General features: G+C 69.2%; 53 protein-coding genes and 3 pseudogenes (1 of these 56 cut by a window edge). 32 read left to right on the top strand and 24 right to left on the bottom strand.

Annotated elements, in window-relative coordinates:
- Positions 1–115 precede the first annotated feature (115 nt).
- From ACTWP9_RS11400 to ACTWP9_RS11365, 8 genes are all read left to right on the top strand, one after another.
- Positions 116–1,315: an NAD(P)/FAD-dependent oxidoreductase gene (locus ACTWP9_RS11400; protein ID WP_443245929.1), complete on the top strand. Its 1,200-nt coding sequence runs from the start codon at positions 116–118 to the stop codon at positions 1,313–1,315.
- Positions 1,312–1,650 carry a (2Fe-2S)-binding protein gene (locus tag ACTWP9_RS11395; protein ID WP_443245928.1) on the top strand — a complete coding sequence of 113 codons (339 nt, stop codon included), beginning with the start codon at positions 1,312–1,314 and terminating at the stop codon, positions 1,648–1,650. Before ACTWP9_RS11400 ends, ACTWP9_RS11395 begins: the two co-directional genes overlap by 4 nt.
- Complete coding sequence (locus ACTWP9_RS11390; protein ID WP_443245927.1) at positions 1,647–3,128, top strand: FAD-dependent oxidoreductase; 1,482 nt, start codon at positions 1,647–1,649, stop codon at positions 3,126–3,128. The genes ACTWP9_RS11395 and ACTWP9_RS11390 overlap by 4 nt, the downstream gene beginning before the upstream one ends.
- A gap of 50 nt (positions 3,129–3,178) precedes the next feature.
- Positions 3,179–4,111 (top strand): dihydrodipicolinate synthase family protein, encoded by a 933-nt coding sequence (locus ACTWP9_RS11385; protein ID WP_443245926.1) that lies wholly within the window; start codon positions 3,179–3,181, stop codon positions 4,109–4,111.
- Positions 4,111–5,112 (top strand): proline racemase family protein, encoded by a 1,002-nt coding sequence (locus ACTWP9_RS11380; protein WP_443245925.1) that lies wholly within the window; start codon positions 4,111–4,113, stop codon positions 5,110–5,112. The genes ACTWP9_RS11385 and ACTWP9_RS11380 overlap by 1 nt, the downstream gene beginning before the upstream one ends.
- 143 nt (positions 5,113–5,255) lie before the next feature.
- Positions 5,256–6,755, top strand: coding sequence for an amino acid permease (locus ACTWP9_RS11375; RefSeq protein WP_443245924.1), 1,500 nt, complete (start codon positions 5,256–5,258; stop codon positions 6,753–6,755).
- Positions 6,752–8,098, top strand: coding sequence for an MFS transporter (locus ACTWP9_RS11370; RefSeq protein WP_443245923.1), 1,347 nt, complete (start codon positions 6,752–6,754; stop codon positions 8,096–8,098). The genes ACTWP9_RS11375 and ACTWP9_RS11370 overlap by 4 nt, the downstream gene beginning before the upstream one ends.
- A gap of 42 nt (positions 8,099–8,140) precedes the next feature.
- A complete protein-coding gene (locus ACTWP9_RS11365; protein WP_443245922.1) occupies positions 8,141–9,577 on the top strand; it encodes an aldehyde dehydrogenase (NADP(+)) in 1,437 nt (478 codons plus the stop codon).
- A gap of 93 nt (positions 9,578–9,670) precedes the next feature.
- Here ACTWP9_RS11365 and ACTWP9_RS11360 read toward each other — a convergent pair whose 3' ends face one another.
- Entirely contained in the window at positions 9,671–10,960 is a 1,290-nt protein-coding gene (locus tag ACTWP9_RS11360; protein WP_443245961.1) for an alpha/beta fold hydrolase, read from the bottom strand.
- A 317-nt stretch (positions 10,961–11,277) separates the two neighbouring features.
- Here ACTWP9_RS11360 and ACTWP9_RS11355 point away from each other — a divergent pair, with 317 nt between their 5' ends.
- Positions 11,278–12,243, top strand: coding sequence for a LysR family transcriptional regulator (locus ACTWP9_RS11355; RefSeq protein WP_443245921.1), 966 nt, complete (start codon positions 11,278–11,280; stop codon positions 12,241–12,243).
- Between the two features lie 270 nt (positions 12,244–12,513).
- Positions 12,514–13,424, top strand: a pseudogene (locus ACTWP9_RS11350) (NADP-dependent oxidoreductase).
- A gap of 31 nt (positions 13,425–13,455) precedes the next feature.
- On the opposite strand, the gene ACTWP9_RS11345 reads toward ACTWP9_RS11350, so the two are convergent.
- On the bottom strand, positions 13,456–14,340 hold the full coding sequence (locus ACTWP9_RS11345; protein ID WP_443245920.1) for a LysR family transcriptional regulator: 885 nt from the start codon (positions 14,338–14,340) through the stop codon (positions 13,456–13,458).
- 167 nt (positions 14,341–14,507) lie between these two features.
- On the opposite strand from ACTWP9_RS11345, the gene ACTWP9_RS11340 reads away from it, so the two are divergent.
- Complete coding sequence (locus ACTWP9_RS11340; RefSeq protein ID WP_443245960.1) at positions 14,508–15,338, top strand: EamA family transporter; 831 nt, start codon at positions 14,508–14,510, stop codon at positions 15,336–15,338.
- A 173-nt stretch (positions 15,339–15,511) separates the two neighbouring features.
- On the opposite strand, the pseudogene ACTWP9_RS11335 reads toward ACTWP9_RS11340, so the two are convergent.
- Positions 15,512–15,694, bottom strand: a pseudogene (locus ACTWP9_RS11335) (MerR family DNA-binding transcriptional regulator); the annotation flags it as partial.
- Here ACTWP9_RS11335 and ACTWP9_RS11330 point away from each other — a divergent pair.
- Entirely contained in the window at positions 15,638–15,895 is a 258-nt protein-coding gene (locus ACTWP9_RS11330; protein WP_443245919.1) for a hypothetical protein, read from the top strand. The pseudogene ACTWP9_RS11335 and the gene ACTWP9_RS11330 sit on opposite strands and share 57 nt — an antisense overlap.
- Positions 15,896–15,982: 87 nt before the next feature.
- Here the strand turns inward: ACTWP9_RS11330 and ACTWP9_RS11325 are convergent, their stop codons facing one another.
- Positions 15,983–17,833 carry a hypothetical protein gene (locus ACTWP9_RS11325; protein WP_443245918.1) on the bottom strand — a complete coding sequence of 617 codons (1,851 nt, stop codon included), beginning with the start codon at positions 17,831–17,833 and terminating at the stop codon, positions 15,983–15,985.
- A gap of 10 nt (positions 17,834–17,843) precedes the next feature.
- Positions 17,844–18,167 carry a hypothetical protein gene (locus ACTWP9_RS11320; RefSeq protein ID WP_443245917.1) on the bottom strand — a complete coding sequence of 108 codons (324 nt, stop codon included), beginning with the start codon at positions 18,165–18,167 and terminating at the stop codon, positions 17,844–17,846.
- Positions 18,168–18,617: 450 nt separating this feature from the next.
- Here ACTWP9_RS11320 and ACTWP9_RS11315 point away from each other — a divergent pair, with 450 nt between their 5' ends.
- The 6 genes from ACTWP9_RS11315 to ACTWP9_RS11290 all read left to right on the top strand — a co-directional run bounded on the left by ACTWP9_RS11315 (position 18,618) and on the right by ACTWP9_RS11290 (position 24,640).
- A complete protein-coding gene (locus ACTWP9_RS11315) occupies positions 18,618–19,862 on the top strand; it encodes a hypothetical protein (RefSeq protein WP_443245916.1) in 1,245 nt (414 codons plus the stop codon).
- Between the two features lie 302 nt (positions 19,863–20,164).
- A complete protein-coding gene (locus tag ACTWP9_RS11310; protein WP_443245915.1) occupies positions 20,165–20,902 on the top strand; it encodes a DUF4232 domain-containing protein in 738 nt (245 codons plus the stop codon).
- A 333-nt stretch (positions 20,903–21,235) separates the two neighbouring features.
- Positions 21,236–21,628, top strand: coding sequence for a nuclear transport factor 2 family protein (locus tag ACTWP9_RS11305; protein ID WP_443245914.1), 393 nt, complete (start codon positions 21,236–21,238; stop codon positions 21,626–21,628).
- Positions 21,629–22,254: 626 nt separating this feature from the next.
- Positions 22,255–22,632 carry a VOC family protein gene (locus ACTWP9_RS11300; RefSeq protein ID WP_443245913.1) on the top strand — a complete coding sequence of 126 codons (378 nt, stop codon included), beginning with the start codon at positions 22,255–22,257 and terminating at the stop codon, positions 22,630–22,632.
- Between the two features lie 524 nt (positions 22,633–23,156).
- On the top strand, positions 23,157–23,624 hold the full coding sequence (locus ACTWP9_RS11295; RefSeq protein WP_443245912.1) for an FAD-dependent monooxygenase: 468 nt from the start codon (positions 23,157–23,159) through the stop codon (positions 23,622–23,624).
- Between the two features lie 326 nt (positions 23,625–23,950).
- Complete coding sequence (locus ACTWP9_RS11290; protein WP_443245911.1) at positions 23,951–24,640, top strand: DUF4232 domain-containing protein; 690 nt, start codon at positions 23,951–23,953, stop codon at positions 24,638–24,640.
- Positions 24,641–24,947: 307 nt separating this feature from the next.
- Here ACTWP9_RS11290 and ACTWP9_RS11285 read toward each other — a convergent pair whose 3' ends face one another.
- On the bottom strand, positions 24,948–26,123 hold the full coding sequence (locus ACTWP9_RS11285; protein WP_443245910.1) for a cytochrome P450 family protein: 1,176 nt from the start codon (positions 26,121–26,123) through the stop codon (positions 24,948–24,950).
- A 682-nt stretch (positions 26,124–26,805) separates the two neighbouring features.
- A complete protein-coding gene (locus ACTWP9_RS11280; RefSeq protein WP_443245909.1) occupies positions 26,806–27,645 on the bottom strand; it encodes a patatin-like phospholipase family protein in 840 nt (279 codons plus the stop codon).
- Positions 27,646–27,745: 100 nt separating this feature from the next.
- Between ACTWP9_RS11280 and ACTWP9_RS11275 the strand changes: the two genes are divergently transcribed.
- Both ACTWP9_RS11275 and ACTWP9_RS11270 read left to right on the top strand, forming a co-directional pair.
- Positions 27,746–28,555, top strand: a complete 810-nt coding sequence (locus ACTWP9_RS11275) for a TetR/AcrR family transcriptional regulator (protein ID WP_443245908.1) — start codon at positions 27,746–27,748, stop codon at positions 28,553–28,555.
- 1,171 nt (positions 28,556–29,726) lie between these two features.
- Positions 29,727–30,278 carry a hypothetical protein gene (locus tag ACTWP9_RS11270; protein ID WP_443245907.1) on the top strand — a complete coding sequence of 184 codons (552 nt, stop codon included), beginning with the start codon at positions 29,727–29,729 and terminating at the stop codon, positions 30,276–30,278.
- A 167-nt stretch (positions 30,279–30,445) separates the two neighbouring features.
- Here the strand turns inward: ACTWP9_RS11270 and ACTWP9_RS11265 are convergent, their stop codons facing one another.
- Both ACTWP9_RS11265 and ACTWP9_RS11260 read right to left on the bottom strand, forming a co-directional pair.
- Positions 30,446–30,955: a DinB family protein gene (locus ACTWP9_RS11265; protein WP_443245906.1), complete on the bottom strand. Its 510-nt coding sequence runs from the start codon at positions 30,953–30,955 to the stop codon at positions 30,446–30,448.
- Positions 30,956–31,052: 97 nt separating this feature from the next.
- Positions 31,053–31,382 carry an ArsR/SmtB family transcription factor gene (locus ACTWP9_RS11260; RefSeq protein WP_443245905.1) on the bottom strand — a complete coding sequence of 110 codons (330 nt, stop codon included), beginning with the start codon at positions 31,380–31,382 and terminating at the stop codon, positions 31,053–31,055.
- A gap of 366 nt (positions 31,383–31,748) precedes the next feature.
- Between ACTWP9_RS11260 and ACTWP9_RS11255 the strand changes: the two genes are divergently transcribed.
- Complete coding sequence (locus tag ACTWP9_RS11255; RefSeq protein WP_443245904.1) at positions 31,749–32,432, top strand: MBL fold metallo-hydrolase; 684 nt, start codon at positions 31,749–31,751, stop codon at positions 32,430–32,432.
- 490 nt (positions 32,433–32,922) lie between these two features.
- Here the strand turns inward: ACTWP9_RS11255 and ACTWP9_RS11250 are convergent, their stop codons facing one another.
- The 3 genes from ACTWP9_RS11250 to ACTWP9_RS11240 are packed head-to-tail and all read right to left on the bottom strand — an operon-like array spanning position 32,923 to position 34,302.
- Entirely contained in the window at positions 32,923–33,354 is a 432-nt protein-coding gene (locus tag ACTWP9_RS11250) for a hypothetical protein (RefSeq protein ID WP_443245903.1), read from the bottom strand.
- Between the two features lie 52 nt (positions 33,355–33,406).
- On the bottom strand, positions 33,407–33,862 hold the full coding sequence (locus ACTWP9_RS11245; protein WP_443245902.1) for a hypothetical protein: 456 nt from the start codon (positions 33,860–33,862) through the stop codon (positions 33,407–33,409).
- Between the two features lie 8 nt (positions 33,863–33,870).
- Entirely contained in the window at positions 33,871–34,302 is a 432-nt protein-coding gene (locus ACTWP9_RS11240) for a hypothetical protein (RefSeq protein ID WP_443245901.1), read from the bottom strand.
- A gap of 442 nt (positions 34,303–34,744) precedes the next feature.
- Here ACTWP9_RS11240 and ACTWP9_RS11235 point away from each other — a divergent pair.
- The 4 genes and pseudogenes from ACTWP9_RS11235 to ACTWP9_RS11220 all read left to right on the top strand — a co-directional run bounded on the left by ACTWP9_RS11235 (position 34,745) and on the right by ACTWP9_RS11220 (position 37,905).
- Positions 34,745–35,997, top strand: a pseudogene (locus ACTWP9_RS11235) (IS256 family transposase).
- Positions 35,994–36,347 (top strand): hypothetical protein, encoded by a 354-nt coding sequence (locus tag ACTWP9_RS11230; RefSeq protein WP_443245900.1) that lies wholly within the window; start codon positions 35,994–35,996, stop codon positions 36,345–36,347. Before ACTWP9_RS11235 ends, ACTWP9_RS11230 begins: the two are co-directional and overlap by 4 nt.
- Positions 36,348–36,723: 376 nt before the next feature.
- A complete protein-coding gene (locus ACTWP9_RS11225) occupies positions 36,724–36,933 on the top strand; it encodes a hypothetical protein (RefSeq protein WP_443245899.1) in 210 nt (69 codons plus the stop codon).
- 264 nt (positions 36,934–37,197) lie between these two features.
- The gene (locus tag ACTWP9_RS11220) at positions 37,198–37,905 is read left to right on the top strand and encodes a restriction endonuclease (RefSeq protein ID WP_443245959.1); all 708 of its coding nucleotides are present in this window, start codon (positions 37,198–37,200) and stop codon (positions 37,903–37,905) included.
- A gap of 132 nt (positions 37,906–38,037) precedes the next feature.
- Here ACTWP9_RS11220 and ACTWP9_RS11215 read toward each other — a convergent pair whose 3' ends face one another.
- The 5 genes from ACTWP9_RS11215 to ACTWP9_RS11195 form a co-directional block, all read right to left on the bottom strand.
- Positions 38,038–39,237, bottom strand: a complete 1,200-nt coding sequence (locus tag ACTWP9_RS11215; protein ID WP_443245898.1) for an NAD(P)/FAD-dependent oxidoreductase — start codon at positions 39,235–39,237, stop codon at positions 38,038–38,040.
- Positions 39,238–39,342: 105 nt separating this feature from the next.
- The gene (locus tag ACTWP9_RS11210; RefSeq protein ID WP_443245897.1) at positions 39,343–40,287 is read right to left on the bottom strand and encodes an RNA polymerase sigma-70 factor; all 945 of its coding nucleotides are present in this window, start codon (positions 40,285–40,287) and stop codon (positions 39,343–39,345) included.
- Between the two features lie 167 nt (positions 40,288–40,454).
- Positions 40,455–40,913 (bottom strand): nuclear transport factor 2 family protein, encoded by a 459-nt coding sequence (locus ACTWP9_RS11205; protein WP_443245896.1) that lies wholly within the window; start codon positions 40,911–40,913, stop codon positions 40,455–40,457.
- 119 nt (positions 40,914–41,032) lie between these two features.
- Positions 41,033–41,584 carry a CGNR zinc finger domain-containing protein gene (locus tag ACTWP9_RS11200; RefSeq protein ID WP_443245895.1) on the bottom strand — a complete coding sequence of 184 codons (552 nt, stop codon included), beginning with the start codon at positions 41,582–41,584 and terminating at the stop codon, positions 41,033–41,035.
- A gap of 526 nt (positions 41,585–42,110) precedes the next feature.
- Positions 42,111–43,364: a GNAT family N-acetyltransferase gene (locus tag ACTWP9_RS11195; protein WP_443245894.1), complete on the bottom strand. Its 1,254-nt coding sequence runs from the start codon at positions 43,362–43,364 to the stop codon at positions 42,111–42,113.
- Between the two features lie 44 nt (positions 43,365–43,408).
- Here ACTWP9_RS11195 and ACTWP9_RS11190 point away from each other — a divergent pair, with 44 nt between their 5' ends.
- On the top strand, positions 43,409–43,708 hold the full coding sequence (locus tag ACTWP9_RS11190) for a hypothetical protein (protein WP_443245893.1): 300 nt from the start codon (positions 43,409–43,411) through the stop codon (positions 43,706–43,708).
- An 81-nt stretch (positions 43,709–43,789) separates the two neighbouring features.
- On the opposite strand, the gene ACTWP9_RS11185 is transcribed toward ACTWP9_RS11190, so the two are convergent.
- A complete protein-coding gene (locus ACTWP9_RS11185) occupies positions 43,790–44,815 on the bottom strand; it encodes an ADP-ribosylglycohydrolase family protein (RefSeq protein ID WP_443245892.1) in 1,026 nt (341 codons plus the stop codon).
- Positions 44,816–45,472: 657 nt separating this feature from the next.
- Here ACTWP9_RS11185 and ACTWP9_RS11180 point away from each other — a divergent pair.
- A complete protein-coding gene (locus ACTWP9_RS11180; protein WP_443245891.1) occupies positions 45,473–46,123 on the top strand; it encodes a hypothetical protein in 651 nt (216 codons plus the stop codon).
- Between the two features lie 173 nt (positions 46,124–46,296).
- Here ACTWP9_RS11180 and ACTWP9_RS11175 read toward each other — a convergent pair whose 3' ends face one another.
- Positions 46,297–47,064, bottom strand: a complete 768-nt coding sequence (locus tag ACTWP9_RS11175) for a TioE family transcriptional regulator (protein ID WP_443245890.1) — start codon at positions 47,062–47,064, stop codon at positions 46,297–46,299.
- 58 nt (positions 47,065–47,122) lie between these two features.
- On the opposite strand from ACTWP9_RS11175, the gene ACTWP9_RS11170 reads away from it, so the two are divergent.
- The gene (locus ACTWP9_RS11170; RefSeq protein ID WP_443245889.1) at positions 47,123–48,349 is read left to right on the top strand and encodes an erythromycin esterase family protein; all 1,227 of its coding nucleotides are present in this window, start codon (positions 47,123–47,125) and stop codon (positions 48,347–48,349) included.
- Positions 48,350–48,673: 324 nt separating this feature from the next.
- Here ACTWP9_RS11170 and ACTWP9_RS11165 read toward each other — a convergent pair whose 3' ends face one another.
- Complete coding sequence (locus ACTWP9_RS11165) at positions 48,674–49,090, bottom strand: hypothetical protein (RefSeq protein WP_443245888.1); 417 nt, start codon at positions 49,088–49,090, stop codon at positions 48,674–48,676.
- 222 nt (positions 49,091–49,312) lie between these two features.
- Between ACTWP9_RS11165 and ACTWP9_RS11160 the strand changes: the two genes are divergently transcribed.
- Positions 49,313–49,585 (top strand): hypothetical protein, encoded by a 273-nt coding sequence (locus tag ACTWP9_RS11160; RefSeq protein ID WP_443245887.1) that lies wholly within the window; start codon positions 49,313–49,315, stop codon positions 49,583–49,585.
- Between the two features lie 149 nt (positions 49,586–49,734).
- Positions 49,735–50,034, top strand: coding sequence for a DUF6506 family protein (locus ACTWP9_RS11155; RefSeq protein WP_443245886.1), 300 nt, complete (start codon positions 49,735–49,737; stop codon positions 50,032–50,034).
- Positions 50,035–50,128: 94 nt separating this feature from the next.
- Here ACTWP9_RS11155 and ACTWP9_RS11150 read toward each other — a convergent pair whose 3' ends face one another.
- Positions 50,129–50,500, bottom strand: coding sequence for a hypothetical protein (locus tag ACTWP9_RS11150; RefSeq protein ID WP_443245885.1), 372 nt, complete (start codon positions 50,498–50,500; stop codon positions 50,129–50,131).
- Positions 50,501–50,711: 211 nt separating this feature from the next.
- Between ACTWP9_RS11150 and ACTWP9_RS11145 the strand changes: the two genes are divergently transcribed.
- Both ACTWP9_RS11145 and ACTWP9_RS11140 read left to right on the top strand, forming a co-directional pair.
- Complete coding sequence (locus tag ACTWP9_RS11145; RefSeq protein ID WP_443245884.1) at positions 50,712–51,185, top strand: carboxymuconolactone decarboxylase family protein; 474 nt, start codon at positions 50,712–50,714, stop codon at positions 51,183–51,185.
- A 201-nt stretch (positions 51,186–51,386) separates the two neighbouring features.
- Positions 51,387–52,310 carry an RNA polymerase sigma-70 factor gene (locus ACTWP9_RS11140; RefSeq protein WP_443245883.1) on the top strand — a complete coding sequence of 308 codons (924 nt, stop codon included), beginning with the start codon at positions 51,387–51,389 and terminating at the stop codon, positions 52,308–52,310.
- A 75-nt stretch (positions 52,311–52,385) separates the two neighbouring features.
- Here the strand turns inward: ACTWP9_RS11140 and ACTWP9_RS11135 are convergent, their stop codons facing one another.
- The 3 genes from ACTWP9_RS11135 to ACTWP9_RS11125 form a co-directional block, all read right to left on the bottom strand.
- Positions 52,386–53,969, bottom strand: a complete 1,584-nt coding sequence (locus ACTWP9_RS11135; RefSeq protein WP_443245882.1) for a glycosyltransferase family 39 protein — start codon at positions 53,967–53,969, stop codon at positions 52,386–52,388.
- 101 nt (positions 53,970–54,070) lie between these two features.
- On the bottom strand, positions 54,071–55,174 hold the full coding sequence (locus tag ACTWP9_RS11130; protein WP_443245881.1) for a translation initiation factor IF-2: 1,104 nt from the start codon (positions 55,172–55,174) through the stop codon (positions 54,071–54,073).
- Positions 55,171–55,670, bottom strand: partial view of an ATP-binding cassette domain-containing protein gene (locus ACTWP9_RS11125; protein WP_443245880.1) — the 3' portion only. 439 nt of this gene lie beyond the right edge of the window; 500 of the gene's 939 nt are visible here — the last part of the coding sequence; its start codon lies off the right edge, out of view — the gene reads right to left on this strand; the stop codon is at positions 55,171–55,173. Before ACTWP9_RS11125 ends, ACTWP9_RS11130 begins: the two co-directional genes overlap by 4 nt.

The following is a 55,670-nucleotide window of genomic DNA, read 5'->3' as shown; positions in this document are numbered from 1 at the left end:
CACCGCGGAGCCCTCGGCGCGATGGCGAGAAAGGATCGGTCCGGCTTGACCGTTGACACGCTCAGCGCCGCGTCATAGCTTTCCAGCGTTTGGTTTACCGAACGAGGAGGGTTCGATGCACGGAACGCGGGTGGCGGTGCTGGGCGCCGGGATCGTCGGCGCCGCCTGTGCTCGCGAGCTGGCTCTGGCTGGACTTGAGGTCACCGTCGTCGACCGCGGCGCGCCCGCGTCGGCGACCACCTCCCACGGCGAGGGCAATGTGCTCGTCTCCGACAAGGGGCCGGGCCCGGAGCTGGAACTCGCCCAGCTCTCCCTGAAGCTGTGGCCGCAGGTGCTCACCGGGATCACCGCGCGCTCCCAGCAAGCGGCGCGCGCGGTGGAGTGGGAGCCCAAGGGCGGCATCGTCGTGGCGACGACCGACGCCGGCGCCCGGGGACTGTCGCGGTTCGCCGCCGCCCAGCACGCGGCGGGAGTGTGCGCCGAGGTGAAGGACGCGAGTGAGCTCGCCGCACTCGAGCCCTACGTCACCCGCGAGCACACCGCAGCCCTGTACTACCCCGAGGACGCCCAGGTGCAGCCGGCCGGAGCCGCCACCGCCCTGCTCGGCGACGCGCTCGCCGCCGGCGCGACCCTGCGCACAGGCTGCGAGGTGCTCGGAGCGGTCACCCGCGGGGGCCGGATCACCGGGGTCCGCACCTCGTCCGCGCTGCTGGAGGCCGATTGGTTCGTCAATGCCGCGGGCCCCTGGTCCGGCGAGCTGTCCACCCGCCTCGGCGCACCGGTCGACGTACGGCCCCGGCGCGGCGACGTGCTGGTGACGACCCCGCTGCCGCCGATGGTCTTCCACAAGGTCTACGACGCGGACTACGTGGGCGCCGTCGGCAGCAGCGCCGAGGATCTGCAGACCTCCGCTGTCGTGGAGTCCACCCGGGGCGGCAGTGTGCTCATCGGCTCCTCGCGCCGCCGGGTCGGCTTCGACGACCGGCTGCGTCCGGAGGTGCTGTCAGCCATCGCCGCGAAGGCGCTGCGGCTGTTCCCGACCTTGACCGGGGTGCCGGTGATGCGTGCGTACGGCGGCTTCCGGCCGTACGTCCCCGACCATCTGCCGATCATCGGCGCGGATGCGCGGCTGGCCGGTCTGTGGCATGCGAGCGGTCACGAAGGCGCCGGGATCGGCCTGTCGGTGGGCACCGGGCGGCTGCTGCGGAATCTGATGCTCGGCGAGCCGACCGACATGGACGCTGCCCCCTTCCGGGTGGACCGTCCCGCCGTGCTCGGCGAGAGCGCACCCCCTGTGAGTGAGGAGACGGAATGAGCCCCAGACGTGTCCGCGCCGAGTCCGACGCAATCGGGCGGCAGGACCGGCCGCTGCGGATCACGGTCGACGGTGATCCTGTCGACGGGATCGCGGGCCAGACCATCGCAGGAGTCCTGCTCTCCGCCGGCCGGCGGGCCTGGCGCCGGGGACGCTCCGGTGCGCCGCGCGGAGTGTTCTGCGGGATCGGCGTCTGCTTCGACTGTCTGGTGACGGTGGGCGATGAGCGTGATGTGCGCGCTTGCCGCCGCCGGGCCCGGGACGGCGACGTGGTGACCACTCAGACCCGGGAGACGTCCAGCACTCCCACCACGCCCGGAGCGGAGGAGCGATGACGGATCGCCATGTCGCGGTCGTCGGCGCCGGGCCCGCGGGCCTGGCCGCCGCGGAGGCCGCGCTGAGCGCCGGCGCCCGGGTGACGCTGATCGACTCCGCGGACCAGCCCGGCGGCCAGTACCACCGGATGGTGCCCGAGGCGTACGACGCGGCCCGCCCGGAGGCACTGCAACACGGCTGGCGGGCCTTCGACCGGCGCCGCCGCCGGGTGCTCGCCCACCCGCGGTGCGCCTGGTGGCCCGAGACCTCGGTGTGGGCGCTGGAGCGCCCGGAACCGGAGCAGCCCGGAGTGCCGCGGGTGCACCTGCTGCACGGCCCGGCCGATGGCGGCGGGCGGCACCGCCACACGCTCCATCCCGATGCGCTGGTGCTCGCCGTCGGCGCGCACGATCGCGTTCTGCCGTTCCCCGGCTGGGAGTTGCCCGGCGTGTTCACCGCCGGTGCGGCCCAGGCGCTCGCCAAGGGCGAGCGGGTCGTGGTCGGTGATCGTGCGGTGGTCGCCGGCACCGGTCCGTTCCTGCTCCCGGTGGCCGCCTCGCTGCTGGAGGCCGGCTCCCGGGTGTTGGAGGTGCTGGAGGCCAACACGCCGGGCACCGTGGCCCGCGGCTGGTCGCGGCGTCCGTGGCAGCTCGCGGCGCAGGTTGGCAAGGCTGGCGAACTCGCCGAGTACTCCGCCCTGTTGCTCCGTCACCGGGTGCCCTACCGTACGGGCCGCACCGTGGTCGAGGCCCGTGGCGACGGCCGGGTCGAGGAGGTCGTCACCGCACGGCTGCGTGCGGACTGGTCGGTGGTGCCGGGCAGCGAGCGCACGGTCGCAGCCGATGCGGCGTGCGTCACGCACGGTTTCAGCCCGCAACTGGAGCTGCCGGTGGCCGCCGGTTGCGCCCTGCGCTCCACACCGGCCGGCGAGTTCGTGGACGTCGACGACGACCAGGCCACCAGTTGCCCCGGCGTGTACGCCGCGGGCGAGATCACCGGCATCGCGGGCGCCCCGACCGCACGGGCCGAGGGCGCGCTCGCCGGCTGGCTCGCCGCGGGCGGCGACCCGGATGCGAGAGCGCTGCGTCATCTGCGGCGCAGCCGGGACCAGGGCCGCGCGTTCGCCGAGCGGCTGGCCCGTGCGCACCCGATCGGTGCGGCCTGGCCACAGTGGCTGCGTCCCGAAACCGTCGTCTGCCGCTGCGAGGAGACGGACTACGCCTCGCTGTGCCGGGCCGCCGCCGACCAGACGAGCGCCGCCGCGCGGGTCGCCAAGCTGGCGACCCGGGCCGGCCTCGGCCCGTGCCAGGCCCGGATCTGCGGCCCCACGGTCGCCGAGCTGACCGCCCGGCTGTCCGGTGAGCCCGCCGACCGGCCGGTCGAGGGCCTGCCGGTACCCACACCGCACCGGCGCCCGGTCGCCCAGCCCATCCGGCTCGGCGAACTGGCCGCAGCCCCCGAACCGTCGCCCGAGGGCCCCGCTCCTCACCACCTCTGACAGTTCGGCTCCCCCACACCATCCAACTCCCCTCTGAAGGAGAAGAGTTCATGAGCGACACCAAGAAGCAGGACCTGTCCCTCGGCGGCGTGGTCGTGGCCACAGCGCTTCCCTACTACGAAGACGCATCCGCACCCGCCGGTCTGGCCGTGGACTACGACCGTTTCGCCGAGCACTGCCGCTGGCTGGTGGAGAACGGCTGCCACGGCGTCGGCCCGAACGGCTCGCTGGGCGAGTACTCCTCCCTGACGGACGAGGAGCGCCGCAAGGCCGCGCAGACGGCGATCGAGGCGGTCGGCGACTCCGGCATCGTGGTCGTCGGGGTGCACGGCGTCGGCTCGCACCAGGCCAGGCACTGGGCCGAGGTCGCGGCCGAGGACGGCGCCGACGGGCTGCTGTGCCTGCCGCCGACCATGTACCGCGCCAACCGCGGTGAGATCCTCGCCCACTTCGAGGCCGTAGCTTCCGTCGGCCTGCCGGTCATGATCTACAACAACCCGATCGACACCAAGGTCGACCTCACCCCGGACCTGATCGCGGAGATCGCCCAGCTCGAGAACGTCGTCGCGGTCAAGGAGTTCTCCGGCGACGTCCGCCGCGTCCTGGAGATCAAGGAGCAGGCCCCGGGGCTGGAGGTCATCAGCGGCGCCGACGACGTCGTGCTGGAGAGCCTGCTCATGGGCGCCACCGGCTGGTTCGCCGGCTTCCCGAACGTCTTCCCCGCGGAGTCGGCACGGCTGTACGACCTGGCTGTCGCCGGCAAGCTGGAGGAGGCCCGCGCTCTGTACGAACCGCTGGTCGCCGCCTTCCGCTGGGACTCGCGCACCGAGTTCGTCCAGGCCATCAAGCTCGGCATGGAGGAAGTCGGCCGGTTCGGCGGTCCTTGCCGCCCGCCGCGCGGCCCGCTGACACCCCGGATGCGCGAGCAGATCCAGTCCGACATGGCCCGCGCCATCTCCGCGCTTGAGAGGCAGTCCGTCTGATGCGGTCGGTCCGTACGATCAGCGCCGTCGACTCGCACACCGAAGGCATGCCCACCCGCGTCGTCACCGGCGGGGTGCCCCCCATCCCGGGCGACACGATGGCCGAGCGCCGCCGCTACGCGCTGGAGAATCTGGACGGACTGCGCCGGTTCCTGGTCGACGAGCCGCGCGGGCACTCCGCGATGAGTGGAGCAATCCTGCAGCCGCCCACCCGCCCGGACGCCGACTGGGGCGTGCTCTACATCGAGGTCAGCGGCTTTCTGCCGATGTGCGGCCACGGCACCATCGGTGTGGCCACCGTCCTGGTGGAGACCGGGATGGTCGAGGTCAGCGAACCGGAGACCACCGTCCGTCTCGACACACCCGCCGGGCTGGTCGAGGCCCGGGTGACAGTCGTCGACGGCCGCGCCGAGCAGGTCACCCTGCGCAATGTGGACGCCTTCGCGCTCGAACTCGACGCGACGGTGCAGGTCCCGGGCCTCGGCGAGGTCCGCTACGACATGGCGTACGGCGGCAACTTCTACGCCGTCGTCGAACTCGACCGGCTCGGGCTGCCGTTCGACCGGGCGCGCAAGGACGAGATCCTCTCTGCCGGACTGTCGATCATGCAGTCCATCAACGAGCGGAACCGGCCGGTGCACCCGGCCGATCCGCTCATCGGCGGCTGCAAACACGTGCAGTTCCTGGCACCGGACTCCACTGCCCGGCACTCGCGCAACGCCATGGCCATCCACCCCGGCTGGTTCGACCGCTCCCCCTGCGGCACCGGCACCTCAGCGCGGATGGCCCAGCTGCACGCGCGTGGCGACCTGCCGCTGAACACCGAGTTCGTCAACGAGTCGTTCATCGGCACCCGGTTCACCGGCCGGCTTCTGGAGACCACCGAGGCCGGCGGGCTGTCGGCCGTCGTCCCCGAGTTCTCCGGCCGGGCCTGGATCACCGCCACGGCGAATTATTTGCTCGATCCGAGTGATCCTTTTCCGCACGGGTTCGTTCTTTAGCGCTGCGCCGGCGGTGCCGGGAAGGACCGCTCTTCGCCTGCGGGCGCGCTGTGGCTGGTCGCGCAGTTCCCCGCGCCTCCTTCGGGGCGCAACCCCCGCCCCGCACTCCCACTTCACTTCGTACGACCATCGGAGGGACCGCCATGTCCCGTTCAGCTCCAGTCATATCCCAACAAAGACCGAGCCCCAGCGGGGGGCTGTTCTCCCGGCAGGGCATCTTCCGCCTGAAGCCCGTCGACTCCTCCGAGGAGGAGAGCACGGGCGGGCTCCGCCGGACCATGGGGCTGTGGCAGCTCGTCGCCCTCAGTCTCGGCGGTCTGGTCGGCGCGGGAGTCTTCTCGCTCGCCGGCGTCGTGGCCCACGAGGACGCCGGGCCCGGCGTGATGATCTCGTTCCTCGTCGCCATCATCGCCAGCACCGCGGCAGCGCTGTGCTACGCCGAGTTCGCGGGCACCATCCCCAAGGCCGGCTCCGCCTATACGTATTCCTACGCCGCGCTCGGCGAGGTCGTCGGCTGGTTGATCGGCTGGGACCTGCTGCTCGAGTACACCGCCATCGTCGCGGTGGTGGCCATCGCCGTGTCCGGCTACTTCTCCTACATCCTGGAGCGCATCGGCCTCGACCTTCCGTCCTGGATGCTCGGCGCGCCGGGCACCGGTTCCGGCCACAAGGTCGATCTGTTCGCCGCGCTGCTGTGCCTGCTGCTGGCCTTCGTGCTCTCCCGCGGCACCAAGGAGTCGGCCCGCTTCGAGACCATCCTGGTGGTCGTCAAGCTCGGCATCGTCGCCCTGGTGGTCATCGCCGGCGCCTTTCATATCTCCTCGGGCAACTACTCGCCGTTCCTGCCCTTCGGAATCGGTGGCGCGTTCACCGGTGCGGCGACCGCGTTCTTCGCCGTCTACGGCTACGACGCGATGAGCGCAGCGGCGGAGGAGAGTGCCGAGGCGAAGAAGGTGCTGCCGAAGGCGATCGTGATCTCGCTGGCCATCGCCGCGGTCGTCTATCTCCTGGTCTGTGTGGTGCTGCTGGGCATGCAGGACTACCGCGACATCGACACGGACAGCCCGTTCTCCAGCGCGCTCGGCGCGGTGGGCCTGGGCGGCCTCGGCATCGTGGTCGCGGTCGGCGCCATCATCGGCATCACCACCTCCGCCTTCGCCAATATGCTCGCGGTCTCCCGGGTCTGGTACTCCATGAGCCGCGACGGGCTGCTGCCGCGCTACTTCGCGAAGAACCACCCCAGACGGCACGTGCCGACCCGGGTGATCTGGCCGGTGGGCGTCGGATCCGCGTTCATCGCCGGATTCCTGCCCATCCGGGAGGCCGCCGATCTCACCAACATCGGCATTCTGGCGGCCTTCACCGTCGTCGCCATCGCCGTTGTGGTGCTGCGCAGGACGCGGCCCGATCTCCCGCGTTCCTTCCGCACCCCGCTGGTGCCGCTGGTCCCGGCCATCGGTGTGGCCTTCTCCATCTGGCTGATCGCCAATCTGGACTGGGTGACCTGGGTGCGGTTCGCGGCCTGGATGGCTCTCGGACTGGTCGTCTACTTCGTGTTCGGCGTCCGTCACTCGGAGGAGAACAAGCTCCGGGCCTCGGCACCGGACAAGCTTTCCGAGCAGAGCGACGGAGGCCCCCAATGACCGCCGAACCGGCCGCCGTCCGCTCCGGCGCCGACTCGGGCACCGCAGGCAGAACGGAGGGCGGGCACAACCCGCGCACCGTCAGAAAGGTGATGACCGCATCGGCGATCGGGCACTTCGTCGAGTGGTACGACTTCGCCGTGTACGCGTACGCGGCACCGGTGATCGCCACGCTGTTCTTTCCCGACGCGAACACGTTCGTCGCTCTGCTCTCCACCTTCGCCGTGTACGCCGTCGGGTTCGTGATGCGTCCGATCGGCGCGTTCCTGCTCGGCAGCCTCGGTGACCGGATCGGGCGCAAGCGGGTGCTGGCCGGTGTGATCCTGATGATGGGTTGCGCCACGACGGGCATCGGCCTGCTCCCCACGTACGGCCAGATCGGCGTGCTCGCACCGGTGCTGCTGGTCATGCTGCGGCTCGCGCAGGGGTTCTCGGCCGCGGGCGAGACCATCGGCTCGAACTCGTTCGTCGCCGAGCACGCGCCCTCGAAACGGCGGGGGTTCGCGGTCGGCATGGTCTACACGTGGTCCAATCTGCCGCCGGTCCTGGCCGCCCTTCTCGTCTACTTCCTCACCGGCGCGACGAGCAGCGGCGCGTACGAGTCCTGGGGATGGCGCGTGCCGTTCCTGCTGGGTGCGCCGCTCGCCGTCGTCGGCCTCTACATCAGGACGCGCGTCGACGAGTCACCGGCGTTCGCCGCGGTGAAGGAGTCCAAGCGGGTCGCGTCCGCACCGATCCGCACCGTGTTGCGCGAGCACCGGAAGGAAATGGCGGTCTGCTTCAGCATCGCGGCGGTCGCCAGCCTCGGGTACTACTCGCTGACCGGCTACTTCTTCACGTATCTGACGGTCACCGTCGGCATGGGCGACTCTGCGGCCCTGCTGTCCAACAGCATCGCCCTGACCGTCACCTTCGTCACGGTGCCCATCGCCGCGGCCCTCTCGGACCGCATCGGACGCAAGCGCGGACTGCAGCTCGCCGCCGTGCTGAATGCGCTGTTCGCCGTCCCCGCCTATCTGTTGGCCGGGCAGGCGAGCCTGCCGAGCGCGATCGCGAGCCAAGGGCTGCTCGCGCTGAGCCTGGGCATGTTCTTCGGCCCGGCCGGGGTCGCGTTCGTCGAACTGTTCCCCGCCCACACCCGCTACACCGGCGCCTCCATCAGCTACAACATGGCGTTCACGCTCTTCGGAGGCACCGCGCCGCTGCTGTCGATCTTCCTGATCGAGCAGACCGGCAGCACCATCGCCCCCGCGTGGTATGTCGTCGCCGTCTCCGTCGCGGCCCTGCTGGTCATTGCCCGGATGACGGAGACCAGCCGACGCTCGATGCTCCCCGACGCGTGACGGCCGACGCCCATCGCGCCACGGAAAGAAGAAGGAAGCACCATGAACAATGTCGTAAGCGAACCCGACCGGGCGGTGGCCGCTGCCGCCGCCGCGGCCAGGGCATGGGCCGAGTCGGCGCTGACGGACCGCGCACGCGCCCTGGAAGCCGTCGCCGAAGCACTGGAAGCCGAGCGCGCGGAGCTGGTCGCGCTCGCCGGTGCCGAGACGAACCTCGGCGCGGCCCGCCTCAACAGCGAACTGACCCGCACCACCTTCCAGTTGCGGCTCTTCGCCGAGGAGGTGCGCGCGGGCGCGTTTCTCGACGTCCGTATCGACCGGCTCGACCCGGAGTGGCCCACCGGTCCGCGGCCCGAGCTGCGCCGCTACCGCACCGCGCTCGGGCCGGTCCTGGTGTTCGCGGCGGGCAACTTCCCGTTCGCCCTCAGTGTGGCCGGCAGCGACACCGTCTCCGCCTGGGCGGCAGGCTGTCCGGTCATCGTCAAGGCGCACCCGGGCCACCCCGGACTGTCCCGCCGCACCGCAGAGATCATCCAGCAGGCGATGGCCGAGGCGGGCGCGCCGGACGGCGTGTTCGGGCTGGTCGAGGGGCAGCAGGCCGGAATCGACGCACTGCGCCACCCGGCGCTGCGCGTCGCCGCGTTCACCGGCTCCGAGCGCGGCGGCCTGGCGCTGGCCCGTATTGCCGCCGAACGCCCTGAGCCCATCCCGTTCTACGGGGAACTGGGCAGCGTCAACCCTGTCGTGGTGACCCCGGCCGCGGCCGACGCCCGAGGCGCGGACATCGCGCAAGGCTACGTCGGCTCGCTCACGCTCGGCGCGGGCCAGTTCTGCACCACCCCTGGTCTGCTGTTCGTTCCCGCCGGCAACGGCCTGGTGGACGAGATCGTGCGGCTGCTGCGCGAGGTGCCGAGCGCGCCGATGCTCGGCTCCTGGATCTCCGACGCGTACGTCGAGGGCGCACGCCGTCTCGCCGAGCGCCCCGGAACGAGCCCGCTGGTGTGGCCGGAGGACGGGGCGTCAGTGGCACCGCGGCTGCTGTCCACGGACCTGGCGTCGTTCGCCGCCGACATCGAGGCGGCGGCCCAGGAGTGCTTCGGCCCACTCGGGCTGGTGGTGACGTACGAGCGGCCGGAGGATCTTCCCGGCACAGTGGCGGCGCTGCCCGGCCAGCTCACCGCATCCCTGCACGGCGAGCCCGAAGAGGCGGCCGAACTCGCCGACCTGACCGCGGCACTGGCCGAGCGCAGCGGCCGGGTGCTGTGGAACGAGTGGCCGACCGGTGTCTCGGTCACGCACGCGATGCAGCACGGCGGCCCGTTCCCCGCCACGACCGCACCCGCGATCACCTCTATTGGCACGGCGGCGATCGAACGGTTCCTGCGCCCGGTGTCCTACCAGTCCCTGCCCCAGCCCCTGCTCCCGCCACCGCTCCGGGACGACAACCCGTGGCGCGTACCCCAGCGCATCCGCCCGTAGGTTCTGTCCGATGGGTCCTGCGCAGCTCCGCGTGGTGCTACCGGAAGGTGTGCCCCTCCCTCCTGTGCACACCCCCGGTGCACGACGCGGAGTTCAGGCGCGGCCTGCGGCAAGGTCCATCAGGCGGGCGAGGACCTTGCCGCCGGAGGCGTTGAGCCCGTCGTGCTCCCACTCGTTGGTGACCCAGACCCGGGTGGAGCCGACCACCCGGGCGGTGTCCAACGACAGGCCGGCGTCCACATACATGTCGTCGTGGTAGACGACCGCGGCGAGCGGGACCGTGTTGGCGGCGAGGCGGCCGAGGTCGTACAGCGGCGGCCAGTCGGTGCGCCGGGCGAGAAGGTCTGCGGCGGCTGCGAAGGGGCGCAGGCCACGGATGTCGTCGAACATCCAGGGATAGATCATCTCGCCTGTGAACAGCAACGGGTCGGCGTCCTCGGCGAACTCGGGGAAGGCGGCGAGGGCACGGTCGGCCGCCCAGTCGGTGGGTGCGGCGCCCTGTCCGTACAGGCTCTCCTGGAGGACGGCGAAGAGCGGGTTGTCGATGAAGCCCGTCAGGGCCATCACCTGGTACAGGAAGGTGTCGGTCAACTCGCCGTCACTGTCTAGGGCTTCGTCGAGGGCTTCGTCGAGCAGCCAGTGCAGGCGCTCGAATCCGTCGCCCATGCCGAGCATGAGGCCGAGGGTGCGCAGCCGGCGAACGGTGAGTCGATCGCCGTCGGGCAGGCGCACGTCCCGTGCCGCGAGCAGATCGGCGATGCGACGCAGCCGCGGGGCATCGTCCGGGTAGCGGGCGTAGAACGCGTGAACCCGGTCGCGTACGCGCGGAGAGGTGCGGGAGTACACATCGTCGGCTGTGGCGGTCAGGCCCGGCAGGCCACCGGCGACGTAGCAGGCCCTGAGTGCGTCCGGGGCCTGCGAGAGGTAGGTGAGGGTGAGGAAGCCACCATAGCTCTGGCCAAGCGTCTCCCAGGGTTGCCCGCCGCACAGCTGGTGCCGTATCAGTTCGGCGTCCGCGACGATCGAATCCGCCCTGAAGTGGGCGAGGTGGGCTGCCAGGTCAGCCGGGTGCCGGAAGCGGGCGGCGGCCCGCGCGGTCATGGGGGTGGACCGGCCGGTGCCCCGCTGGTCGAGGAGCAGAACGCGGTGGGTTCTCAGCGCGTGTGCCAGCCAGCCGGGCGCCGTGCCCGACGGCCGGGGGGACTTGCCGCCCGGGCCGCCCTGGAGGTACAGCAGCCAGGGCAGCTCTTCGCCGGCGCGGGCGCCAGTTCGGGAGCGGTCGGCGACTTCGCGGGCACATATCTCTATGGTCTCTCCGCCGGGCGCTGAGTGATCCAAAGGGACCGTGAAGACGTGATCGACGGTCGCATACGCGGGGTTCATGGTGTTCTTCCGGGACCGGCCGCGCGCGTCCGCGGCCATGGTGCGGCAGCCGCGTCGCGAGGGGTGACGTGGCGTTTCCTGACGCTGATCAGTCTTGCGGTCAGCAGCGGGCAGCGGAAACTCCCGGTTGTCCATAACTCCGTGTTATGGGAGAGGGGGAGATGGCCTTGGCGTTCTTCGTCGGCACGACGTACAGCGTGTCGTACGCGGAGAAGTCCACGTCGGGGTCCGCAGCGGTGACGGCGTCCTTGATGGATGCCTAATGAGGGGTGAAGCACCCTGTCCGGAACCTCCCGTCGGTCCATAACATCCGTGCCATGGATCTGGAGATACGGCACCTGCGTGTGGTGTGCGCCATCGCCGACGCCGGCAGCCTCACCCGGGCCGCCGCGGCGCTGTGCACGACCCAGCCCGGCCTGAGCGCCCAACTGCGGCGCATCGAAAACCTCCTGGGCGGTGCGTTGTTCGACCGCAGCCGAGCCGGGGCCGCGCCCACACCGCTGGGCGAGCTGGTCCTGGCCCGCGCCCGCAGCATCCTGCCGGGCGTCGACCAGCTCCTCTCCGACACCGCCCGGGCCACCCGCCGCGCCGCAGCGCCTGCGCTCCTGCGCGTCGGTTCGGTGGGGGCACCCCTTCTGGGGCATCTCCTCATCGCGCTACGGGAGTTGCTGTCCGGAGCACAGCTGACGTCCCGCTGCCAGTACGCTCCCGCTCCGCTTCTGGACGACGTCCGCGCCGGCCGGCTGGAAGCGGCCATCCTCGGCGACCATCCCGGCCAGGAGCTGACGGCGTACGACGGCGTCCTCCTGCACCCGCTCGTCACCGAGCCCGTCTTCGCACTGCTGCCCGCCGATCACCCCTTGGCCGCCCAGGAGGAGGTGAGCCTCGCCCAGCTTGCCGGGGAAGACTGGGCCGCGCCCCGCCCGGACAGCGATCGCACACGCGAGTACTGGTCGTCGGTCTTCTCCCGGACGGAACACCATCTCCGTATCCCCTACGAGGCCGAGGGACGGCAGCTGGTCGAGATCGTCCGCGCGGGCCTGGCCGTGAGCCTGTGCCAGGCCACTTTCATCGAAGTACCCGGCGTCGCCGTGCGCCCGTTGGCCGGGAACCCCCTGTGGTACCGCCATGTGCTGGCCTGGCACCGTGACGGCCCGCTCACCCCGCACGGCGAGGCGATCCTGCGGCACGTCCGCAACGGTTACCTGAGCGCCTGCTCCGACAACCCCGCGTACGCCCGCTGGCGGCAACGTTTTCCGTCACCGCAGCCCACCTGTTCCTGACAGAACAGCGGAAGTGCCCAAAGACCCCCCTGCCAGGACTTGTCCGGGCGAGCAAGCGCGGAGCCGGAGGGCGAAGGCTGCTGCGGTTGTGGTGCCGAGGTAGACGCAACGAACCTGGGTGGACACCGCTTCGCGGGTGGCTCCGCTTGTCCTGACGATCTGGGACGGCGGGCTGACGGCGGCGATCTATAGTGCCTGCGAGGGGCGGAACACCCGGCGGTGTCGAGCGGGCGGAACCTCAGACCCCAGGACCGAGACGCGGAGCGACCGATGAAGGCAGCTCGATTCAGCAGATTCGGAGGCCCCGATGTCCTGAAGTCGCAGAACTCCCCGACCCGCATCCTGGGCCGGGCCAGGTCCGGATCGTGGTGCGCGCGGCCGGTGTCAACGTCAGCGACTGGAAGAAGCGCCAGGGTCTGATGGGCCTGATGGACCGGGAGCTTCCGCAGACCCTCGGCCACGAGGCGTCGGGCGTCGTCGACGAACTCGGCGAAGACGTCTCGGACGTTGCCGTCGGCGACCGCGTCTTCGGCCTCTCCGGCGAGGGCGCGACCCAGGCTGAATCGGCGGTGCTGGACTACTACGCACCCATTCCGCCCTCGCTCGGCTTCACCGCCGCCGCGGCACTGCCCTCCGCACTGGAGACAGCCGCGCGCGCACTCGACCAGCTCGGCGTAGGAATCGGCTCCACGCTTCTGATCAACGGTGCCTCCGGCAACATCGGCAGTACCGCGGTCCAACTCGCCGTGGCGCGCGGGGCACGGGTGATCGGCACGGCCGGACCGGCCAACCATGAGTACCTGCGCTCCCTCGGAGCCGACCCTGTCGCCTACGGCGAGGGCATGGCCGAGCGGGTCCGTGCGCTGGTTCCCGGCGGCGCCGACCTGGCCCTCGATATCGCCGGCAGCGGCGTACTGCCCGAACTCATCGGGCTCGCGGGCGCCCCCGCGAACGTCGTGACGCTCGCCGACTTCACCGGCGCACAGGAGCACGGCGTCAGATTCAGCCGCGGCGACACCGGCCGCGCACTGTATGTGCTCAACGAGATCGGCCCGCTGATCGAAGCCGGGCGATTCGCACCCCCCGCCGTGCAGACGTTCTCACTCACCGACATCGCCGAGGCGCACCACGTCGGTGAGGAAGGTCAGGTGCGCGGGAAGCTCGTGCTACTGGTCAACTGAGGCAGCCGCCGACCGGGAGGGGCTGAGGCCATTACTGTCGGTTCTCGCGGTAGAGGTCGATGGCGAGAGCGACGGCGGCATGGGTGGCGGGATGGGGGTCCTGGCGGCGCCAGATGAGGTGGACGGGGACGGGTTGGGCGTCGCGCAAGGGGCGGTAGGTGATGCCGTCGCGGCGGTACTGAGCGGCGGTGGCCTGGGGGGTGACGCCGACACAGCGGCCGGTGGCGATGGCGGCGAGCCAGTCGTCGATGTCGTGGGTGTACTCGACGGCGGGTCGTTCGCCTTCGGGCCACAGGTTCAAGGCGGTGGTGCCGGTGCGGCGGTCGATGGCGAGGGTGCGGCCGGGGATCTCGCCCATGCGGATGCTGCGGCGGCGGGCCCATGGGTCGTCGGAGGCGAGGGCCAGGTAGCGGTTCTCGTGGCCGACAACGGCGTGTGACCAGGGCTTGAGGTCGAGTGGGGCGCGGATCACCGCGAGGTCGCACAGCCCTTCGGCGAGCCCGCCGGTGGAGGAGTTGTGGCGGATGAGCCGGAGTTCGGTCTCGGGGTGGCCGTGGTGCCAGCGGCGCTGGAATTCGGTGGTGTGACGGCCGAAGGCTGACCAGGCGTGGCCGATGTGCAGGTGGCTGTAGCCGGCGGCGGCTTCGGTGACGAGTTCGTCGGCGCCGGAGAGCAGCGGGCGTGCGCGGGCGAGAGCCTGCACACCCGCAGTGGTGGGCGCGACCGTGCGGCTCGTGCGGTGCAGCAACCGCACTCCCAGGATTTCTTCCAGTGCGAGCAGGTTCCGGGAGACGGCGGCCTGGGAGATGCCCAGTTCGAGTGCCGCGTCCGTGAAGCTGCCGGTGTCGACGATGGCGACCAGGCAGCGCAGGTGCTTCAGCTCCAGCCTGGTGGAGTTCCCTCGGCGTTCATCCATACGTTCAGCGTATCGACAGTCCCATGGATGCATTTTGCGTATCCACCTTGGGGCAGCACGGTGAGGGCATGGTGCTGAAGACCTCACAGGACGCGGGGCAGGCCCTCGCCGTTACCGACGGCGGTGGACCGGGCCGGGGCGGGAGCCGCCGGGCCGGCGTCGCATTGATGCTGGGCAGCGGGCTGTCCAACCAGGTCGGGGCAGCGGTGGCAGCGCTGGCGTTCCCGGTGATCGGCCCGGTGGGGGTGGTCGCGGTGCGCCAGTGGGTGGCCGCTGGGGTGCTGTGGGCAGCCGGCAAGCCGCGCCTGCGGTCGTTCACCGCGGCGCAGTGGTGGCCGGTGCTGGGGCTGGCGCTGGTGTTCGCCGTGATGAACCTTTCCCTGTACACGGCCATCGACCGCGTCGGGCTCGGGCTGGCCGTCACACTGGAGTTCCTCGGCCCGCTGACGGTGGCGCTGACCGGCTCCCGCCGCCGGATCGACGCCCTGTGCGCACTGGCGGCCGCGGCCGCGGTCGCCGTGCTCACCCGCCCCTCTCCCTCTACCGACTACCTGGGCATCGGCCTCGCACTGCTGGCTGCGGTGTGCTGGAGCTGCTACATCCTGCTCAACCGCACCGTCGGCCGGCGCCTGCCCGGCGCGGAGGGCTCGGCCGCCGCAGCGGCCGTCTCCGGCGCGCTCTACCTCCCCGTCGGCGCCCTGGTGCTCTGGCAGCATCCCCCCACCCCTGCTGCCCTCGTGTGCGCTCTGGCTGCCGGAGTACTGTCCTCGGCGGTGCCGTTCCTGTCCGATCTGCTCGCACTACGGCGTGTTCCGGCACACTTCTTCGGCGTGTTCATGAGCGTCAACCCTGTCTTCGCCGCTCTGGTCGGTCTCATCGTGCTCCACCAGCACCTCGATACGGCTGCGTGGGCGGCGATCCTGGTGATCGTCGGCGCGAACGCCATCGCCGTCACCGCGGCCTCCCCCACCTCCACGGAGAGCGGGAGTGTTGTGTGAAGGTTCTGATCGTTCGGGCCCTTTCCGAGCCCGACTCCTTCAACGCCGCACTGAGACCCTGCTGGACCTGCTCGCGGCCGAACCGCAGGCCGACCGCACCGTCGCCGACGACCGCGACCGTCTTGCCGGGGCCGCCCTCGGCGGCGAAGGCCCCGAACCAGCCGGCGCCGGGCGGCTTCCCGTAGCTTGACGCAGATCAGCAGCCAGTCGACGTCGAATGCGGTGTATCGCCGCCGACCGCCGGAGGTGCGCCGGACCGGTCCGATCAACAGGCCCTCGCGCTCGTAGAAGCGCAGCGCGTGCACGCTGAGTCCGGTCTGCTCGGCGGCGGCGGGCTCTACTTGGAGGTCTGCAATGTCGTACGCGTCTCCGCCCCCGACGCGTCCATGGACGACGGCGGTGTCCGCGAGTACGCCATCGACCCCGATGCGGCCGCACGGCTCTGGGACCTGTCCCTCGCCGCGACCGGTGCCACCCCGATCGCCCGAATGACCCCGCCGCACCGCAGTGCATCTCTCACGGCCGAGCCGGGATCGCCGCAGCACTCAAGGATCTGATCCCGCAGGCGCCCGGCCTGTTGGTCGGCAGTGCCTGGCCACCGTGGTCAGGATTGTTGGCCACACACCGATCGACTGACGTAGTGCTTACCGGCCCGAGGCTCCTTGAGCGTCGATCCTGCCGAGGTCCGCTGCACCGCGGATTTTGCTCCAACTGCCGTGGCGTGGATCGTAATCGGTTCGACCGCGCGCCCAGTCAGCATTGACCTTGTCCCACTCATCGGCAAGACACTGGAGTCGGCGCCCTTGGTTGAGATGGACCTCCGCTCTGGCGTCGCGGGCTCCGTTCTTGATACGGGCGCTCTCGTCTTCGACCAGGCCCTTACTGACGCCAAATGCCGCATTGGCGCTAAGACCGCCGCCGTAGGGAAGAAAGGACGCGATCGATGCGACAGTCAGGTAGCCGCCTGCACCGACGTGTCCCCAGCCGGCCTCTTTGAGTTCCTTCTCTTCTTTATCGCCGATCGCTTGGCGGCGGGCCTCTTCCAAGAAACCCACCGTGCGGCCGGACCGGTCAAGGCTGTTTTCAGGGTGCTCCTTCTCGGCGTAGACATCCTGCAACATTGCGACATTCATGCCCTGATTAAGAATCCCGTAACTGTCGAAAGAACGGGATATCTGCTTGGACACCTCCAGGAGATCACCCCGGTTGAATACGACCTCCTCCGGCGAGCCTGCCATGGTCATATGTGTGTCGGTGCCGTGGCTGGCCAGCACATTGGCCATGCTGTCACGCAGTTCCTCCGGGAAGCCGTCCTTACGTATAGCAAGGTGACGCAGGGCATTTCTCACCACGTCTTTCTGCTGTGGTGTGTGCGGCTGAACGGTGACAGGCTGCTGTCCTGGACCGAGGCCGGTGGCGGCGGCGACCAGAGCGTCGCCTATCGCGTTCAATTTTGCGGTGGAGCCCCCGGGACTGGCGGCGGTCGCGTGACTGCCGCCGACCTGCGGGAAGGGAGGTCGCTTCTCCAGCACCCACTCGGCGTTGTTCTGCAACGGGGAAGCGAAGAAGGCAGTGGATGCTTCTGGGGTACGGGAGAGCGCCATCATGAAGCCGGTCATCGGATCCAGACCGGCGTCCTGACCACTGCCGGGGCCGAAGTTCAGTCTTCTCGAAAACGAAGACTGACCGTCCCAAGGCAGGCCGCCCTTGCGGACCGAACCGGTGGGACCGACGGTATTCCTGCCGTCGTTTGTGACGGTTCGCTCGTAGGTGACCAGCGCATTTCCGTAGGCGATGAGGAAGGCATCGTCGTAGCTGCCGTACCGCAAGAGACTGCTCATTTCCTGGAATCCGCCGAGGGCGACCATGTCCCGTTCCCACTGGACCATGGCCGGGCTGTCGGAGCGGGTGGCGTTCCCCAGGGTTATGCCCAGGTTCTGCTGAAGTGCCCCCAGCCGGGCTTCTCGATCCATCGTCACCGCGTCAGTTCTGGGTGCGGTGATGCCTGACCACATCGTCAGAATTCTCTGCGGCCCCATGTCGGTGGCGAACTTCTCCGCGAAGATGTCATCGCCCCTGCACTGCGCCAACAGCGTGTTGAGTCGGTCGAACTGCTCAGTTGTCATCTCGTCCGGGGGAATGGCCGCCAGGCGTGCGGCCTCCGTCGCCCGGTCGCGTGCCTCCTGAGGGGACATCAGCACATCGGGGACCGCAATCAGGGTTCCCACCTTCTGCTGCCCGGTCTGTTCAAGGTCCCGCGCCAGGTCCAAACGCCGGTAGAGGGTGGGCAGGAGCTGTTCCGCCCAGGCACCCAAGGCTCCCAGCCGTGTCAGGACGCCGATGTCGAGGCCGCACTGGGAGAACCTGTGCAGAAGGGAGTTGCGTGCCCCGTTGAAGGTTTCCGCTGCGTGGGCCAGTGAGTCGATCATGCTCTTGAGCCGTGCGGGATCGACACCGCTGAAGGTGCCCCCTGGCTGTCCGTGCGGATCCGTCACGGTTGTCTCCTCAGATCGCCTTCCGGAAAGCCTGGGCCCGGCTCAACGGCACCTGCGCAGGTGTGCTGCTCAACGCTGCCTCCACGACGGCGACCGCCTCACGTGCCAGCTGCTGGGCCTCCCCTCGACGACCGGCGGCTTCAGCCGCGAACTGCTGCGCGGCCGGCCCCTCCCATACGCCTCCCCCGCCCATGTCCCTGGCCGCCTGATCGAGCGCGGTGGCAATCTGCGTCTCTTTGGCGACCACCTCATGCTTCAGGGCGATCAGGTCCGCACGCAGCGGATTCGGCACCGGATTATCGGTGCCGGCAGGGTGTCCTCCGGTATCGGCCATGCTTCCCACTCCCCTCCGCGAACCCCTTTCCGGGAGGGTTTCACCAGGCACCCGGCAACAGCCATGTGAGGGGGATGGAATGTGGCATGTAAGGGGGGTGGAACGTGGATGCAAGAGCAAGCACCCTCTTCAAACAAGTCCCCCACGAGCTGCCAAGTGCCATACCAGCACCAAAGGTTTGAGGGCCACGAGCGGCAACGGCTTCAGCAGCGCGGCCGTCAACGATTCCGTGCGCCTGGGGGTCGGTCCCCTACTGACGGTCGTAGTCCGGCCGCATCCGATCGTCGCCTTCATGTACCCATAAGGCTTCCCCGCGTTCAGGGCAGAGCCCCAGAATGATCGCTGGTATTGCAGTCGATCAGCGGTCTGCCTGCCCCGGGGACGGATGTCCTGCTGGCAGACGGGGTGGGGGCGGCGGTCGCTCAGGAAGTCGGGGAAAGGCGGAGCGGGATGACGACTCGGGAGAAGGCCACCGGACGGGGCGGAAAGTCCGGGCGCCGGGCCGGCAGACGGGCCACCGCGCGGGCAGGTGCTGCGGTGGTTGCCACGCTGCTGGGGTCGGTTCTGATACCGCAGACCGCATCCGCCGCCACGGACGCCGGTAACGACGTCCGCGGAGGGAAACAGCTGCCGGCGGTCATAGACGGTGGGGCGTGGGACGCCGGACACGTCCAGGGCATGGCCCTGGACCGCAAGGGCGGCTACATGTACTTCTCCTTCACCAACCTCTTGGTCAAGACGGACCTGCGCGGCAACCCGGTCGGCTCCGTCACCGGGTTCACCGGCCACCTGGGTGACCTGGACTTCAACGAACGCGACGGCAGGCTCTACGGCTCCCTGGAGTACAAGGATGCCGAGTCCTTCTACATCGCGGTCTTCGACGCCGACCGCATCGACCGGATGGGCATCGACGCCCAGACCAGCGACATCGTCTCGACGGTCTACCTCAAGGAAGTCGTCGAGGACTACACCGCCGACATGGACGGCAACGGGGTGTTCGACGGCGACACCGCCGACACGCGCGACCATCGTTACGGATGCAGCGGCATCGACGGCGTCACGTTCGGGCCGGATCTCGGCGGACACGGCGGGCGCAAGCGCGACGCCCCCCTGCTGACCGTCGCCTACGGCATCTACTCCAACAACGCACGCTCCGACAACGACCACCAGGTGCTGTTGCAGTACGACGTGCGCCGGTGGAAGAAGTACGAGCGTCCCCTCAGCGAGTCAGCGCCGCACACCAGCGGCCCGGCGCACACCGACGGCAAGTACTTCGCGTACACCGGCAACACAACCTACGGCGTGCAGAACCTGGAGTACGACGCCGCCTCACGCAACTGGCAGATGGCAGTGTACGAGGGGAAGAAGCCGGGCTTCCCCAACTACTCCCTCTTCACCGTCGACGGTACGAAGCCCGCCGTGCGCGGGCCGGTGCGCGACCAGCCCGAGCCGGAGCAGGGCGAGTTGCTCACCCTCGCGCGGCAGGGCCTGTACGACCGGGCCACGGGCCTGCGGGGCTGGCAGGCTCCCGGCGAGTACGGCCTGGTCTCTTTGGGCGACGGGCGCTACTACGTCGCAGAGTCCGGCACCGTTGAGGAGAACGGCGTCACCAAGCAGACGGGGCGGGCCGTCCTCCACCGCTGGACGGGCCGTACACCGAACCCGCTCGCTCCTGTGCGCGGAGCGACGCGGTAGTCGCTCCCCCCGGCAACCAGGCAGGTCTTGATCGATCGGGTGGTCCTTCCGCATCGGTGGCTCACGGGTCTCTCGGCGTCATCTGGCGTGCCCGCGTGCCTGCGTGCCTGCGTGCTTGATGGAGAAGTTGGTGGCCGCTTTGCCGAAGCGGCCCGCATCGAGCGGTGATGTGGATCACGCCAGAGTCCCGTGAACAATCCCCGGTCGGCCGCCATCTCATGAATGACCGACCAGTCAACGCGGCCCGGCGCCCTGCGGGAAAAGGGTGGCCGCGCCGTATCCGACGTCCATGGGGGGACCTCGTGAAGACCACTCGCCGCGCTCGCCGCACCGTCCGTACCGCCGGCCTCGTCGCCGTCGCTGCCGCCGCCGCTTTCTCGCTGACCGCCTGCCAGGACGACGGCGGCAAGGACGACGACGCCGGCTCCTCGTCCTCCGCCGGGGCATCGAAGAACTCCGAGGCGCAGGACTCGGGCTCGACCGGCGCCGACGCGAAGGGCTCCGGCTCGACCGGCTCCTACTCGGCCGACTCGGGGTCGTCCACGGGCAACGGCGGTACGCAGAGCGGCAACGGGAGCAGCGGTGGCACGGGCAAGCAGCCGGAGTCCGCGGGCTCGGGCGCCAAGAGCTCCGCATGCACCGTCGGCAAGGTCTCCGTCGGGCTCCAGGAGACCGGCGGCTCGGCGCCGGTCATCCTGCTGAAGGCCACCAACAACGGCAGTGCCCGCTGCGATCTGTACGGCTACCCGTTCGTGGGCTACCAGGACGCCCAGGCTCCGATCGGGGTCGGCGGCGGCAAGCCCCAGTCCGTGGTGTCTCTGGAGCCGGGCAAGTCCGCCTACGCCTCGCTCAGCCTGGAGAAGGGCAGCGGCGGCAACATGCACCGCGAGAAGCAGCTCACCGTCCAGCTGGCCGACCGCAGCCTGCACGGCACCGGCGCCACCGCCAAGGTCAGCGCCCCCAGCGGCGCCGGCCTCGCCATCAGCGACAACTCCACCGTCTCCTACTGGAACAACACCATCGAAGAGACGCTGCAGTAAACCCGTACCGCCCCGCAGCCCCGCAGCCCCGCAGCCCCGCAAGGGTGTCTCCCCACCCGACACGACCACACTGTCGACGATCTCGACGGCGACAGCCACCCGGACGAGATCACCAATCCGGGAGTACGCCGACCCACCGCAGTTGATCCCGGTCCTCGAACACCTCCGCATCCAGCGTCCTGGCGGTGGTGGACGCCCCGATCATTAAGGACCAGGACATGTCATTGGCTCCGGTTGAGCCCAAGCGGGTCACCGTGAGTCGGCCAACGCGGTGTGTCAGCGGCTGTCGTGCCGACTCCGGGTTACGTTCGCGAGGGCTAACCGGAGGCTGTGATGACTGATCACCCGAACATTGCTGTGTTCCAACGGGCCATGGCCGCCTTTATCGCAGGCGACTTGGAGACGCTGACGGAGGTGTTCCACCCCGACGTGGTGTGGCATAACCCCGGTCAAGGCCCGCTGGCGGGTGACTTCCGTGGTCGTGAGGCCGCCTTCGCTCTGTTCCAGCGGGAATTTGAGATGTCAGGCGGCACGTACCGCCCGCGACTCCACGATGTGCTCGCCAACGACAAACACACAGTCGCCCTACTCCATGCCACCGCCTCGCGTGAAGGCAAGGAGCTCGACATGGACTACGCGATCGTCTTCCACATTCAAGACGGCAGAATCACCGAGGGCTGGGACCTGTGGTCCGATCAGAGGGCGTATGACGAATTCTGGTCGTAGCAACGGCAAGCCGTCACCCACCATGGCAGCGCTACAAATGTCGCGCTGAACCTGTTTCTCGCGTACGAAGCCGGCATCGAGCAATTCCGGATCACGGCGGCCGAGCACCGTAATCGGAACTCTTTCTCGTCATGGGCTGAGGCGTTGATTCTGGATCAACAAGCGGCCCGGATTCCGTCGATGGGGTAACAGCGGCTCGAGCCGCGAGCTACTGGGCCTCAGCCAACTGTGCATCAGCCGACGACGCACCCGGCCCACGGATCTGGTGATCCAAAGGAGCGTCCAATGCCAATGGCCTGCCGCCGAATGGTCGCTATGTGATTGGTGGCGATCAAGCGAAGTGGGCGCCGCACCCGGCAAATGACCACGTCCCGATGCATTCCTGTCATGCAGGCTCTCCCCCAGAACCGCGTTCCCGTTGCGGAGCCGGAACCCGCGCCCCCGACGGGCCATGACAAGACAGGCGCAGCGCATGCCACGCAAACCGCATGGCTATGCAAACGTTGAGGGGGACGGATCTCCGCCCTCGGCATCCTTCTGGGGCTGGGGTCGGTCCTGCCGTTCGCCGTGGGGGTAACTCCCGCCTATGGCAGGGAACTCCCCCCCGGTCAAGGAAGGGAAGAGCCATGGCTGAAGTGGAGCGGACAGTTCGCGGGCAACTCGCGTTCGTGCTGGACTGCGCCGACAACAACAAACTCGCCGAGTTCTGGTGCGCCGTGCTCGGCTACCGCAGGGTCCGCGCTGTGCACCCGTATGTGAGTCTTGCCCCGGCGGACGGCGACGGGCCTGAGTTGCTGCTTCAGCAGGTGCCCGAGCCCAAGCGGGGCAAGAACCGGATGCATCTCGATCTGCGCGTGCCCACGTTGGAGCCGGAGTTCTCCCGGATCCGAGCCTGCGGCGCCGCGCTCCTCACCGCCCCTTTCGACGACCACGGCGTCCTGACGACGGTGCTCGCCGACCCAGAGGGCAACGAGTTCTGCCTCCTGGTCTGGCCTGGCACGTGACCGGGCCGCGCGCTGTGGCCGTAAAGGTTGTAACAGGGCATCGGCGGGGGGCTCCTCGACGGGGCATCAGGAGCCCTTTGGAACGTAGGCAACGTGCCTGTTGAGCAGCAAAGTGGTGCAACCGCACACTCGTGAAGGGCGCGTGACCGGCGCGTCTGGTGTGTCCCACAGCGGGCCTGCTGCCGGAGCCCACAGCGTCGCCCGCAAGCTGTCCGGCATCGCCTTCCCGGGCATCACCTTCGACCGGACGACCAGCCGGACAGCGCACGCCACGGTCCCGGAGCAGTGGCTGGATGCCGCGACCGGTGCGCTGAACGTGCCGGGCTACGGCAGCATCCAGCCGTTCCTGCCCCACCGCACCGAGCACGGAGCATTCTCGTACGCACCGCTCCCTGGCCATCCACCGCTGATCAGCACCACGGAATGGGACCAGCCCGCAACCCAGGCACCGATGAGTCTCGAGGAACTGCGGTCGAGCGTCCGCCGCGTGCTCGGCGCGGACGTACCCCTCGGGCAGCCGGTCGGTGACGGGACCGTTCGTACTGCGCCGGCTCGACGGCGGCAACGTCCGCGTGGCGGAGCAGTTCCGGGACCGCAGGGTCTTCCTGGTCGGCGACTCCGCCCCCGTCGGCACCACGGGCGGCTCCGGACTCAGCCTCGGCCTGCAGGACGCGGTCAACCTCGGCTGGAACTTGCCGCCACGCTGCGCGGCAGCGCCCCGCCCGGCCTGCTGGACAGCTATGACACGGAACGGCGCCCCGCCGCCGCCCGCATGGCCATGTACTCCCAGGCGCAGGCCGCACTCTCCGCCCCGGCCCCCGGCAGCGACGTCACCGCCCTGCGCGAGCTGTTCACCGAACTACTCGGCGACCGCACCACCGTTCAACACCTCGCCAACCTCACCGCAGGCGCCGACATCCACTACGAAGCGCCTCAGAACGCCCCGAAGCCCGTCGAGCCCACAACGGGTGAGCACGAGCACCCACCCATGAGGAAACTGAAAGCCGTTCATAAGCGCGCAAACTTGGCCCTCGGAGACCATGGCAAGGGGGATGAGCCCAGCAGCTAAGAGCGTCTACTCTCTCCAGGGGGCCGGATCGCTGTCCCGGGAAAATCCATGGTGAACTTTTCAGCCGGGGCGGTCATCGGACTGTACGGCACGGGGGGTTGGCCCAAAGGGCTCGGCTCCCCCGCGTCCGGCGCGGGTTCATGATGGAACGACCAGGGCGGGGCAGTGAGGAAACAACAACAGGATGCGGCGTCGGCGACCGGTCGGTACGAAGAGGCCGGGCGCGCCCGACGGCGCGTTGACGGGGGCATGTGTCTGGCAGCGGTCGCTGCGGTGGGGCTGGCGGCGGTTCTGCTGACCGGGTGCGGGAAGGAGTCGGGCTCGTCCGGGCCCAAGAAGGTGGCCGGGGAAGCAGCCCCCGTGCCCGGTGACTCCCCCGGTGACATATCGCGGAAGAAGAAGAGTGCTTCCCCGTCGTCGTCATCGCATTCAGGTGGTGGTGATTCCAAGGACGACAAGGGGCCACCTGCTTCCTCGGAGAACGACGACGCGGGCTCCTCCGGAGCGACAGGGGGTTCGGGGCCGGGGTCGCCCGGCTTGAGCTCATGCAAGACCTCCGAGCTTGCATTCAGCACCTCGAACGGTATGGCCGAGGGCAGCCTGCTGGTGAACCTCAAGAACGTCGGCTCGGCCACCTGCACCCTCAAGGGCTTCCCCGGAGCGAACCTCAAGAGCGAGGACGGCTCCCTCAACGCCAGCCGCAACAACGCCGCACCTCCGACGGTCAGCGTCGATCCCGGCGAGGCAACCCGCTTCACCCTCAGCTACCCGCCCAACAACTCCGGTGGCAGCGGTGTGACCATGACCAGCCTCGTGGTCACCCCGCCCAACGAGACCCAGTCGCGGACCCTCCCGGTCAGCATCAACCTACCCGTCGACAACCCCGACAGCCCCGCCTCCTCCAGGATCACGGTCAGCCCCGTCGGCGCCGCCCAGTGACCACGCCCGCCAGCGCCCGCCAGGCGACGTCGAGCACGGGATCGCCTCTGTGAACACCGCAACCCGCGCCCATCCGCGAACCCGCGGCAGTTGCTCCGGAAACCGGAGCCGATGCGCAGGTCACCTCTCACGGCGATGACGGGCGCTGCAGGTCGTCATCCTGCTCGCGTCAGCCGGCCTGGCAGCCTACGGGGTCTGGTCTGGCTCGGCAGCCGCCTTCTCATGCGCCACGTACTCAGCAGGCCGCTCGTCGCCACCGCCAGGAGCCGAGTCCGAGACTCATCGTTGATCCGCGCGACGTCCCGTATCACCCCAGACGCAGGGGCAGTTCCACCAGGCCGCGCAGCAGAGTGCTGGAGCGCCAGGTGAGGGCGGCCGGGTCGGTGGCGAAGGCGAGCAGGGGGCGGGCCGCCAGCAGCCGTCGCAGGGCGATTGCCGCCTCTGTGCGGGCCAGGGGTGCGCCGAGACAGTGGTGCAGGCCGTGACCGAACCCGAGATGGCCCCGGGCGCTGCGCCGGATGTCGAAGCGGTCGGGGTCGGGGAAGTGGCGCGGATCGCGTGAGGCGGCGGCGAGTGAGACCAGGACCGCGTCGCCGGCCGCGATGCGGGTGCCCGCCAGTTCCAGCGGCTCGGCCGCGAACCGGTACGCGGCTGCGTGGACAGGCGAGTTGTAGCGCAGCGATTCCTCGACGGCACCTTCGGTCAGCTCGGGGGAGGTGCGTAGCAGCTCCAGCTGGTCCGGGTGGGTGAGCAGGCTGTACAAGGTGCTGGAGATCAGGTTGACCGTCGTCTCATGGCCGGCGACGAGGATGAGGAAAGCCATGCCGAGCAGTTCCTCGGGGTCGAGACCCTCCGCTCGGTCGTCCCGGCTCTCCGACCCGGGGCCGGACGGACGTCGCATCGCGGCCAGCGCGCTGAGCAGCGTGTCGTCCGGAGTCCGGGCCTTCCGCTCGGTCAACGCCGTCAGATACCCGGTAAGTTCGTCGGCTGCCGCCTCCGCTGCCTCCTGTGAGGTGGGCATGACCAGCTCGTGCGACCAGGTGTGGAACAGCGCTTGGTCGCGTACGGGGACCCCCAGCAGCTCGCAGATGACCGTGACGGGCAGCGGCAGTGCGTACTGGCTCACCAGGTCGGCCTGCCCCTGGCGCGGCAGTGCGCCGAGCAGGTCGTCGGTGGCCGCCTCGATCCTCGGGCGCAACGCCGCGATACGTCCGGGCGTGAAGTGGCCGGCCACCAGGCGGCGCAGCCGGGTGTGCTGCGGGGGATCGGTCTGGAGCATGTTTCGCCCGATGGCATGCCCGCCGTCGTTCTGCCACGAGGCGGAGTGACGGATGTCGTTGCACAACCGCGGGTCGGTCAACGCCGTCCGCCCTGCCTCCCGCGTCACCACGAACCAGCTCTCCCCGCTGTCGGGGACGAACACCCGGTGTACCGCCCCCTTGGCGCGCAGGGCAGCGTGGACGAGATGCGGATCCACCTCCATGTCGACCCCTTTGGGGGCCAGTTGCTGCAAAGTGGGTGCCTGGGGTCGAGGTCGAGGTGGGGGCGGCTGGGCTGACTTCGAGGGCTGGGGGTTTCGGCGCCCTTGAGATGACTGAGGTGTTTGCGGCGCCTCCATGGCGTCACCTTCCGTTCCGAGTATTCATGTCCTTTACGGCCCGCCGTAGTGGTGGTGCCGAGTCAGGGGTAGCCGCGGATACGCAACAGCGATCCGGCATCGGAGCGCCGCCTGTTCGGACGTACGCACTGTCGCGCGGAAGCACCCGGCGCTCCACGGCGTGATGCTCGCGCACGCCCTCGACCTGCCCGTTCGCTGCACCGCAAGCCCCCGGGTCTCCTTGGCTGACGCGTTCGCCGAACCGAGCCCCGCCCCCCTGGCGCGACGCATTCGGCGAGCTGCTTCAGACCGTCCAGCCGCTCGCCGACGGCGACCCGGGCGTGCTCATGGAAGCCATCCGCGTCGGCCTCCACGGCCTGGCACCCTCGTGCGGCAGCGGTCGTCTCCCCGCGGATGCCCACGAACGCCGCCTGTCCTTGCTGATCGACCGCGTCGCGCCCGGGCCCGTCCGAGGAGGCGGCCTGGACCGGTTCCGGGCCGCCTCGGCCGTGTCCGGCGCCTTGGCAACGCGCCCCCTGCGCGGTCCATGTTCGCCCTGGATACCCGCCTAGCCGTGCAGGACATCAGCGACGGTCTGCGCGAGGGAGGTGGCCTGCGCGTGGCCTGCCCGGGCGGCGTTCGGCCGCCGGTTGTCGGCGGTCATGTCCCGGCCCATGGCACGACGCGCCGCCGAGTCGGGCGTAAGAAGCGCGACAGCGGCTCCCCCGGCGGCGAGCTCGTCGGCCTCCTGCCGGATGCTGGGGTGCGGGCCCGGCGCGGAGGGGATCGGTACGACGGCCACCACCCGCTGATGTCCGCGGGCCAGCTGCACGTTCCCGGCCGAACGGCAGCCGCCGTCGATCCAACGACGCCCAGCCGCGCTGGCCGGAGGCCAGACCAGCGGCACCGCACAACTGGCGGCGACCGCCTCGACCAGGGTGAGCGACGACTCCGGCCCGAAGGTCTCCACCTCACCGGTCTCCGCGTCCACAGAAGCGATCCGCAGCGCGCGCTCGGGCCAGGGCTGCTCGCCGCCCAGCAGGGCCCTGACGGTATCGAGTACCTCGCTTTCAGCCGGGGTCACTGCGGCGAGGGCCGCCCGTCCCAGACGCTGTGCGGAGCGCCTGGAGTCCCGGGTTCCGCAGGCCGCCCACAGGAAACGGAAGGTCTGCGCCGCCGAGACCTTCAGGTCTATGCGGTCCTCGCACGCCAGTTGCCGTTCGTACAACTCGCGCGGACTCTCGCCGTGCAGGAGCCGGGTACCGAAGATCGCCCCGGCCGAGGTGCCGATGACGACGTCGGCTCGGCCCAGCTCGACTCCCGCCTCGGCGAGCCCCGCAAGCACCCCGACCATCCATGCCCCGCCCACCGGTCCGCCACCGCCGAGGACCAGCGCTGTCCCGCCCATCTCTGCCCTCCAGTTCTTAAATGGGGAGCACTCCCCACTTCCTTGGCCGACGATAACATCGAGCTGGGGACCTGTCCCCATTTCCAGCGCGGAGGTGACGATGACCGGGAACACGCCCGAGGGGCGCGCGGGGCACGGGGGACTTGCGGGGCGTCCAGGGCGCGCGGGGCACGATTCGCGCGACAGGCCCGACGGGCGCGACCGGAGTGACGAACGCGACGGGCGCGATCCGGGAGGAACGCCGACACCCCGGCGGCGGCGTGACGCGCGGCGCAACCGGCAACTCCTCACGGAAGCTGCGCACGAGGTGTTCACCGAGCAGGGCCTGGAAGCGCCCTTCGACGTGATCGCCCGTCGCGCTGGGGTCGGCAACGCGACGCTCTACCGTCACTTCCCCACCCGCGCCGCCCTCGTGGACGCCGTCTTCCACGACCTGCTGACGCACACGATGACCGCCGGCCAACAGGCCCGAACCGCCGAGAACGCCTGGTCAGGGCTGAGCGACTACCTCGAGGAGGTTTTCACGATCCTGGCAGCGGACCGCGGCGCGAACGATCTCATGACCACTCACCTCGAAGGCGCGGAGACCTTGCAGGCCGTCCACGCCCACAACCGCGAGACGGTAGACATCCTGTTGCGCCGAGGCCGTATGGAAGGCGCCGTCCGTGCTGACATCACCACGGAAGATGTGCTCTTCACCCTCGCCGCCCTCGGCCGCGCCGTTCCCGCGTTGACCACCGCCGCACCCGACGCCTGGCGCCGCCCCCTCACCCTCTTCCTCGACGCCCTCCGCGTCTCCTCTCCCTCCCCTCTCCCCACCCCGTCCCTCACGGCAGCCCAACTTGCCACCACCCTCGACCAACTGGGGCCCCACCGCGGCCCGCACGCTCGCCCCTCCGGTTCGACGTGAGCCGGCAGACAGCCGGGGCCAACGGGTGTTCGGTGAAAGCCTGACAGCAGAACGCGTCACGGCAGGTGTCGGTGGACGAGGCTGCACGTCGGCATGGGGTCCTCGGCGACGGTGGGCAACTGGCGGGCGGACCCGCGTCAGCCACCTCCTCCTCCGCCGCCGCAGGAGGAGCCGCCGCCACACGAGGAGCCGCTGCCGCAGCTGGTTCAGCCGCTGTCGGAGCTGCTGCCATCACCGGGGGTCCATGCGTGCCCACGCCACCCGCCGTGACGGGGCAGGCGCCGAGGACGTCTCTCAGGGTGCCGGGGGCACGGCTGGGAAAGTCTGATAGAGGACTGGCTCAAGGAGGTCCGTCAAGGTGTCCGTGTCCATGTCGCCGCTGTCTTGGTGGTGCCTCACCCACCGCAGGAGGCCCAGGGCAACATGAGAGTCGATCGGCATGCCGGTGGCGCGCGCAGCGGCAACAGGAGTGAGGCCGCACAGTCGTGCCCCGAGACACGTGACAGTGCGGGACGCAGAATGGCCGGCACACCTCGGGTTCCCAGCAGCCGCGCTCCGTTCGGGCCCCGGCCGGCCGCTCGGAACTGTGGCCGCCCCTCCCGGAGGCCGAGGGCATATGCGAGGCGGGTGGACAAGCCCGCGAGGTGTCGCGCCGCGCCGTGCCTGGCCAGCAGGAGTGTGAGGCCGACCGGGTCGCTGACTTCGAGGTTTCCGCAGAATCGACCACCTTCCCACAGGAGGGCGTCGGGACCGTGCAGACTCGCTCGGCCCAGCAGTTGTTTCTCGGCGCCGTGCAAGGTGAGGGTGAGGCTGCCTGGACAACGACACGTATCCATGGTGACGACCCCCTGGGTTGAGAGAGATCTCAGCTTCGCCAGGGACTCGGGTGACTCGACACAGCCCAGCAGGGTTCGCGAGTCAAGCGGCTCAGCACTCTCCCCGCCCGCCAGCACCTGAACGAGATGCGTACGCGCCCACACATCGTCGAACCATTCCTGAACCGCATGCCGCACAGCCGCTCCCACCCACTCCCCCTGCGCTGCCTCTGAACCGCCTCTGCACCACCTCTGCGCTGCTCGGCCTCGCTCGTCCGCGGCCGGCGCCTCCGGGTACACGTTAGGTGCTGCCCAGGTGTGCTTAGCTGGCCTGTTGGGAGGGAGGGGGGAAGCTGATGTGGTCAAGTGTCATTGCTGTACTGGGCACCCTGGCCGGTGCGGCCCTGGGCGTCGTCTCTCAGCATTGGCTGGACCGGCGCACCCGCGAGGAGCAGCAGCTGCTCCACGTCACCGACCTTGTCGCCCACCTGCTCGACGCGGTGCTGGCCTACCGGGAGCTGTTCTGGCTGCGGATCGCCGGCCTCCGGGAGGGAGAGCCCGAAACGGGTGAAGAACGTGCGGCCTTGTACCGGGCACGTTCGGAGATCACCAAAGCACGAGACCGCCTCGCTCTCGCCACGTCCGACTCGTACCTCCTCTCTGGTGCACACAGGGCCTCGTTATCGGCACTCGAACTGAGCGACATCGAGCTGGGACCTGTCGGGCATGGCGGGAAGTTCAGCGAGGCTGTCGAACATGCACTGGCCACCGGACGGGAACAGACGCGGATCGCACACACCGAACTTCGCGAGGCCGGAGCCTGGTACGTGCTTCGGCGGCGGTCAGCCTGGCGCCCTCTCTGGTCCCGGCCCACACGTCGGGACCGCCGCGCTGCTGCCAGGCAATGACTGACGCAACCCGGCTTCGGGGCAGGAACCGCGGCCAGCAGTTCAGACGTTGGGGAGCTCTGCGTCCATCTCTCGTACTGTCCGGCGCGGCATGGGGGTTCACTCAATTCCAGACGCGCGGATTTCTGGAACGGGTCAGCATTTGGGGATCGGTGGCTCGTGTGGATTCAGGCGCCAACGGTCCCGTCGACGCCTTCGCGCAGAAAATCTGCGTGCCCGTTGTGGCGGCCGTACTCCAGGAGCACATGCACCATCACCATCCGCAGCGATACTTCCTTGCCCCATCGTGGCTGATACCCGGGCTGGTCCAGGGACTCGGCCTCCCGCTCGATACGGCGCGAGTTCTCCACCTCTGCCTCCCAAGCTGCGAACGTCTCATCCCTGGTCGACGCGCTCGCGTCGTACGCCGCCTGGAAGTCGATCTCTTCGGACCACACCATGGGCGCGTCGTTGTCCTCGAACACTCGACGGAACCAAGCACGCTCCACCTCCGCCATGTGACGCACCAGGCCGAGCAGCGAAAGCGTGGACGGCGGCATCGATTGCTGCCGCAGCTCCTCGTCGGCAAGCCCTTCGCACTTCATGGCGAGGGTCGCGCGGTGGTAGTCGAGGAAGGCCCGCAACATCTCGCGTTCACTTCCGAACGTGGGCGGTCCTATGCGATCGTCGCTGGCCACTGGCAGTGCTCCTCATCCGTGCCGACGCGGTCTTAGGGGTGCTGGGTGCCCGTCTCCCGGGCGCAGACCTGACGAAGTATCTCTGACTCAGGTCAGGTCACCAGCTTGCCCGTGAAGCAGTCGCGTCGGCAGGCTGGGGCGTGAGCGCGCCCAGGGTGGCGGTGAGTTCGTGGAGCGCGTCGGGGTGCACCGAGTAGCAGATCTGGGTGCCGCGACGGTGCGTGATGACCAGGTCGGCCTCGCGTAGCACCTTGAGGTGCTGACTGATGGTGGGCTGCTTCAGGCCGAATACGTCGGTGAAGTCGCATGCGCAGGTCTCAGGCTCTGCCGCCAGCCGTCGCATGATGCCCAGCCGCACCGGATGACCCAGCGCCCGAAACATCTCGGCCCACCGGGCCTCCGCGTTCCTGACCTCTGCGTTTTCCACGTTGACATCTTATTCGTCACTTGCCTATATTGCCAAACGCCTAAATTGCCTCCTGGCTATACAGCAAAGGGTCGCGCCTACACCTCAAGACACCGCCTCGCTGGTCCGACCGTGGCTCCACCCCGGGCCGGCGTCAGGCAGGTCCCTGCAGTGGCAGTTGCGAGCATCGTCCAGTGGTGAGATTCATCGAAGGAGAAAGCTCTGGTGTCGTCTTCGAAACCGTTCGCATCCGTTGCCGGTACACAGCTTCCGATCTGCTGCACCTGCGGTGTGCAGTATGAGGCGCCGCGCACTGATTGCCCGATCTGCCAGGACGAGCGGCAGTACGTCGGCTGGGAAGGCCAACAGTGGACGAGCCTGGACGAGTTGCGCGCCGGTGGCCATCGCGGTCGGGTCGAAGAGGAGGGCCCCGGTGTGATCGGGGTCGGTGCCGTGCCGTCGGTGGCCGTCGGCCAGCGAGCGCTGCTGATCCGCTCACCGTCCGGCAATGTGCTGTGGGATTGCGTGGGCTACCTGGATGACGATCTGGCCGCCGAGATCGAGAAACTGGGCGGGATCAGTGCGATCGCCGTCAGCCATCCGCACTTCTACGGTGTGATGACCGAGTGGGCGCGGACCTTCGACGCCCCGGTGTACGTACACGCAGCGGACCGTGACTGGGTGGGACGGCCCGACCCGCTGATCGAGTACTGGACGGGTGACACCCACCGGATCGCGCCCGGCATGACGCTGATCAACGCGGGCACGCACTTCGCCGGCGGCACCGTACTGCACTGGGGTGATGACCCTGAGGGACGCGGTGCGCTGTTCAGCGGCGACATCTTCATGGTGGTGATGGACCGGCGGTGGGTCAGCTTCATGTACAGCATTCCCAACTTCATTCCGGAGCGACCGCGCACCATCCGCCGCGCGCTCGCGTTGGTCGAACCGTTCAACTTCGAACGCATCTATGGAGCGTTCTGGGGACGGGTGGTTACTGCCGATGGAGCAGCTGCGGTGCGTCGTTCCGCGGAACGGTACATCCGCTTCGCACTGGATGACGACTCGTAGTTCACTCGGTGCCGTTCCTCTCCCGAAGAAGAGCCGCGAGATCCGCAGGCAGCGAATGCTCGCGAGCGAGGGCACACCTGAGCAGCGCTAGTCTCCGAGGCCGGAGACTGGAATACCGCGACCAGGCCGGGCGCTGACCACTTCGGTCCGCGCGAATGGATCGGCCTCCACCGGTTCATCAAGCCCATGACGTTGATCACCTACGACCACTGCGGACGGCATCAGCTCGACTTGGGGCAGAGCACAGCATGCCGATTGGTGAACCGTGGTGCCGGACTCGACCTGCGGCCACCTGACGATCTGCCTGCCCTGTCTCCACGGACCCGACCTTGCACGGTGTCCGCTGCCCCTGGGGGACGCTGTGGGACATGCCCGCTCTTGTGGACAGACAGGTTCGGGTCAGCGTGGAGGCCGGCGGCCGGGTAGGCCCATTGAGCCTGCGGTCACCCGGAATCGCGGGTGACCGCGTCCGCTCGGCTCGTTCGTGCTCTCAGGTCGCGAAGTAGCGCGACCAGCCGCTGCACTTGGCCTTCTTCGTCCACGAGGTGCAGACCTTTACGCGGATCGACCGGTCTTCGGGATAGTGTCCTTCCACGACGCGGTGCTTCTTTCCCTTGCTGCTGAACTTCTTCTTCGAGTGACCTTTGACATGGACGATCGCCTTTGTCCAGCGATCATTGTTGTACTTGTCGAGGATATCGATCTTGTCGCCCTTGTCGTAGTAGGTCACTTGCGTCACGTTCTTCGCCGAGGTGCGGCAGTACGCGGCCGGCTCGACCATCACGGTGTCGCATGTGGTCTTCCTCGCTTGCGGAGCCCCGCTGCCGGAATCCGCAACCGCGGGCATCGCCGCGAGTGCGGGCGCGATGAGTACGACCGCACAGGCCGATGCGATCCGGTTCCTGTGTACGTGTACGTTCATGAGTGGTGTCTCCTGTCAGCAGGATCTCGCGGAATTTCCTCGCGTTCCGCGATCAGGTCCAGTCCCATTTGCTCCAACCGGAACACTTGGCCTTCTTGCTGAACGAGGTGCACACCTTGATGCGTACCATCCTGCTCTCCTTGAAGTTCGCGTCGACGACCCTCAAGCTCTTGCGCTTACTGCTGTAATTCCTGACCTTGTATCCCTCGACTTTGAGCTTGACTTTCGTGGACCGCCCGTTCCGGTAGTGATCCACGATGCCGATGTCGTCTCCGTCAGTATCGAACCAGGCAAACGTCCGGTTCTTCTTGGAGGAGGCGCATCCGGCGGTGATGTCCGACGACGCGCGGGTGTAACAGTCCGTCTTCTTCGTTTCCGCGAGTGATACCGAAGCGGTGCCTCGGGATGCGGGCGTGTCGGCAGAGGCTGTTCCCGCGGCAGCAGCCAGGCCCCCTGTCGTGATGGCCAGGGCGCAGGCGGCTGCGATGGCCTTCTCGTGTGCGTGCATGCGGTGCTTCACGTGGTCCCCCAGCCGCTCCAGTCAGAGCACTTTGCCTTCTTGCTGAACGAGGTGCATACCTTGATGCGGACCTTCTTGCCTTCGGTGTAGCTGTTTCCGACGACCCTGTGCTGCTGGCCCTTGCTGGAGAAGTACGCCTTTCCGCTCCCCTTGACGTGGAGCACCACCTTCGTCGACCGGCCGTTCAGGTAGCGGTCGACGATATCGACCTTGTCGCCCTTGTCGATGTAGGCCCCTTGCGTGCGGCCCTTCGAAGGTGATTCGCACCTCGCGTACGGCTCCCGGAATTCTTCACATGTGGTCGACGCAATCCGCGCCGCCCGTTCCGGAAGGCCCCCGGCGTAGGCGGTGGTGGCGCTTGCGGTCAGACCGCCACTCGCGACCAGTACGGCGCAAGCGAAAGTCGCCGCGTTTCGTGATGTGCGCATTCAGTGGTTCCCCCTTTTGTCGTGCCGCAGGTCGAGGCCGGCACGCCCCCCGCGTCTCGGGATTCCGCAACGGACGCGGCAGAAGCAGGATGCACGGCAATCCCGGGGGCGGGCCAGGACTTTCGGCGAGAGCCGAAAGTCCCCCGCACGGGCCCGGCGAACAGAATCCGAAGCGCCGCCCGGTAATGGCCCCGTCGAGGCCGTTTCCGATGGCTCTCGGGGGGTGGCTCTTGGCGGGTGGCTCTTGGCGGGGCGGGTGATATTTCGTGTGCGGGGGACGGTGGTCGCAGCAGTGGCTCATCCGTCCCCCCGCCGCCCGGAGCAATGCTCAAGACCTGTGGATCGGTCACGGGAGGAACACAGAAGGCGTACCTTCCCGAATGATCCTGTGATGGTCACCGAATAGGCCCGCGTTCGTAGCGCGGGTCGGGAAGGCACGCCCGTGCTCAGCGTAGTCACCGACGACGGCTCCACCCAGTCCGGCTCCCTGATCGACGAGATCGTGCGCGAAGGCGCCCGCCGCATGCTCGCCGCCGCGCTGGAAGCGGAAGTCAATCAGCACATAGCCGAGTTGACGGACAAGACCGACGAGGCCGACCGGCGTCTCGTGGTCCGCAACGGCCACCACCGACCCCGGACTGTGGTCACTGCGGCCGGGGACCGGTGGAGGTCAGGGCCCCGCGAGTGAACGACTGGCGCGTCGACGAGGCCACCGGTGTGCGCAGGCGGTTCTCCTCGAAGATCCTTCCTCCGTGGTGCCGCAAGTCGCCGAAAATCTCCGAGGTACTGCCGCTGCTTTACCTGCACGGCCTGTCCTCCGGCGACTTCGTACCCGCGCTTGAGCAGTTCCTCGGCCGAGCGGCCGGACTGTCCCCGGCCACCGTCACCCGGCTGACCAGGCAGTGGAGCGACGACCACGCCGCCTTCCAGCGGCGCGAACTGTCCGACCGCGACTACGTCTACGTGTGGGCTGACGGGGTGCACCCGAAGGTCCGGCTCGGGCAGGCTCACTCCTGCGTCCTGGTCCTGCTCGGGGTCCGCCTCGACGGTACGAAAGAGCTGATCACCCTGGCCGAGGGCCTGCGCGAGTCCACCGAGTCGTGGGCTGATCTGCTGCGCGACTGCCGCCGCCGCGGCATGCGCGACCCCGAGCTGGTCGTCGGCGATGGAGCGAGGGGCTTGTGGAAGGCCCTGGCCGAGATTTTCCCGGACGCCCGGCACCAATGGTGCTGGGTCCACAAGGCCCGCAGTATCACGAATTGCTTGCCCAAGTCCGCGCAGCCCGGCGCGACGAAGGCGATACAGGGGATCTACAACGCCGAGGACCGCACCCACGCCGAGAAGGCGATCGAAGCGTTCGCGAAGACCTATGGCGCAAAGTGGCCCAAGGCCGTCGCGAAGATCGCCGACGACGCTGAGGAACTGCTGGCGTTCTACGACTTCCCTGCCGAGCACTGGATCCACCTGCGGACCACGAATCCCATCGAGTCGACGTTCTCCACGGTCAAGCTCCGCACCAAGGTCACCCGCGGTGCCGGCAGCCCAGCCGCCGCACTGGCGATGGTGTTCAAGCTCGTCGAGTCGGCCCAGACATGCTGGCGCGCGATCACCGGCGCCCATCTGGTCCCTCTGGTTCGCACGGGGGCCCGGTTCGAGAACGGCATCCTGGTCGAGCGACAGGAGCAGACCGCGTGAACACGGCAAAGGACTACGGAGACTGCCAGATCTATGTGCGAGGCGGCCATCGCGAGTCTGTGACCGCGCTCGTCGCGGCAACTCTCGGAGCCTTCGCCGACGATCACTACACGATCCGATCAGGCCGGATGGTCTTCGAGATCCAGCACAACCCGGACGACGGGTTGGCCGAAGACTTCATCGGGTGGCCTTTCACGATCGAGGCGGAAGCCGACGACCCCGATCCCATCCTCGTCGAAGCAGTGTCACGCGTGCTCAAAGCAATCTGGAACCGCGGCCTCGACGCCGTTGCCGCCTGCGACTTCGAGGACGAGCTTCCGGACCTCGGCGGACTCCCGCGCTACCGCTGACCACATCGAATCCACAGGTCTTGACTATTCCTCCCGCCCGTCGCGGACGACGGAAGAACGGTGCCCCCAGGTGATGGCAAAGCGCGTTCACCGCGGAGACGTGTGAGGCCGGCGTGCTCAGGTGGGGGCGGGCTGTCCCGGACACCTGCGGCTGTTGCTTCACGCCGTGGCGTGAAGCAACAGAGCGGTGAAAACCGTGGCCCTCCGTACCGTCAGCCCTCGGGACGAGAGAGCCTTTTCCGCCAACCGCTCCGAAGGTCGCCTGTCGCGCTTCGCGTTGGGGCATGGACAGGACGAGTGGACGGCACCACCACGGTCCGGGAGGGGACTTGACCAGCCGGGTGTGCCGTAGCGATCCGGGAGGCGAGGGGGACGGTTGCTGACCATCAATGTGGCAGTTCTGCTGGCGTTCATCGTCGTTGTACGGCTCCGACGCCGTACTCAGGCCAGGAGCCGCTTCGATGAGAAGCTCGGCGTGGCCATCGTCCTGGTACTCGGGATTCTGATCGCCCCGACGGATCTTGGTCAGGGCATCCTGCGCGTGACCACGCAACTTGTTGACAGCCTCTCCCGCGCGGACCTGTGATCCTCCCGATTCTCATGACGGGTTGTCAGTGCTCTCTGGTGAACTGGTTGTTGATCGGGCGGACGGGCTTGCAGCGGACGGACAGCGGGAGGGATATGTGAGTACGGGCAGCACGGCATCGTGGGTGGCAGCACACGGCGGGGCGACAAGAGGGCCGACTGTCCGGCAGCGTCGCCCTGGCCGGGCCGGTTGCCGTCCGTTGTCCACGGCGGCGTCAGCGGTGTCAGCGGCGTCAGCGGTGTCAGCGGCGTCGGGGCCGACACGATGAGCGGCCGTCGGCCCGTCCGACGGGTTCCCGTTTCCCGGCTACGGCGACGGCGTCGCCGTAGCAGCCATGGCCGGGACGCTGAGCAATTGCTGACGGTGATAGCGGTGCTCGCCGGTGTCGGCCTTGTGGTCGCACTCGTGAAGTGGCTGCTCGCCCACTGGGTGGTGCTGGTGGTGTTGGCTGCGCTCGCGGCGGGGGCCGGGGTGGTGTGGTGGCGGCGGGCGCAGCAGCGTCGGCAGTGGCAGGAGGCACAGCAGCGCGAGCTGCGCTACCAACTGGTGCAGTTGGACACGCTGCACCATGCGCAGTTCGAACATGCCGTACGGGATCTGATGGTGCGGGACGGCTGCCCGGATGCGGCCCGCACCGGTGGACGCGGCGACCAGGGCGCCGACGTGATAGCGACCGACCCGGCGGGACTGCGGTGGGTGATCCAGTGCAAGCATCGCCGCAACGGCCTCAACGGGTCGGCGGTGGGCACCCCCGACCTGCAACGACTCAACGGCACCGCACGGCCGGTGCACGGCGCCGACGTGGTGGTCATGCTGACCAACGGCCGCTTCACCCGGGACGCGGCACCTTTCGGTGCCGCCCAGCGGATCCACCTGGTCGACCGGCAGCTGCTCGCCCGATGGGCAGCCGGGCCCTGGCCCCTGTGGGAGCTGCTGCCGCAACTTCCACCTCCGCGCCGAGCCCGGCCCTGACTGCGCCGTTCGAGAGGAGCAGCCCCGGCTCGCCGAGATTGATGCGGTGGTGGTTGTTGTTGAGCGTGTCCCAGCCGAAGGGGCACCGCAGGCAACTTCGTTCGGCCCGGGAGCTGCTCCGAAGGGAGCGGCCTAGACCTGCGCCCTGACGGCCGAGCCTGCCTGAGCGCGCTCCTGCACGACGCGGCGGCGCCGGATGGGCATTCCGAGCGTCGGGTTGGCGACGCCCCAGGCCGCGCCCTTGCAGACCAGTTCCTTGTAGAGGGCGGCGATCCGGCCGGTCAGGGCAGCCCGGACGGCACGGTCGTCCGCGGTGACGTACTGGATCAGACCTTCCCTGCGGCCCAGCGAGATGCACTGGTTGAAGTAGCGGAGCGGCGCGTTCGGGAGTTTCCCGCCGGTCAGCCGAGCCGCGATGGAGTCGGCGGCCTGCCACGCGATGGGGATGCCCGAGGCGCACGACATGCGCAGCGGCTTGTCGCCGGGGCCCATCACCATCGCCGCGTCGCCGATGGCGTACACATCCGGGTGCGAGACCGAGCACATGGTCCCGTCGACCACGATCTGGCCCGTGCCGGTGACCTCCAGGGCAGTGGCCTTCGCGATCTGGTGGACCGCGAAGCCGGTGGTCCACACGGTGACCGAGGACGGGACGGACTTGCTGCCGTCGGTGGCGACACGGTCGGCCTCGACGCCGGTGACGGCGGTGTGCTCGTGCACGGTGATTCCGAGCTTGTCGAAGACTTTCCGCAGGTGCTGACAGCCTTTGGGCGAGAGCCAGTCACCGAGACCACCGCGGGCGACCAGGGCGACGTCGAGGTCAGGGCGGGCCTCGGCGATCTCGGTCGCGGCCTCCAGGCCGGTGAGGCCGCCGCCGACGACGACCACGGGCTGTCCGGCGTCCAGGCGGGCCAGGCGTGTGCGGAGCCGCAGCGCACCGGGGCGGCCGGCGATCTCGTAGGCGTGCTCGGCCGTGCCGGGAACTCCCTGGTCGTTCCAGCCGCTGCCGAGGGCGTACACGAGGGTGTCGTATTTCAGTTCCTCGGCGCCGTCGTCGGCGTCGAGGACGGCGACGGTCCTGCGGTCGATGTCGACGCCGGTGACCTTCGCGAGCTTCAATACGACGCCGGTGCCCGCGAACATGTCGTTGAACAGCCTGGGCTTGAGCTCCTGGCCGACCGCCAGCTGGTGCATCCGGACGCGCTCGACGAAGTCGGGCTCGGCGTTGACGAGGGTGATGGCGACGTCTTCGTGGTGCAGCCGCTTGGCGAGACGCCCGGCTGCGATGGCTCCGGCGTACCCGGCTCCGAGGACGATGATGCGGTGCTGCATTTGTTGCTCCTGTTCCTTGCTCCTGTACGACGCGGTTCCGCCCCTTGAACCGGGCGGCCCGCCGTTTCCTGACAGGAACGCGGTGTGAAGCACCTCACATCTGGATCAGAAGGCGTTGAGCAGGGGCTCCCCGTGCTCGTCGGCCGCCCACCGCTCGGTCGCGCGTGCGAGCTTGTCGGGGTTGACCTGGTTGCGGAACGCGGCGATGCCCTCGGCGTCGACTTCCAGACACATGACCCCGACGACCCGGCCGTCGACCACCGCAACGATGGCGGGGTCGCCGTTGGCGATCGAGGCGTAGATCTCGGGTGAGCCGCCGAGGATGGCGCGCTTGGCCTCGCTGGGTTTGAACAGGCCCCGCAGGAACTTCGCGACGGCGAGGGCGCCTTCGAACGCCTTGGCACGGGCCGGGACCTTCCCGCCGCCGTCGCCGATGACGACGGCGTTCTCGGTGAGCAGCCGCACGAGCGGCTCGGTCCGGCCGCTGGTGGCGGCCGCGAGAAACTCCTCGACGACCCGCCGGGCCGCGGCCTCGTCGATCTCGGTGCGGGCCTTGCCGTCCGCGACGTGTTTCTTGGCGCGGTGGAAAATCTGCTGGCTGGCGGCCTCGCTGACGTCGAGGATCTCGGCGATCTCCCGGTGCGGGTAGTCGAATGCCTCCCGCAACACGTACACCGCCCGCTCGTTGGGGGACAGGCGCTCCAGGAGAGTGAGGACCGCGTACGAGACGGAGTCACGTTGCTCGGCGGTGTCGGCCGGGCCGAGCATCGGGTCTCCGGCGAGCAGCGGCTCGGGGAGCCATTGGCCCACATAGGTCTCGCGCCGCGCACGGGCCGAGGTGAGCTGATTGCGGCACAGGTTGGTGAGGACCTTCGTCAGCCACGCCTCGGGGACCTCGATACGTTCGACGTCAGCGCTCTGCCAACGCAGGAACGTCTCCTGCACGGCGTCCTCGGCCTCGACCGCGGAGCCGAGGAGCCGGTAGGCGATGGCCTCCAGGCGGGGCCTGAAGACCTCGAACCGGTCCACGTCGTCCATGGTCAGAGGCATGGCCCCGATCCTAGCTCGCACGGGCGGGCGACAGCAGCCTCGTTGCGGCCCTGGACACCCACTGGCCGGTGCTGTCCGACTTCCCGTACACCGTGGAGTGGACGGCGGCCATGTGCCCGGAGCCGGACCAGGCGTTGCTCTTCAGGCGCGGCCGCCACGCGCTGCCCTCACGGGGTGCATGCCTCGGCGATCGACAGGCTGTTCTCGTAGAGGTGGTGTCTGGTGATCCGGCCGTTCTCGACGGTGAGGCGCAGCGCGAACGGGCCCTCGAATGACTTTCCCGTGGCGCGTACGGTCCCCGACACGTGCCCCGTCAGGACAGCGTCGGTGCCGTCGACGAGGATGGTGTCGACGGAGGCGCGCGCATCCTCGGGCACGGTGTGCTCCATCAACTCCGTCAGCTGGGCGGCACATTCGGCGGCGGTTGACCGCGGGCGGATCCACGGGGCGGCGGGGTTTTCGGCGAGCACCCAGTCGACCTCGTCGGCGAACAGCGCGACGAGCCGCGCGATGTCGCCGTCCGCCCGGGCGGCAAGGAACGCCTGTACGACGGCCCGGGTGTCCTCGGCGTCGGAACTGGCGGTGGCTGCTGAACTCACCGTGCTGGCGGTGGCCTTGACGGACATGGCACTCTCCTCGCGGCTGTGGCCGGACTCCGGCGGGGGTTCCCCGTCGATGTGCTCGATCCTGCCGGTGGGAGGGCGGAGCGGTCGATTACCCCGGGGGTAATGAGCAGCGAGTGCGGCTACTCGGCTTCTTGGGTGGCCGGCGGGTGGCCTGTGCTGTGGTGCCGGCGGCGATGACGGGCCACGGCGTCGTTGTTGGCGCAGCGCACCGAGCAGTAGGTGCGCCGGCCGTTGCGGGAGGTGTCGACGAACGCCACACCGCAGCCGCCGCGCGCGCAGCGCCCCAGCCGGTCGGCGCCTGCGGAACACACCACGTAGGCGAGTCCGGCCGCGGTGACGGCCTGGATGTGCGCGGCGGTGTCAGCGTCGGCCGCGCTGTAATGCAGATGGGGATTGCCGTCGTGGAGCGAGATGTGGGGCGTGCTGGAGGCTGCGGCGAGGAGCGCGTTGACCGCCTGGCACCGTCGGCCGAGATCCTGCGGTCCGAAGCAGACGGCCAGGCGCCGGCACCATGTCCAGATCTCCGCTGCCTGCCGCGCGGTGAGCACAGAACGCACGATTCCGTGCGCGGCGAGCAGTGGTTCGAGATCCCGGGGCTGTGGCGGAGCGGTGAAGTTCACCAGGTCCGCGGCCAGCCGGGCAGCCTCACCACCGTAAGGGTCGAAGTGCATAAGACAATTACAGCATTATGCGGGCCGCGAGCGCAGGGCGATTGCCCGCGCTGCCCGGGGCGCTGCGGGGTGCCGCGCGCCCGGGGGCCGTAAGCACAAGTCCAAGGAAGGATGTAATGGTTGAACTGCTCTAGACAGTGACCCCACGCTGGCGGCATGGCTCCCACCTCCCCGGACACACCGTCGGACGACGACCGTTGCCCTGTCTGCCAGCAGCCGACCCCCGAGGAGAGGCGGTGGTGGACACTTCGGTCGCATCACCGCACTTCCCAAGGCGAGGTCGAATACTGCACCGGCGGCTGCGGCTGCCTCGTCCTCCTGGTCAACGGCGAAATCCTCAAGGCCCTCCCCCGGCCGCCGACAGCCCCCACCAGCACGCCGTAACCCGGAGGCTCAGGCCGCACGGACGCGATCACTGCCCCTCACCCACCGGGACCCGACTCCGCAGCCGCTCCGGTCCACCGGTCGGCCGTATCTCCGGGGCAGTCCCGGCAGTTGCTCGTCGTACGTACGCCGCAGCGGCTGTTCAGCAGAGGGGAAAGGCCCAACCGCCGGGGTACCAGGGCTCGCGTTCGCCGCGGAAGGCCGTCGAGGCGAGGGAGAGCGCGCCGGGCCGTAGTTCCTCGACGCGCCCCGAGGCGGAGAGGGCGGTCAGCGTGGTGCCGCCGAGGAATACGGCACCGAGCTCCGCTGCTGTCAGACGCAGATCGGCGGGGGCGGTCGTGGGCTCACAGACCGCGGTCCGACCCTCCGCCTGCAGCCGGTGGCGTCCGGCGTTCCACGGGCAGAAGTCGTCCTGCACGTCCAGGACGACGTCGAGCGGGCGGCTGTAACTCCGGCCGGCCAGCGCCCGGTCGACATCGACCGGACGCACCCAGAGGCGGTCGACCGGTGCGGCCTTGACTGCTCGCGGATCGGTCAACAGGTGCGGCAGCGGTTCGTCGACAGCTCCCTCGTAGTCGATCCAGGTCACCAGGTCGATTCCGGCAAGGAAGCGCCACAGCGCCGCGTACGCCTGGCGGGAGAGCGCTGCCATCTCCACTACCTGCACCACGCCGACGCTGCCGCCGAGTCCGTCCGGCGCGGAGCTGTGCCGATAGAGCACATAGCCGGTGGCGCGGCCGTCGCTCTCCTGGTGCACCGCGAAGCGCAGCGAAGTTGCTGCGCCGCGCCGGTGCGGATAGTCGGCGAGGCGCACCGCCCAGTGGGCAGCCTGTCGGTCGGGCCAGCCGACAGCCTGGGTGCGGGCCCGGTCGTAGACCTCCTCGAGGAGGGGCCGGGCCTGATCGGCGTGCTGCAGTCGGACGGTGCCGTCCCCGAAGTCGGTGTGGGGACGGAGGTGCAGGGCACGTCGGTCGCAATGCATCGGGTTCCCGAGCGTCGCGGGGCCGTAGCCGTAGCGTCCGTAGATCCCGGCCTCGGAGGGGCGGAGCACGGCGATCGGCTCACGCCGGTGCTCGTACAGGTCGGTCAGCTGGGCGCGCATCATTGAGGTGAGGATGCCGCGGCGGCGATGCGTCGGGGCCACGCCCACAGAGGCGACGCCCGCCACGGGCAGGACACCGCCGGGCACGGTCAGCATCCGACTGTAGACGGAGGCTCCGGCAACCGGCACGCCCTCGTCGAAGACGGCCAGCGTGCGGCCAAGGTCTGTCGCGGCTCGCTGGTCGGCCAGTTCTTCCTCGGAACGGTCCATGCCATAGGTATCGGCGATCATTCGGGCCCAGGGCATGAACTCATGCTCAGCGACGCTGCGAAGCGGGAACGGCGGCGTAGTCACCGAACATGTGTACCTCACGGCGAGGCGGTCGGTACCTTGAGCGCATGTCGATATCTGTTGGCCTCAGCCTCAACGTCTCCGATCTGCAGCCGGGAGAGGAGACGGCACGTGTCGCCGAGGCACTGACCGCGTTCCTCACCGAGCACGATCTTGAAAGGGACGTGGTGGTCAGCGAGGACCCGTCGGCCGGTCTCGTCTTCGCGGGGAGCGATTACCCAATCATCGTCACCGGCTTCGGCAGCTGGGCAGGCCAGATCGAGCAGGGGTCTCATGACACCGTGCGTGCGGTTGCCCCCACCGCAAAGGTCGACTTCCGATGGAGTTTCGAGGACGAGGACGACTAGCCCAGGGCAGACGGTCAGGCGCTGGGGGGTGCCGTTCCAGTCCTTTCCTCGTTGCGTCGCCCGACGTGGGGCACAGGGGCATCATGCCGCGTCCCAGAGGTGCCCGAGGGCCAGTAGTTCGTCGCGGTACTCGATCCGCTCCGCCCATGCGCTCGGCCAGGCGTCCGCACCCAGGTGTGCACCCGCGAAGGCGCCGGTCAGACAGGCGATGGAGTCGGAGTCCCCGGAGGTACAGGCGGCCCGGCGTACGGCGGTGAGCGGCTCGTCGGGGAAGAGGAGGAAGCACAGCAGAGCGGTGGCCAAGGCTTCTTCGGCGACCCACCCCGCACCCGTGAGCGTGCACGGGTCGACCTCCCGGTCGGGTGCCCGCAGAGCCTCGTCCACCCGGTCCAGGACGGCAAGGCACTCGTCCCACCCGCGCTCGGTGAACTCGGCCGCACTGTGATCCTGTGCGAACTCCCACAGGTCGCCCAGCCACCACTTCCGGTAGACGGAGCGGTTCTTCCGCGCGTAATCCCGCAGCATGCCCACGAGTTCGATCGGCCGCGCCCCGTACGCGAGCAGACGTACCGCATGTGCCGTGAGGTCGCTGGCGGCCAGCGCCGTAGGGTGCCCGTGCGTGAGCGCGGCCTGCAACTGCGCCACTCCCGACCGGGTTTCCTCCGGCAGCCCCGGTATCAGTCCGACCGGCGCCACCCGCATGTTCGCGCCGCACCCTTTGGAGCCGGTCCGGCTGGCCTCCTGCCAGCGGCGCTTCTCATGACTGAGCTGCTCGCACGCCACCAGGCAGGTGCGTCCCGGCGCCCGGTTGTTGTCGGGCGAGCGCCACCAGTCGACGTACTCCTCGCGGACCGGCCGCACGACCCGGGCGGGCGCGAGCGGCCCCCGCTCCCCCGCGGTACGCAGCCCCCGGCCCAGGGCGAGGGTCATCTGCGTGTCGTCCGTGACGAACGCGGGCTCGGGCAACTCCATCACCCGCCAGGGGCCGCACTTGGCGAGGATCTGCGGAACGTCGTTGAATTCGGTGGGGAAGCCGAGCGCGTCCCCGATCGCCAGCCCGACCATCGCCCCGACCGCGGCTCGCTTGCCCCCTGCTTGGATGTTCATCCGCCCATTCAAGTCACTGAGGTGGGTGGTGGCCATCGCTTTCGCCGCCTCGGCGGGCGGGGAGCACTTCCACAGAGCGGCGCGTGCCTCATGTGTCCGGTGTGCGCTGGTTTTGCACATCGTGCGGCAGGCGCGTGTGTTGGTGCGGGAAGATGCCGAGCCGGGGTGTGGTGCTGGTGGCGTGACCTTCGATGTCAGCACCGGGGAGAGGTGGACACAGCCGGGGGAAGTTGAGAATCTTGCCGCGCCGCGAGAGCCGAGGCGCTGCGTCCGCATCCGCGTCGGCCCCGCGGTGGGTTGCGCAACCATTCCGACCCGTCAAGTGTCTCCCATGCATGCGTCCTTGCGGCGCGCTTGGTGGATGCCATGGCTTGAACGAGCTTGAACGAGGGAGCAACGCAGATGGCCGTAGGGGGTCCGCGGGGGGAGCCGCCCCGTGGTGGAAACCGCAACCATCCTGTACCGCCCCCTCCGTACGTCCCGCCGCCCCCGCCGCCCAACTACCCGTATCCGCGACCCCCGTATCCCTACCCCCCGCGCCCGGTGCCGGTGCGGCGGACCGGGCCGCTCGCGCGAGCGTGGCGCGCGGTGGGACCGATCGGCGTGGGGAGGCGGGTCTTTCTGCCGTCGCGGCCCGGGCGGATCGAGGACGCCGGGGTGAGGCGCATCCAGAGGATCCGCACCATGGTGGGTCTGGGCGCCTTCTGCTGGGTGTCTCTCTCGTACCGCCTCGCGGAAAACTTGAGCGATGCGGCCAAAGACCGCTTCAACCAGTCGTGGATCACCGTTCTGGCGTTGTCGGTCACCTACCCCGTACTCGTCGGGATACTGGTCGCGCTCGCCGAGCCCGCACAGCGCAGGGAACTGCTGCGGCGAGCGGGCCGGCCGCTGGGCGCGATCGTCGCGATATTCGCGGGCATGTTCCTCTTCCCGTTGCAGGTGCTGACGGGGTTCGGGAACGGACTTTTCGCGGGCAATCTGCCGATGACGATCGTTGAGCATACGGCCACGGTGATCACCATCGTCTGGGTGCTGCCCTTTGTGGTCTACGGCATCGCAATGTCCCTCGTGCATGTCTTCCGTACCGCCGATATCCACGAGACCGTGCCGCCGTTGATCGCGATGACCGTGGTGTGGGAGATGCTGCTCGTCGACATGTTCACCGGCGCCTACGCGGGCGTTCCCGGGCCCGTGCGGATGATCATGCTCGTGGGAGCGCCGGTCTCGGTGACCGCGGTGGGCCTGTGGGAACTCCACCGCTTGCGCATCCACTACGGCCTGAGGCTGCGCGGGGCGCTACTGCGCTGAGGCGGCAACTGCCCATACGACAGTCGAGGCCGAGGGCGCGTGCTTCGTGCCGTTCGGCGTCACTCTCGTACCGTCGCCTGGGCTGGGGTGCCTTCATTGCCTTCATCGGCGGACGGGCCGGCCGAGACGGAACCGTTGGTGCCCCTCGTTCTCTTCGGCCGGCAACCGAAAGCTCATCCGCGCTTGCGGAGGTACGCCTCCAGCTCGGCGGCCCCGGTCAGCATGGCCCGCCCGCGCGCTGACAGTCGGCCGCGCCAGTCGCACAGTGCGGCCTCCAGCGGCTCCAGTCCACCGGCCGCCCGCACTTGGGCGATCAGCGGGGCGATCTGCTCCAGCAGGTAGCCGCCCCGCCTGAGCTGGTGGGCCAGCCGGGCGTCCCGTACATCGGCCTCGTCGTAGACGCGGTACCCGGTCAGCGGGTCGCGGCGCGGGTGCACCAGCCCGGCGCGCTCCCATTTGCGCAGCGTCGCGGGCCGGATTCCGAGCTTGCCTGCCAGCGGCCCGATGAACGTGGCTCCGGACGACGACACCGCGGTCGGCTCGGACACCGCGGTCGGCTCGGGCGCCGTTGTCGGCTCGGGCGCCGTGGGTGGGTCCAGGTCGCCCAGGGCGCTCTCCACAGCCTGGAGGGTCCCGCGGTCGTCGAGGAGTTGGGCGTGGCTCTCGTCGATGAGGCGGAACGCCTCGTCGACCGCGCCCTCGTTGACGGCCCGCATGATCGACGCCGCTGTCCGGTGGCCGTGGCCGGGCACCAGGGCGAGGAACGCGCGCAGGGCCTGCGCGTGCAGCGGGGTGTAGGTGCGGTAGCCGTGGGGTGTGCGACCGGCGGCCGGAAGGATGCCGGCCTCCTCGTAGTTCCTGATCGCCTGGGTCGACAGACCGTGCCCGCGCGCCAGATCAACCGGCCTGAGCCGCTCACCGTTTTGAAGCTTTCTCCCCATGTGGCTGATGGTATCCCGAGAAAGTTTCCACCGAGGGTTCAACGATACCGTTGAAGGCATGGCTACTGACATCAAGGACACCGTCCATGCCGTCGAGGCTGCCGCCATCCTGAGGCTGCTCCCGGCCCGGCCGCGGCTGCTCGCACTGGGCGAGCCCACCCACGGCGAGGACGCTCTGCTCGACCTGCGCAACGAGCTGTTCCGGCAGCTCGTCGAGCAGGAGGGCTACCGGACGATCGCGATCGAGAGCGACTGCATGACGGGCCTGATCGTGGACGACTACGTCACCTCGGGCGCGGGCACCCTCGACGAGGTCATGGAGCACGGATTCAGCCACCCGGACCTCGGGCTCGGCGCCTCCGCGGCCAATCGCGAACTCGTGCGCTGGATCCGCGCCTACAACGTTCGCGCCGACAACGAGGGCCGGCCCGCGTCCGAGCGGCTCCGCTTCGCCGGTTTCGACGGCCCGCTGGAGATCACCCACGTCGCGAGCCCCCGGCAGGCCCTCACCGCACTCCACGGCTACCTCGCGGCCCGGGTGGACGCGAACCTGCTCCCCTGCACCGCGGAAACGCTCGACCACCTGCTCGACACCGATGACCGGTGGACCAATCCCGCCGCGATGATGGACCCGGCCCAGTCCGTGGGGCAGTCGGCCGAGGCCGGTCAGCTGCGGCTGCTCGCCGACGATCTGGTGGCGCTGCTCGACGCGCAGACGCCGCACCTGCTCGCGACGACCTCGCGGGACGACTGGGACCGGGCGCGCCTGTACGGGCGCACCGCGACCGGCCTGCTGCGCTACCACCACTGGATGGCCGACACCTCACCGGCCCGCATGGCGCGGCTGTGCGCGCTGCGGGACTTGATGATGGCCCACAATCTCCTCGCCGTCGCCGCTCGGGGCCCGGCACTCATCCACGCCCACAACTCCCATCTCCAGCGGGACAAGAGCTCGATGCAGATGTGGCAGGGGCCGGTGGAGTGGTGGAGCGCCGGTGCGCTGGTGAGCGCCCAGCTCGGCGAGGAGTACGCCTTCGTGGCCACGGCCCTCGGCACGATCCGGCACCAGGGGGTGGACACGCCGCCGCCGGACACCCTCGAAGGACTCCTGTACGCGCTCCCGGAGGACCGCTCCATCATCGACGCCCCGCAGCTGGCCACCGCCCTCGGCAACACACGCCCCGCGCCCCGCGTCTCCCCCTGGTTCGGTTACGCCTCGCTCGACCCAGCCCACCTGCCCGGTATCGACGGGATCGTGTTCATCAAGGACGTACCGCAGAGCTAGGGCGTTCCGGCGGGATCACCTGATCGTTGGTCCCGGCGTGCGCGTTGACGGACGCGCAGTGTGCGCGGATCGAACCGTTACTCCCGGGCCCGACGCCGAAGCGGGGTGGCCGGTGGCGGGACCCACCGAGAAGTGATCGATGCGATCGCCTGGAAGTTCCAGACCGGCTCTCAGTGGGTGCACCTGCCGGAGAAGTACAGCAATTGGCCACTTGAAACAGTGGATCGACATCGCCACCCGCTACGAGAAGACCGCAACCTTCCACCTCGCCGGACTCCACACCGCAGACGTCTTCCGCTGGTCCGCACGGTGATCCGGCGGAGACTACGGTCTGGCGATCTCTTGCCTGAGCTGGCGCGTGAAGCGGCGGAGGAGGTCCAACGTCTTCTGGTGATCGGCCTTGCGATCCGCTCTGCCGTCGGTGGGACGGGTGCGCCAGACCTGGCGGGCGAGACCATCGGCGAGATCGACGGTGTCGCTGTCGCACAGCAAGTAGAGGGCTGACCGCGCCTCCTGCATCCGGTTCGCCAACTCGTTGGCGCCGGCGCCGTCGTCGCCCAGCTGTGTTTCCCGAAGGTAGTCGAATAGCTGACCTGCCGCCGTGTTGAAGCCCACGCCGGCTTTGAGTTTCTGTTCGCGGAGCCACATGCGGTCCTGCCGACGCGCCGTGAACCAAGAACCGAACACGGCCCCTATGAGGCCGAGACCAGCCCCGATGGCCACGGGCAGGATGTTCTCCACGGTCAGCTCCCCCCTGCGTACAAGCGACGCCAGGCTAACAAGCCATAAGGAGTGCCGCGACGGACCCGATGGGCGCGCTCTCACCAAGGATTCGGCGATACCGGCCAGGTGCACGAGGGACTGCGCCGCGCCCTGGTCCGTGACCGCGTACGTTCACCGGGTTCGGCTGGCTGACCAGTAACCAAGGTGATCAGCACGATCGGCACTGCGGTGATCACAAGCATGGACCTTGGGTGGGCCGTTGACGGACGCGGGGATTCGCCATATCGGCCATGCACCGGCGACGAGCTCGTCTCCTGGCTCGCCCGCGACCTCCTCGAAACCCTCGTCACCGAGACCACCGGGGCGTCCGGGATCCCACCCCTTCTCGCCTACGCCAAGAACTTCCCCCTCGAATCGGTCCTGTACGGCGAGGAAGATTCCTGCCTCCTCCTGGTCGGGCTACAACGCACCGCCCTCATCCACATCAGCGGACAGGGCTCGTCCGACGGGTGATGCGCGAGTGTGGTCGGCGTTGTTGTGCGCGGACGGTGCGGGCATCCGGAATGCGGCGCGGATCACTCACGGATCATCGCCGAGCCAGGCCATTCCCGCCCTGACTCTGGTTGGCTGGTGGCTCTGACGATCACGGGAGGTCGATAAGCATGGCGCTCACGCACTGGGGGTTCATCTACACGGCGGCGGGCAGCGCGGCAGGTGGCGATGTCAGCGTCGTGACCACGGGTACGTGCCGCAGTGTCTTCGTCGGGGTGGAGAAGCCCGAGGAGGGGATCGAGGTCGCGCGCCGCCTGGTGGACGAGGGCGTGCAACTGATCGAACTGTGCGGGGGGTTCGGGCCGGTATGGGCCGGGCGTGTCATCGAGGCCATCGACGGCGCGGTCCCCGTGGGCGTGGTGGGTTATGGACCCGAAGCGGTCGATCAGGTGCACGCGATCTTCTCCTGACGTGTGCCGCCTCTATCTCCTGAGGTGTGCCGCCTCCTTCACTCGAAGGTGACGGCCCGGGCGGCCCCTCGTAGAGCGGGCCGCTCAGAGCCGGTCACCGGGTGGCCACCCAGACTGCCGCTGCGAGCGGGGCGACGGACGAGAGTGCCCCGAGCACCGCGAACTGGTGGCTGCCCGGCAGAGCGCGCATGGCCGGGAAGCAGTAGGCGAGGCCGCAAGCGGCTGCGCTTACGGCCGTGGCCGCGAGTCCCAGGAGCAGGCTGTCGGTCCGGATGTGCGCGGACAGATCGGGGTCGGCACCGAACCAGCCGGCGAGGCCCATCGCGAAGATGGCGCCGATCGCCTTGATGAACAGCCAGCACAGATAGCCGAGGGACAGCAAGGTCATGGCCCACAGGGGCACGCCGAGGGAGATCGCGCACGTCTTGCTGCCGGTGCCGGTGGCGAGTTGGTCAGGCCGGTTCATGACACCAGCCTGTCAGCCGCAGCCGGCCCGCCGGATGAGTACGGGCACTCATCCCCGCCTCCCCGGCCGCCGGGAGCGGGGAGCACCACCCATCAGTTGGCTGACGTGCGGCGACGGCGGGGAGACGCAGGTCACATGCGTCCATGTCACAGGGGGTCGGGCTACTCCGTCTCAGGGGGTGTAGCCACTGACGACCGCAGAGGAGCACACCATGGACGCGCGACTGAACTACTTCGCCGACCCGACCGCCGGCAAGGTCCTCAAGTACTTCATGTCGGCGGGCAAGGTGCTCAAGGACTCGCCGCTGCCGACCGCCATGCAGGAGCTGGTGGCGCTTCGCGTGAGTCAGATCAACGGCTGTGCCGTCTGCATCGACATGCACACCAAAGAGGCTGCCGCTGCCGGCGAGACCTCGGTGCGGCTGAACCTGGTCGCGGCGTGGCGGGAGGCCACGGTCTTCACCGAGGCCGAACGTGCCGCGCTGGGGCTGGCGGAGGAGGGGACCCGGGTCGCGGATGCCGCCGGTGGGGTCAGCGACGAGGTGTGGGCACGTGCTGCCAAACACTACGACGAGGAGCAGCTCACCGCCCTGGTGATCACGATCTCCTTCATGAACGCGGTGAACCGGCTGAACATCATCACCCAGCAGCCGGCCGGCAATTACGAGCCGGGGCAGTTCCACTGAACGGCCGGGACCGTTGCACTGAACGGCCGGGGCAGTTCCACTGAACGGCACCGGCAACAGGCCCGGGGTCCGGCTGCGGGCTCCGGGCCTCCGGACCAAGGGGCTTTGCTCCGGTCTGCCGGTGGGCCGGATGATCAGCGGAGGATGCCTGCACCGGCGAGTTCGGCCGGGTGGGAGGGCGTCATGGGGAGGGGATGCGGCGTGAGCAAGGTCGAGGAGTTCGAGGAGCTGCGGCCGCTGCTGTTCTCGATCGCGTATCGGATTCTGGGCAGTGTGGGTGAGGCCGAGGACGCGGTGCAGGAGACGTGGCTGCGTTTCGACCGTTCGGCGACCCGGCCCACGTCGACGAAGGCGTTCTTGTCGGCCACGGTGACGCGGATCTCGGTCGATGTGCTGCGCTCGGCGCGGGTGCGGCGGGAGGCGTACGTGGGCCCGTGGTTTCCCGAGCCGCTGCTGAGCGATCCGTATCAGGACCCGGCGCGGTCGGTGGAGCTGGCGGACTCGGTGTCGATGGCGGCGCTGGTGCTGCTGGAGCGGCTCAGCCCGCTGGAGCGGGCGGTGTTTGTGCTGCGGGAGGTGTTCGCCTTCGGCTTCGATGAGGTCGCCGCGGCGGTGGGGCGTTCGGAGTCGGCATGCCGGCAGCTGCTGGTGCGGGCGCGGCGGCATATGGAGGCCGGGCGTCCGCGGTTCGAGGCGGACCGGCAGGAGCGGCAGGAGCTGGCCACACGGTTCTTCGATGCGCTGAAGGACGGCGATGTGGGCGGGCTGCAGAAACTGCTGGCCGCCGATGTCCAGTTGGTCGGGGACGGCGGCGGCAAGGCTCCGCAGCTGGCCAAGGCCGTCATGGGCGCGGAGAACGTGGCCCGGGTGCTGGGCACGGTCTTCCCCCAGCTGATCCGGATCGACGTGTCGTTCGAGCCGCACGAGATCAACGGCCAGCCCGGCGCGATCTTCCGCGACCGGGACGGCAAGGTGCTCCACGTCCTGGCCCTCGATGTGCTCGAGGGGCAGATTCAGACGGTCCGCGGGGTGATCAACCCCGACAAGATCGGCCACCTCGGACCGGTTGCCGATGCCTGGGCCATCGACCGCGAGGTGAAGCAGGCCCGCCGGCAGCCGAACTGACCTCGGGAGAGGCGCTCACCGTACGGCTCTGCGGCAGCAGATCGGCGGCTCGTAGTGCCTCGCCCGTGGGGGCGGTCAGGAGCGGCCCTGACACAGGCCGGGGCGAGCAGCGTAGAGGGTGAGCACCATGCGCCCCGCCTTCTCCCGTGCACAGACGCGGAAGTTCTGCTTGAGCACGTCCCGCTTCGCGCGCTCCTGAGCGTTCTCCGGGCCGTCCTCCTCGCCGCTCGGGGGGTCGCTCAGCACCAGCACCCGGTCGACGGCCCGAACGCGGGTACGGATGCGCTCGGCGGGGAGCTCCACCCCCCACAATGTGCCCGAGCGGCGGGGGGATTCGGCCTGGGCCAGGTCACGCAGGCCGCGGTACTCCTGGGGGTGGGACAGGCTGCCCTCGCGCCGCCGCCACGGCGTGAACAGCACTCCGTCGCCGGTTCGCGTCATCCGCGCCACGGCGGCCGCAGTCGCGTTGGTGTCGTCCATGTGGACCTCGGGCCGCCGCACCTGCAGCCACGCGGGCAGCAGGCCCGCCAGTACGGCGACGACCAGCACGGCGACGAGCACCGTGGGCAGCGCACGCAGCGCCCGGTCGACGGCGCCGCCCGCCAGCAGCGCGAGCCCGATCGCCGAGTACATGACGTACCGGTCGGAGTAGAGCGGGTGGAAGAAGGACACCAGCATCAACACGGCGGATGGCAGTACGAGGAGGAAGAGGCCAACCGTCCGCAGATCAACTGTCCGCAGATCAACCGTCCGCAGGCCACCGGCCGGGCCCCGCGCCGGCAGCCCCCGCACGGTCGGCCGGACGCAGGCGAACAGGGCGCCCGGCGCCACCAGGATGCCGAAGCGCAGCAGTTCCATCCCGCTGGGCGGCTCCAGGGACGCGATCTGGGCCTCCTGCTGCTTGCTGATCAGCGCCAGCGGCGCCAGCACAACGGCGACCCCGAGAGCGGCACGCGCCCAGGACCACAGCACCGTACGGGGAACTCGCGACTTGAACAGCGCGGCACCGTGGGCGAGCAGGACGAGCACCGCGAACTCGTGCAGCAGACAGCCGACGGACAGCACGGCCGCATACGCGCACCAGGTCCGCCTGCGGGGCTCGTCCACCGCGCCGAGCAGCAGATACGTGGCCCAGGCGACCGCCGCACAGACGAATGCGTACGAGCGCCCTTCCTGTGCGTACTTCTGCACCATCGGCAGCAGGGGGAAGGCCAGCCCTGCGGCGAGCCCCGCCCGGGGTCCGGCCAGCCGTCGGCCCGCCAGTGCGACGCCTGCGGCAGCGACGGCCATGGCCAGCACGGAAGGGAGCCGCAGCGCGAGAAGCCCGCCGTCCCACAGGGCGTAAACGGCGTGCATGAACAGGTAGTAGAGGCCGTGCACCGCGTCGATGCTGCCCAGCAGATGCCACAGCTCGTCCAGGCTGCGGTGCGCGACCTGGTACGTCGTCGACTCGTCCCGCCACATGGAGTTCTCGCGCCGGATGCCCCACAGCCCCATGCCGAGCATGAGCACGGCGGGAATGAGGGCGACCGTCACGGACTCGGTACGGGAGGGCGCGCGCTTCCCGGGCGGGCCGTGGGAGTTCCACACGCCGGAGCCGTCGCCGAGGGCTGTCGCGGACCGGTCGGCGGCAGACGTGACCGCGGTGGTGGTGGCCATGGTGCAGGGAACTCCGTTCATGTGGAGGGATGTCCGGGCAGGGGTGGGCAACGCCCGGGCGCGGTGATGGGTGCCGGTCGGCTCAGGGCGAGGGGCACCGCTTACGGCCGGTGGCGGATCCGGCGCAGGCAGAAGAGGGTGAGAGCGGCAGCCGCGACCAGGCAGATCCCGGTCTCGATCCACTGGAGGGGCCAGTAGTGGCTGTAAGGATGGATCTCTGCCCATTGCTTGACGACGTCGTTGTCGGTCAGGCAGCTGGAGAGGGTGTTGTCGTCGATGTACTTGTCCGAGCACGCCCCCTCTCGCACATGGCGCCCGGACCTCAGCAGGAAGCCCGCGGCGCCGTCGTCCTCCCAGGTGTCGTCGTCCTGCCACCAGGTGTTCCAGGGCTGGGTGTCGCCCAACTGTGTCGTCTTCGCGTAGACGGTCTCGGGCGGCATCACGTGAGGCAGCATGCGCGCCAGGAGGAACTGCGCTCCTACGGTGCCGGCGAGGGCGACTGCCATCGCGGGCAGGATCCGCCGCAGCAGCAGTCCCGAGGCGGTGCCGAGAACGAGAGCCAGCAGGGCAACTGCCACCAGGACCGGTCCGTTGGCGAAGAAGGAGTCCGCCGCGGACCAGTCGTGGTGGGCGACGTTGCTCGCGTAGTACGACTCGAAGTCGTCCACGGTGTCGTTGACGGCCACCCACCACCATCTGTACACGGCGGCAAGCAACCCGGTCATGACCGCGGTGACGGCGGCGAGCAGGGCGAGTTGGTGGGCCAGCCAGCGTTCCGGGTCGTACGACTGGGACCAGGCCAGTTTGTAGGTGCCGTTCTCCCGCTCCCGCGCGACGAGCGGGGCACCGATGAAGACACCGACCAGCGCCGGCAGCACGAGGAGTACGTACCCGCCGATGGACAGCGGATCGGCCACCTCGCTCTTGAAGTGGGTCACCGCCTGTTGCATGTTGTCCGGCAGCGTTGTGGCCGGGGAGCCCGATGTGGTGTCACAGCCACGGCCCCTGCACGAAGTGATGTCGTACCTGTCGACGAAACCGCTCAGCTCCGCCCGCTGCCATACGAAGTACGAAACGACCAGCAGGAACAGCACGGCCGCCGCGCCGAACGCGGCCCGGTGCTGCCGCCAGGTCAGCCAGGTCAGGCCGCGCAAGCGAGAGCCGACGGCGAACCGGGAGCCGGTCCGGGAGATGAGGGCACTCATGCAGCCACCTCCCCGGCGTCCGGAACGCGCACCCGCGCACTGGGGGTCAGCTGCGGCGGAGCCTGCGGGGAGCGCAGGTAGCCGAGCAGGATCTCCTCCAGCGTCGGTTTGGCGACCACCCATTCATCGCCGGCGGGTGCCTGTTCGGCCCGTACGAGGGCCGTGAACTGGCGCCCTGTCACCCGCTGTTCGACCACGGTGTAGCGGTCCAGCTGGGGCGGAGTCGCGTCCCGCCGCAGTGCGCCGGTGACCATGTGGTGGGAGGCCGCCAGCGTCTCCGTCTCACCCGCCAGCCGGATCCGCCCCTCGCCGAGCAGCAGCAGATAGTCGCAGACCCCGTCGGTCTCGGCGAGCACGTGGGTGGATATCACCACGGTGGTGCCGTGTTCGGCGGCCTCGGCCATGAGGGCGCTCATCATCCGGTTGCGCCGCAACGGATCCTGGTCGGACAACGGCTCGTCGAGCAGCAGCAGTTCGGCGCGCTTGCCGAGTGCGA

The organism is Streptomyces sp. 3N207 (assembly GCF_052246355.1).
Taxonomy (GTDB): Bacteria; Actinomycetota; Actinomycetes; order Streptomycetales; family Streptomycetaceae; genus Streptomyces.
Note: the sequence above shows the minus strand (reverse complement) of the source record. Positions and strands in the feature narration are given on the sequence as shown.

Coding starts and splice junctions, on each gene's coding strand:
- ACTWP9_RS11285 (WP_443245910.1), bottom strand. CDS start 26,123: ATGGAGGTGGATCCGCATCTCGTCCACGCTGCCCTGCGCGCCAAGGGG.
- ACTWP9_RS11245 (WP_443245902.1), bottom strand. CDS start 33,862: ATGCACGCACACGAGAAGGCCATCGCAGCCGCCTGCGCCCTGGCCATC.
- ACTWP9_RS11190 (WP_443245893.1), top strand. CDS start 43,409: ATGTCGATATCTGTTGGCCTCAGCCTCAACGTCTCCGATCTGCAGCCG.
- ACTWP9_RS11380 (WP_443245925.1), top strand. CDS start 4,111: ATGCGGTCGGTCCGTACGATCAGCGCCGTCGACTCGCACACCGAAGGC.
- ACTWP9_RS11250 (WP_443245903.1), bottom strand. CDS start 33,354: ATGAACGTACACGTACACAGGAACCGGATCGCATCGGCCTGTGCGGTC.
- ACTWP9_RS11375 (WP_443245924.1), top strand. CDS start 5,256: ATGTCCCGTTCAGCTCCAGTCATATCCCAACAAAGACCGAGCCCCAGC.
- ACTWP9_RS11130 (WP_443245881.1), bottom strand. CDS start 55,174: ATGAGTGCCCTCATCTCCCGGACCGGCTCCCGGTTCGCCGTCGGCTCT.
- ACTWP9_RS11170 (WP_443245889.1), top strand. CDS start 47,123: ATGGCTACTGACATCAAGGACACCGTCCATGCCGTCGAGGCTGCCGCC.
- ACTWP9_RS11185 (WP_443245892.1), bottom strand. CDS start 44,815: ATGAACATCCAAGCAGGGGGCAAGCGAGCCGCGGTCGGGGCGATGGTC.
- ACTWP9_RS11145 (WP_443245884.1), top strand. CDS start 50,712: ATGGACGCGCGACTGAACTACTTCGCCGACCCGACCGCCGGCAAGGTC.
- ACTWP9_RS11155 (WP_443245886.1), top strand. CDS start 49,735: ATGGCGCTCACGCACTGGGGGTTCATCTACACGGCGGCGGGCAGCGCG.
- ACTWP9_RS11200 (WP_443245895.1), bottom strand. CDS start 41,584: ATGCACTTCGACCCTTACGGTGGTGAGGCTGCCCGGCTGGCCGCGGAC.
- ACTWP9_RS11215 (WP_443245898.1), bottom strand. CDS start 39,237: ATGCAGCACCGCATCATCGTCCTCGGAGCCGGGTACGCCGGAGCCATC.
- ACTWP9_RS11385 (WP_443245926.1), top strand. CDS start 3,179: ATGAGCGACACCAAGAAGCAGGACCTGTCCCTCGGCGGCGTGGTCGTG.
- ACTWP9_RS11370 (WP_443245923.1), top strand. CDS start 6,752: ATGACCGCCGAACCGGCCGCCGTCCGCTCCGGCGCCGACTCGGGCACC.
- ACTWP9_RS11280 (WP_443245909.1), bottom strand. CDS start 27,645: ATGGGCGGGACAGCGCTGGTCCTCGGCGGTGGCGGACCGGTGGGCGGG.
- ACTWP9_RS11395 (WP_443245928.1), top strand. CDS start 1,312: ATGAGCCCCAGACGTGTCCGCGCCGAGTCCGACGCAATCGGGCGGCAG.
- ACTWP9_RS11290 (WP_443245911.1), top strand. CDS start 23,951: ATGTGTCTGGCAGCGGTCGCTGCGGTGGGGCTGGCGGCGGTTCTGCTG.
- ACTWP9_RS11160 (WP_443245887.1), top strand. CDS start 49,313: ATGGACCTTGGGTGGGCCGTTGACGGACGCGGGGATTCGCCATATCGG.
- ACTWP9_RS11390 (WP_443245927.1), top strand. CDS start 1,647: ATGACGGATCGCCATGTCGCGGTCGTCGGCGCCGGGCCCGCGGGCCTG.
- ACTWP9_RS11175 (WP_443245890.1), bottom strand. CDS start 47,064: ATGGGGAGAAAGCTTCAAAACGGTGAGCGGCTCAGGCCGGTTGATCTG.
- ACTWP9_RS11400 (WP_443245929.1), top strand. CDS start 116: ATGCACGGAACGCGGGTGGCGGTGCTGGGCGCCGGGATCGTCGGCGCC.
- ACTWP9_RS11240 (WP_443245901.1), bottom strand. CDS start 34,302: ATGCGCACATCACGAAACGCGGCGACTTTCGCTTGCGCCGTACTGGTC.
- ACTWP9_RS11270 (WP_443245907.1), top strand. CDS start 29,727: ATGTGGTCAAGTGTCATTGCTGTACTGGGCACCCTGGCCGGTGCGGCC.
- ACTWP9_RS11345 (WP_443245920.1), bottom strand. CDS start 14,340: ATGGATGAACGCCGAGGGAACTCCACCAGGCTGGAGCTGAAGCACCTG.
- ACTWP9_RS11315 (WP_443245916.1), top strand. CDS start 18,618: ATGACGACTCGGGAGAAGGCCACCGGACGGGGCGGAAAGTCCGGGCGC.
- ACTWP9_RS11355 (WP_443245921.1), top strand. CDS start 11,278: ATGGATCTGGAGATACGGCACCTGCGTGTGGTGTGCGCCATCGCCGAC.
- ACTWP9_RS11305 (WP_443245914.1), top strand. CDS start 21,236: ATGACTGATCACCCGAACATTGCTGTGTTCCAACGGGCCATGGCCGCC.
- ACTWP9_RS11220 (WP_443245959.1), top strand. CDS start 37,198: ATGAGCGGCCGTCGGCCCGTCCGACGGGTTCCCGTTTCCCGGCTACGG.
- ACTWP9_RS11205 (WP_443245896.1), bottom strand. CDS start 40,913: ATGTCCGTCAAGGCCACCGCCAGCACGGTGAGTTCAGCAGCCACCGCC.
- ACTWP9_RS11340 (WP_443245960.1), top strand. CDS start 14,508: ATGCTGGGCAGCGGGCTGTCCAACCAGGTCGGGGCAGCGGTGGCAGCG.
- ACTWP9_RS11365 (WP_443245922.1), top strand. CDS start 8,141: ATGAACAATGTCGTAAGCGAACCCGACCGGGCGGTGGCCGCTGCCGCC.
- ACTWP9_RS11300 (WP_443245913.1), top strand. CDS start 22,255: ATGGCTGAAGTGGAGCGGACAGTTCGCGGGCAACTCGCGTTCGTGCTG.
- ACTWP9_RS11360 (WP_443245961.1), bottom strand. CDS start 10,960: ATGAACCCCGCGTATGCGACCGTCGATCACGTCTTCACGGTCCCTTTG.
- ACTWP9_RS11150 (WP_443245885.1), bottom strand. CDS start 50,500: ATGAACCGGCCTGACCAACTCGCCACCGGCACCGGCAGCAAGACGTGC.
- ACTWP9_RS11135 (WP_443245882.1), bottom strand. CDS start 53,969: ATGGCCACCACCACCGCGGTCACGTCTGCCGCCGACCGGTCCGCGACA.
- ACTWP9_RS11210 (WP_443245897.1), bottom strand. CDS start 40,287: ATGCCTCTGACCATGGACGACGTGGACCGGTTCGAGGTCTTCAGGCCC.
- ACTWP9_RS11320 (WP_443245917.1), bottom strand. CDS start 18,167: ATGGCCGATACCGGAGGACACCCTGCCGGCACCGATAATCCGGTGCCG.
- ACTWP9_RS11275 (WP_443245908.1), top strand. CDS start 27,746: ATGACCGGGAACACGCCCGAGGGGCGCGCGGGGCACGGGGGACTTGCG.